Annotated in this window: 44 protein-coding genes; 19 read left to right on the plus strand and 25 right to left on the minus strand. The window is 36.5% G+C overall.

Annotated elements, in window-relative coordinates; all coding sequences use genetic code 11:
* The 5 genes from A0F92_RS13365 to A0F92_RS13385 form a co-directional block, all read right to left on the minus strand.
* The coding region (locus A0F92_RS13365) for an RNA recognition motif domain-containing protein (protein ID WP_068247176.1) at positions 1 to 389 on the minus strand (389 nt) is incomplete at its 3' end.
* Positions 390 to 616: 227 nt separating this feature from the next.
* Positions 617 to 1,063 (minus strand): 50S ribosomal protein L9, encoded by a 447-nt coding sequence (gene rplI / locus A0F92_RS13370; RefSeq protein ID WP_068247299.1) that lies wholly within the window; start codon positions 1,061 to 1,063, stop codon positions 617 to 619.
* 85 nt (positions 1,064 to 1,148) lie between these two features.
* Positions 1,149 to 1,412, minus strand: coding sequence for a 30S ribosomal protein S18 (rpsR, locus tag A0F92_RS13375; protein ID WP_068247180.1), 264 nt, complete (start codon positions 1,410 to 1,412; stop codon positions 1,149 to 1,151).
* 3 nt (positions 1,413 to 1,415) lie between these two features.
* Positions 1,416 to 1,769: a 30S ribosomal protein S6 gene (rpsF, locus tag A0F92_RS13380; protein ID WP_068247184.1), complete on the minus strand. Its 354-nt coding sequence runs from the start codon at positions 1,767 to 1,769 to the stop codon at positions 1,416 to 1,418.
* Positions 1,770 to 2,030: 261 nt separating this feature from the next.
* The gene (locus tag A0F92_RS13385) at positions 2,031 to 4,301 is read right to left on the minus strand and encodes an aconitate hydratase (protein WP_068247187.1); all 2,271 of its coding nucleotides are present in this window, start codon (positions 4,299 to 4,301) and stop codon (positions 2,031 to 2,033) included.
* A 186-nt stretch (positions 4,302 to 4,487) separates the two neighbouring features.
* On the opposite strand from A0F92_RS13385, the gene A0F92_RS13390 reads away from it, so the two are divergent.
* Positions 4,488 to 4,718 carry a PspC domain-containing protein gene (locus tag A0F92_RS13390; protein WP_228733107.1) on the plus strand — a complete coding sequence of 77 codons (231 nt, stop codon included), beginning with the start codon at positions 4,488 to 4,490 and terminating at the stop codon, positions 4,716 to 4,718.
* A 17-nt stretch (positions 4,719 to 4,735) separates the two neighbouring features.
* On the opposite strand, the gene kdsA is transcribed toward A0F92_RS13390, so the two are convergent.
* A complete protein-coding gene (gene kdsA, locus A0F92_RS13395) occupies positions 4,736 to 5,569 on the minus strand; it encodes a 3-deoxy-8-phosphooctulonate synthase (RefSeq protein WP_068247304.1) in 834 nt (277 codons plus the stop codon).
* Between the two features lie 83 nt (positions 5,570 to 5,652).
* Between kdsA and A0F92_RS13400 the strand changes: the two genes are divergently transcribed.
* Positions 5,653 to 6,600, plus strand: coding sequence for an NAD-dependent epimerase/dehydratase family protein (locus A0F92_RS13400; RefSeq protein WP_068247192.1), 948 nt, complete (start codon positions 5,653 to 5,655; stop codon positions 6,598 to 6,600).
* 140 nt (positions 6,601 to 6,740) lie between these two features.
* On the opposite strand, the gene A0F92_RS13405 is transcribed toward A0F92_RS13400, so the two are convergent.
* The 6 genes from A0F92_RS13405 to A0F92_RS13430 form a co-directional block, all read right to left on the minus strand.
* A complete protein-coding gene (locus tag A0F92_RS13405) occupies positions 6,741 to 7,154 on the minus strand; it encodes an RrF2 family transcriptional regulator (RefSeq protein ID WP_068247195.1) in 414 nt (137 codons plus the stop codon).
* A 372-nt stretch (positions 7,155 to 7,526) separates the two neighbouring features.
* The gene (dapB, locus tag A0F92_RS13410; RefSeq protein WP_068247197.1) at positions 7,527 to 8,246 is read right to left on the minus strand and encodes a 4-hydroxy-tetrahydrodipicolinate reductase; all 720 of its coding nucleotides are present in this window, start codon (positions 8,244 to 8,246) and stop codon (positions 7,527 to 7,529) included.
* Between the two features lie 33 nt (positions 8,247 to 8,279).
* A complete protein-coding gene (locus A0F92_RS13415) occupies positions 8,280 to 8,942 on the minus strand; it encodes a DUF5683 domain-containing protein (protein ID WP_068247200.1) in 663 nt (220 codons plus the stop codon).
* A 2-nt stretch (positions 8,943 to 8,944) separates the two neighbouring features.
* Complete coding sequence (locus tag A0F92_RS13420; RefSeq protein WP_068247203.1) at positions 8,945 to 9,868, minus strand: ParB/RepB/Spo0J family partition protein; 924 nt, start codon at positions 9,866 to 9,868, stop codon at positions 8,945 to 8,947.
* Between the two features lie 54 nt (positions 9,869 to 9,922).
* Positions 9,923 to 10,723: a ParA family protein gene (locus A0F92_RS13425; RefSeq protein ID WP_068247208.1), complete on the minus strand. Its 801-nt coding sequence runs from the start codon at positions 10,721 to 10,723 to the stop codon at positions 9,923 to 9,925.
* Between the two features lie 258 nt (positions 10,724 to 10,981).
* The gene (locus tag A0F92_RS13430; RefSeq protein WP_068247306.1) at positions 10,982 to 11,662 is read right to left on the minus strand and encodes a metal-dependent hydrolase; all 681 of its coding nucleotides are present in this window, start codon (positions 11,660 to 11,662) and stop codon (positions 10,982 to 10,984) included.
* 132 nt (positions 11,663 to 11,794) lie between these two features.
* Here A0F92_RS13430 and A0F92_RS13435 point away from each other — a divergent pair, with 132 nt between their 5' ends.
* From A0F92_RS13435 to A0F92_RS13470, 8 genes are all read left to right on the plus strand, one after another.
* Positions 11,795 to 13,045: a metallophosphoesterase gene (locus tag A0F92_RS13435; RefSeq protein WP_068247211.1), complete on the plus strand. Its 1,251-nt coding sequence runs from the start codon at positions 11,795 to 11,797 to the stop codon at positions 13,043 to 13,045.
* Positions 13,046 to 13,369: 324 nt separating this feature from the next.
* Positions 13,370 to 13,939, plus strand: coding sequence for a porin family protein (locus A0F92_RS13440; RefSeq protein WP_068247309.1), 570 nt, complete (start codon positions 13,370 to 13,372; stop codon positions 13,937 to 13,939).
* 182 nt (positions 13,940 to 14,121) lie between these two features.
* Positions 14,122 to 16,521 carry an endopeptidase La gene (gene lon, locus A0F92_RS13445; protein WP_068247214.1) on the plus strand — a complete coding sequence of 800 codons (2,400 nt, stop codon included), beginning with the start codon at positions 14,122 to 14,124 and terminating at the stop codon, positions 16,519 to 16,521.
* Positions 16,522 to 16,677: 156 nt separating this feature from the next.
* Positions 16,678 to 17,211 carry an RNA methyltransferase gene (locus A0F92_RS13450; RefSeq protein ID WP_068247312.1) on the plus strand — a complete coding sequence of 178 codons (534 nt, stop codon included), beginning with the start codon at positions 16,678 to 16,680 and terminating at the stop codon, positions 17,209 to 17,211.
* A gap of 15 nt (positions 17,212 to 17,226) precedes the next feature.
* Entirely contained in the window at positions 17,227 to 18,150 is a 924-nt protein-coding gene (locus tag A0F92_RS13455; RefSeq protein WP_068247217.1) for a UbiA-like polyprenyltransferase, read from the plus strand.
* Positions 18,151 to 18,160: 10 nt separating this feature from the next.
* Positions 18,161 to 18,577: a Holliday junction resolvase RuvX gene (ruvX, locus tag A0F92_RS13460; protein WP_068247315.1), complete on the plus strand. Its 417-nt coding sequence runs from the start codon at positions 18,161 to 18,163 to the stop codon at positions 18,575 to 18,577.
* A 57-nt stretch (positions 18,578 to 18,634) separates the two neighbouring features.
* On the plus strand, positions 18,635 to 19,210 hold the full coding sequence (gene def / locus A0F92_RS13465) for a peptide deformylase (RefSeq protein ID WP_068247220.1): 576 nt from the start codon (positions 18,635 to 18,637) through the stop codon (positions 19,208 to 19,210).
* Positions 19,207 to 20,166, plus strand: coding sequence for a hypothetical protein (locus A0F92_RS13470; RefSeq protein WP_068247223.1), 960 nt, complete (start codon positions 19,207 to 19,209; stop codon positions 20,164 to 20,166). The genes def and A0F92_RS13470 overlap by 4 nt, the downstream gene beginning before the upstream one ends.
* A gap of 25 nt (positions 20,167 to 20,191) precedes the next feature.
* On the opposite strand, the gene A0F92_RS13475 is transcribed toward A0F92_RS13470, so the two are convergent.
* From A0F92_RS13475 to A0F92_RS13495, 5 genes are all read right to left on the minus strand, one after another.
* Positions 20,192 to 21,175: a hypothetical protein gene (locus tag A0F92_RS13475; protein ID WP_068247226.1), complete on the minus strand. Its 984-nt coding sequence runs from the start codon at positions 21,173 to 21,175 to the stop codon at positions 20,192 to 20,194.
* Between the two features lie 26 nt (positions 21,176 to 21,201).
* Complete coding sequence (locus tag A0F92_RS13480; protein ID WP_068247229.1) at positions 21,202 to 22,641, minus strand: outer membrane beta-barrel protein; 1,440 nt, start codon at positions 22,639 to 22,641, stop codon at positions 21,202 to 21,204.
* The gene (locus tag A0F92_RS13485; protein ID WP_068247319.1) at positions 22,641 to 23,177 is read right to left on the minus strand and encodes an RNA polymerase sigma factor; all 537 of its coding nucleotides are present in this window, start codon (positions 23,175 to 23,177) and stop codon (positions 22,641 to 22,643) included. The genes A0F92_RS13480 and A0F92_RS13485 overlap by 1 nt, the downstream gene beginning before the upstream one ends.
* A 173-nt stretch (positions 23,178 to 23,350) precedes the next feature.
* Positions 23,351 to 24,460 (minus strand): carboxylate-amine ligase, encoded by a 1,110-nt coding sequence (locus tag A0F92_RS13490; RefSeq protein WP_068247231.1) that lies wholly within the window; start codon positions 24,458 to 24,460, stop codon positions 23,351 to 23,353.
* A gap of 41 nt (positions 24,461 to 24,501) precedes the next feature.
* On the minus strand, positions 24,502 to 25,455 hold the full coding sequence (locus A0F92_RS13495; RefSeq protein ID WP_068247235.1) for an ATP-grasp domain-containing protein: 954 nt from the start codon (positions 25,453 to 25,455) through the stop codon (positions 24,502 to 24,504).
* A gap of 260 nt (positions 25,456 to 25,715) precedes the next feature.
* On the opposite strand from A0F92_RS13495, the gene A0F92_RS13500 reads away from it, so the two are divergent.
* Entirely contained in the window at positions 25,716 to 26,531 is an 816-nt protein-coding gene (locus tag A0F92_RS13500; RefSeq protein ID WP_068247240.1) for an alpha/beta hydrolase, read from the plus strand.
* A gap of 79 nt (positions 26,532 to 26,610) precedes the next feature.
* Here A0F92_RS13500 and A0F92_RS13505 read toward each other — a convergent pair whose 3' ends face one another.
* Positions 26,611 to 29,871 carry a TonB-dependent receptor gene (locus A0F92_RS13505; RefSeq protein WP_253810479.1) on the minus strand — a complete coding sequence of 1,087 codons (3,261 nt, stop codon included), beginning with the start codon at positions 29,869 to 29,871 and terminating at the stop codon, positions 26,611 to 26,613.
* 189 nt (positions 29,872 to 30,060) lie between these two features.
* Positions 30,061 to 33,330: a TonB-dependent receptor gene (locus A0F92_RS13510; protein WP_068247246.1), complete on the minus strand. Its 3,270-nt coding sequence runs from the start codon at positions 33,328 to 33,330 to the stop codon at positions 30,061 to 30,063.
* A gap of 204 nt (positions 33,331 to 33,534) precedes the next feature.
* On the opposite strand from A0F92_RS13510, the gene A0F92_RS13515 reads away from it, so the two are divergent.
* Positions 33,535 to 34,740, plus strand: a complete 1,206-nt coding sequence (locus A0F92_RS13515) for a bifunctional 3,4-dihydroxy-2-butanone-4-phosphate synthase/GTP cyclohydrolase II (RefSeq protein ID WP_068247251.1) — start codon at positions 33,535 to 33,537, stop codon at positions 34,738 to 34,740.
* 47 nt (positions 34,741 to 34,787) lie between these two features.
* On the opposite strand, the gene A0F92_RS13520 is transcribed toward A0F92_RS13515, so the two are convergent.
* The 5 genes from A0F92_RS13520 to A0F92_RS13540 form a co-directional block, all read right to left on the minus strand.
* Positions 34,788 to 35,768: a PhoH family protein gene (locus A0F92_RS13520; protein WP_068247254.1), complete on the minus strand. Its 981-nt coding sequence runs from the start codon at positions 35,766 to 35,768 to the stop codon at positions 34,788 to 34,790.
* A 264-nt stretch (positions 35,769 to 36,032) separates the two neighbouring features.
* A complete protein-coding gene (locus tag A0F92_RS13525; protein ID WP_068247257.1) occupies positions 36,033 to 36,704 on the minus strand; it encodes a MarC family protein in 672 nt (223 codons plus the stop codon).
* A gap of 33 nt (positions 36,705 to 36,737) precedes the next feature.
* The gene (locus A0F92_RS13530) at positions 36,738 to 37,187 is read right to left on the minus strand and encodes a DUF1003 domain-containing protein (RefSeq protein WP_068247267.1); all 450 of its coding nucleotides are present in this window, start codon (positions 37,185 to 37,187) and stop codon (positions 36,738 to 36,740) included.
* A 40-nt stretch (positions 37,188 to 37,227) separates the two neighbouring features.
* Positions 37,228 to 37,878 carry a ribulose-phosphate 3-epimerase gene (gene rpe / locus A0F92_RS13535; RefSeq protein ID WP_068247273.1) on the minus strand — a complete coding sequence of 217 codons (651 nt, stop codon included), beginning with the start codon at positions 37,876 to 37,878 and terminating at the stop codon, positions 37,228 to 37,230.
* Between the two features lie 51 nt (positions 37,879 to 37,929).
* A complete protein-coding gene (locus A0F92_RS13540; protein WP_167517092.1) occupies positions 37,930 to 38,754 on the minus strand; it encodes a tetratricopeptide repeat protein in 825 nt (274 codons plus the stop codon).
* A gap of 243 nt (positions 38,755 to 38,997) precedes the next feature.
* Between A0F92_RS13540 and A0F92_RS13545 the strand changes: the two genes are divergently transcribed.
* The 5 genes from A0F92_RS13545 to A0F92_RS13570 all read left to right on the plus strand — a co-directional run bounded on the left by A0F92_RS13545 (position 38,998) and on the right by A0F92_RS13570 (position 45,203).
* Positions 38,998 to 39,468 carry a hypothetical protein gene (locus tag A0F92_RS13545; protein ID WP_068247277.1) on the plus strand — a complete coding sequence of 157 codons (471 nt, stop codon included), beginning with the start codon at positions 38,998 to 39,000 and terminating at the stop codon, positions 39,466 to 39,468.
* A 253-nt stretch (positions 39,469 to 39,721) separates the two neighbouring features.
* Positions 39,722 to 40,879 (plus strand): homogentisate 1,2-dioxygenase, encoded by a 1,158-nt coding sequence (locus A0F92_RS13550; RefSeq protein ID WP_068247279.1) that lies wholly within the window; start codon positions 39,722 to 39,724, stop codon positions 40,877 to 40,879.
* Positions 40,880 to 41,087: 208 nt separating this feature from the next.
* Positions 41,088 to 41,492: a hypothetical protein gene (locus A0F92_RS13560; RefSeq protein WP_068247285.1), complete on the plus strand. Its 405-nt coding sequence runs from the start codon at positions 41,088 to 41,090 to the stop codon at positions 41,490 to 41,492.
* A gap of 136 nt (positions 41,493 to 41,628) precedes the next feature.
* Positions 41,629 to 44,124 (plus strand): M14 family metallopeptidase, encoded by a 2,496-nt coding sequence (locus A0F92_RS13565; RefSeq protein WP_068247286.1) that lies wholly within the window; start codon positions 41,629 to 41,631, stop codon positions 44,122 to 44,124.
* Between the two features lie 113 nt (positions 44,125 to 44,237).
* Positions 44,238 to 45,203: a YitT family protein gene (locus tag A0F92_RS13570; protein ID WP_068247288.1), complete on the plus strand. Its 966-nt coding sequence runs from the start codon at positions 44,238 to 44,240 to the stop codon at positions 45,201 to 45,203.
* A gap of 465 nt (positions 45,204 to 45,668) precedes the next feature.
* Here A0F92_RS13570 and A0F92_RS13575 read toward each other — a convergent pair whose 3' ends face one another.
* A complete protein-coding gene (locus A0F92_RS13575) occupies positions 45,669 to 46,703 on the minus strand; it encodes an endonuclease/exonuclease/phosphatase family protein (RefSeq protein ID WP_068247290.1) in 1,035 nt (344 codons plus the stop codon).
* Positions 46,704 to 46,878: 175 nt separating this feature from the next.
* Between A0F92_RS13575 and A0F92_RS13580 the strand changes: the two genes are divergently transcribed.
* Together A0F92_RS13580 and A0F92_RS13585 are read left to right on the plus strand one after the other, a co-directional pair.
* On the plus strand, positions 46,879 to 49,437 hold the full coding sequence (locus A0F92_RS13580) for a TonB-dependent receptor (RefSeq protein ID WP_167517093.1): 2,559 nt from the start codon (positions 46,879 to 46,881) through the stop codon (positions 49,435 to 49,437).
* A 10-nt stretch (positions 49,438 to 49,447) separates the two neighbouring features.
* Positions 49,448 to 51,194, plus strand: a 1,747-nt coding sequence (locus A0F92_RS13585; RefSeq protein WP_253810481.1) for a DUF5689 domain-containing protein, incomplete at its 3' end; no start/stop codon positions are given.

Below are 51,194 nucleotides of genomic sequence, written 5' to 3' on the forward strand. Positions count from 1 at the left end.
CTGTTATATCCACCACCGTTACCACCGCGATCGCGATTGTAGCCACCGCCGCTTCCGCCACGGTTACCACCAAATCCACCACCGCGGCTTCCGCCGCCACCGCCGTAGCTTTTCTTAAAGCCACCGCTTTTTCTTTCGCCTTCAGGGCGAGGGGTAGATTCGTTTACAACGATTTTGCGATCCTGCACATCTGTGTCATGTAATGCACTGATAGCAGTTCTTGCAGCTTCGTCATCAGGCATTTCAACAAAACCGAAACCTTTGCTGCGGTTGTTATTGAATTTGTCTGTTACGATTTTTGCTGAGGTAACTTCGCCATAAGGCGCAAAAAGTTCTTGCAGGTCTTCACTGGTCATGTTCCAGTTCAAATTTCCAACGTAAATGTTCATTTTAAAAAATTAAGTTAAGTGATACCAATGATGAAAACAGTAACCAAAAGCCCCGAAGCATTTACGTGAAAACCTTCTAGAGAAATGGAAGAACTGGTCATTGGACAAACGAAGATAATTTTTTTATTTGTTTCCCCAATTTTTTTTTTAATAAGTGGGTTTGTGGTGAACGGGCACAAAAAAACCGCAGCGCTTGCTACGGTTTAAAATATGGTGAAAAGGCTGTTTTACTCAGCTACCACATCAAATTCAATTTCTGCAAGGTTGCCATTGCCAAAATCGATTGATGCTTTGTGCAGGCCAATTTCTTTCACTTCTGATACAATATGAATTCTTCTGCGATCAATTTCATATCCTTTTTGGTTGCGAATGGCGCGGGTAATTTGTAAAGCAGTAACCGTTCCAAAAATTTTGCCACTGGTACCGGTTTTTACACCAATTTTTACTGGAGATGATTTCAGTACTTCAGTAACCTTATGAATTTCAGCCAGCATAGCTGCTTCTTTTTTGGTCTGTACTTTTAAGCGTTCTTCTAATTGTTTTAAATTGGAAGGACTAGCCTCTACTGCTAATTTTTGAGGAATAAGGTAATTGCGGGCATAACCGTTTTTAACAGCTACCAACTCGTTTTTGCCTCCTAAATTATCTACATCCTGAATTAAAATAACTTGCATATTATTGAATTTAGTTCCCTTTACCCAGTTGATGAAACTGTCCCTCATTCAATTTTACAGAGGTTAGGGAGGTTACTAAGAAATTTTATTTTAAAAGATCGGTTACGTATGGTAATAAGGCCATTTGGCGTGCTTTTTTAATGGCATCACCTACTTTACGCTGGTATTTTAAAGAATTGCCTGATAAGCGTTTAGGCAACATTTTACCTTGTTCATTGATGAATTTCTTTAAAAATTCAACATCTTTATAATCAACGTATTTAATGCCATATTTTTTAAACCGGCAGAATTTCTTTTTGGGTTTTTCCTGCTTAATGGCGGTAAGGTATTTAATTTCATTCTTTGCCATGGTTTATCCCTCCATTTTTTCGGTTATTTTAAATCCGCCATTTCTTTTTACATAGTTGTACTCGACGGCGTTTTTATCGAGTTTTGTAATCATGTGACGCATGATTTGCTCATCACGTAACATTTGAATTTTCAATTTTTCATTGAAATCGGGATTGGCGGTATATTCTAATACCCAATAAATACCCGTTGTTTTTTTCTGAATGGGATAAGCCAGCGATTTTAATCCCCAGGGATTGCTGTGCACAATGGTTCCGCCATTTTCGGTTACCAGTTCCGTATACTTTTTTTGAGCTGATTTAAAATCATCTTCTGAAAGTACCGGGGTAAAAATGATCATTAATTCGTAATTGTTCATTACCCTTTTTTTAATTGTTTAAATTGGTTTTTACCCAATGGACAAACTTTCTTTTGAAAGTATGATTCTGCCAAAACAGAATTGGGGCTGCAAAAGTAAGTGTTTATGGTTAAAATAAGAAACTGTTTTTTAAAATAAGTGTAGATATGCTTTTGGAAGGCTAAGTTATTCATATATTGATCCGATCAATGCGGATGAAATAAAAAAAAGAGCGCCTATTGCTCAGCGCTCCTCTTTTTTTAATTGAATTGATCAACCTATTTATTTCCCGGCTACTTGTTTGCGGATGATATTTAAAGCAGCCCCAGCTTTAAACCATTCAATCTGTTGCTGATTGTAGGTATGGTTGGCAATAATTGCTTCTGAACTGCCATCTGCATGATGTAAAACAATAGTTAAAGGCTTACCGGGTGCAAATTCGGTTAAACCAGTAATATCAATGGTATCATTTTCAGCAATTTTATCGTAATCATTTTTGTTGGCAAAAGTTAATGCCAGCATGCCTTGTTTTTTTAGGTTGGTTTCATGAATCCGGGCAAATGATTTGGTTAAAACTACACGTACACCTAAATGCCGGGGTTCCATGGCGGCATGTTCACGGGAAGAGCCTTCTCCATAATTTTCATCGCCCACCACAATGGTACCAATACCTGCTGCTTTATAAGCCCTTTGGGTATCGGGAACGGGGCCGTAAGCGCCTGTTAACTGGTTTTTTACCAAATTGGGTTTTTCGTTAAAAAAGTTAATAGCACCAATTAATAAATTGTTGGAAATATTATCTAAATGGCCACGGTATTTTAACCATGGGCCTGCCATAGAAATATGGTCAGTGGTACATTTTCCTTTTGCTTTAATGAGTAGTTTTAATCCCTTTAAATCGGTACCCTCCCATGCCGGGAAAGGTGCTAAGAGTTGTAAACGTTTTGATTGTGGGTCAACCACAACATTCACCTTACTTCCATCGGCGGCGGGTGCCTGATAACCGGGATCATCTACCGCAAAACCTTTGGCGGGTAATTCAATGCCTGCCGGAGGGTCTAGTTTTACTTTTTCACCTTTTTCGTTCGTTAAATAATCTGTTAATGGATTAAAAGTTAAATCGCCGGCAATGGCTAATGCAGTTACCATTTCAGGCGAAGCCACAAAAGCATAGGTATTGGGGTTACCATCGGCACGTTTGGCAAAGTTTCTGTTAAATGAATGTACAATGGTGTTTTTTTCCTGCTTTTCTGCGCCCATTCTATCCCACATGCCAATACAAGGCCCGCAGGCATTGGCAAAAACTTTTGCACCAATCTTTTCAAATGTATCTAAAAAGCCATCTCTTTCAATGGTAAATCTTACTTGTTCAGAACCGGGGGTAATTGTATATTCTGCTTTTGTTTTTAATTGTTTATCAGCAACTTGTTTTGCTAAACTAACCGCTCTGCTAATGTCTTCGTATGAAGAGTTGGTACAGCTGCCAATTAACCCAACTTCTACTTTGGTGGGCCATCCGTTTGCAGCGGCAGCTTCTTTCATTTTAGAAATAGGTGTAGCCAAATCGGGTGTAAAAGGCCCATTTAAATGCGGTTCCAATTCATTTAAATTAATTTCAATCACCTGATCAAAATAATTTTCGGGATTTTCATACACTTCCGGATCGGCATTCAAATATGATTTGATGGTATCTGCCATTGCAGCTACTTCTTTGCGGCCGGTGGCTTTTAAATAACGGCTCATGCTATCATCATAACCAAATGTAGAAGTGGTGGCACCAATTTCAGCCCCCATATTACAAATGGTTCCTTTTCCGGTGCAACTAAGGGCCGCTGCACCTTCACCAAAATATTCAACAATGGCTCCGGTTCCACCTTTTACAGTAAGAATTCCTGCAACTTTTAAAATAATATCTTTCGGTGCAGCCCATCCATTCAATTTTCCGGTTAGTTTAATGCCAATTAATTTAGGCCATTTCAGTTCCCAGGGTAAACCCGCCATCACATCACAGGCATCTGCTCCACCCACTCCAATTGCAATCATACCTAAGCCACCTGCATTTACAGTATGAGAGTCAGTACCTATCATCATACCGCCTGGAAAAGCATAATTTTCTAAAACCACCTGGTGAATAATTCCGGCACCGGGTTTCCAAAAACCAATACCATATTTGTTAGAAACAGAAGCTAAAAAATCATATACTTCTTTGCTTTCGGCAGTAGCTACCTGCAAATCTTCTTTTGCTTCTACACGTGCTGTAATTAAGTGATCACAATGTACTGTTGAGGGTACGGCAACTTTAGGCCTGCCTGCCTGCATAAATTGCAACAGGGCCATTTGTGCGGTAGCATCCTGCATCGCTACTCTGTCTGGAGCAAAGTCAACATAACTTTTGCCTCTTTCAAAGTTATTGAAAGGTTGTTCTGAGTGTAGGTGTGCAAATAATATTTTTTCTGCCAGTGTCAAGGGTCTGCCTAAAGTTTTACGGGCTGCGGCTATTTTAGCCGGCATTTCAGCGTAAACTTTTCTAATCATTTCAAGGTCGAATGCCATAATTGCTATTTTATAATTTGATGAATGAGAAGAGATGACTTTAATAAAGTGAACTGTTTCAAGTTTTTTGAAAATGCAAAATTACGATAAAACAAAAGGCGGTAAAAAACTGTTTTATGAATTGTTTTGCAGTTACTATTTGTAAATACAGTAAATTGCATAAAGTTTATTTCTAAAATAAACACTATGAAACTGATGAATAAGTTACGTGAGTTTATGGAAATGCATGCTTTTGGTGTTTGCACAGCAATAGGTGAAAAACTTGGTATTGCCACTTCAAGAATTAGGATGTGGTTTATTTATATTTCATTTCTAACCATGGGATCACCACTGATTATATATATGATTCTTGCTTTCTGGATGAATATAAAGCGATACATTCTCAATGCGAGAAGAAATCCGCTGAAGTATTTATAAAATATTTTTCAATTGTATTAACCAATTTTAACCACTGTTTCCCTCAGAGAAGCCAGTTTTTCAAGTAAATTTTCCAGTAAATGAAGTGGCAGCATATTGGCTCCATCACTAAGTGCCTTTGCCGGGTTGGGATGGGTTTCAATAAATAAACCGTCTGCCCCGGTTGCTATTGCTGCTTTTGCAATGGTTTCAATTAACGCAGGGTTACCGCCGGTAACGCCACTGGTTTGATTGGGTTGTTGTAAGCTATGGGTACAATCCATTATCACCGGTGTATCTAAAGCTTTCATCCAGGTAATATTTCTGTAATCTACCACCAAATCCTGATACCCAAATGTAGTACCTCGTTCTGTTAACATGATTTGCTGGTTTCCGGCTTTTTTAATTTTATCAACTGCAAACTGCATGGCAGGACCACTTAAAAATTGTCCTTTTTTTACATTAATAATTTTATGGGTAACTGCAGCAGACTGCAATAAATCAGTTTGCCGGCAAAGAAAAGCGGGGATTTGTAAAATATCTATATACTTTGCTGCTTCGGCTGCTTCATCGTGTGCATGAATATCTGAAGTGGTAGGAAGGCCAAAAGTTTTGCCTACTTTTTCTATCAATGTTAATCCAACCTCATCGCCTAAACCCGTAAATGAGTTCACACTGGTTCTGTTCGCTTTTCGATAACTGGCCTTGAATATATAAGGTATACCTAATTTTAGGCAGATGCTATATACTTTATCTGCTACTTCCATTACCAATTCTTCATTTTCTACTACACAGGGCCCGGCAATTAAAAAAAATTGTTGTGGATGATATTGTTGATTTTTTAATACAGAAGATAAGTATGCAGGCATCATAAAATTAAATGAGTTATTGAAATGCGAACTTACATGCATTTTTGTTTTCTTTGCGCTAACAATTGTTAGTAAATTTAAATTAAATGGTGAAAGATAAAATTTTGGTGATTGGAGCCAGCGGACAGATAGGTGTAGAATTAACCCTTGCTTTAAGAAAAGTGTATGGCAATGCAAATGTTGTGGCTTCTGATTTACGGGAAGAAAATGATTTACTGAAAGGAACAGGGCCTTATGTTAGTTTAGATGTAATGAATAAGGAAATGTTGCATGTGCAGGTAATACGGCAAAATATTACACAGATTTATTTATTGGCGGCTATCTTATCTGCTACCGGCGAAAAAAATCCAAATCTTGCCTGGAACCTGAATATGCAGGGGTTATTAAATGTTTTAGATATTGCCCGGGAAGAGCAAATTCATAAAGTTTACTGGCCAAGCAGTATTGCAGTTTTTGGACCTACTTCACCAAAAATAAATTGTCCGCAACAAACTATTATTGAGCCTATTACTGTTTATGGTATCAGTAAATACGCAGGTGAATTTTGGTGTAATTATTACCATCAACGGTATGGGGTTGATGTAAGAAGCCTTCGTTATCCAGGTTTAATCAGTTATAAGTCTGCCCCGGGTGGTGGTACAACTGATTATGCCATTGAAATTTTCCATGCTGCACTTGAAGAACAAAAATATACCTGTTTTCTGAAAGAAGACACTTATTTGCCCATGATGTATATGCCCGATGCCATTAAAGCCACATTAAGTTTAATGGAGGCACCACAGGATCAAATAACTGTACGAACTTCTTATAATGTTGCTGCCATGAGTTTTTCACCAAAAGAAATTACAACAGCCATTCAGCAATTTATTCCTGATTTTACCATTGCATACCAGCCCGATTACCGCCAAACCATTGCCGATAGCTGGCCGCAAAGTATTGATGATACTACCGCAAAAAAAGATTGGAACTGGCAACCCGATTTTAATTTGCAATTAATGACTGCAGATATGATTGCTAATTTGCAGCATGTTTAGTTTTAAAAATTATTTTGATGCACTGTAGTGAATAATACAGGTTTTGTTGTATCACTATGTTTTATTTCGTGCACGGGCTGTGCAGATACGATGATGGCAATGCAGATGTTCAGGAGTAAAAATAATATTTTCTTCTTTTATCATGACAACATGGCTAAATCTGCCACAGTTTTACCTTCTAAAATTTTTAAAGAAGCGTCTCTTACTTCTATCATCACTCTATTCAGGCCACAGACTTCTTCTTCACAATCTTTACATTTCTCATAAAAATTTAAACTTACACAAGGTAATAAAGCAATAGGCCCCTCCACAGTACGCATCACCTTTGCCAAAGGAATGGATGAAGGTGGACTTTTAAAAAAATAGCCACCACCCTTACCTTTCTTACTTTCTAAAATACCTGCTTTTTTTAATTCGAGCAGAATGTTTTCCAGAAATTTTATTGGAATATTTTTCTTTTTAGAAATTTCTGCAATTAAAACAGGATCATTATCCTGATGTTGTGCAAGATAAATCAGTGCTTTAAAAGCATATTGTGTTTTTTTAGACAGCATACACAGGGTTATTTTATATTCAATGTTAAATCTTTCAACGAATATCGTGAACTATTTTGCTTTTTCAACATGCTGTTAAATGTACTTATTTTATTGTTATGCATTTGTAAATTCATGATAACAGAATAACAATCACCATGCTAAATGTTGAGTAGTTTGTAACGTGTTGTACTATTAAAATCAGTTTTCGTTTGAAACTTATTGCCTAATGGTGTTTCAGTAAACTCTGTATAACTAATGGCTGTTGAGCCAATTTTATTGAAACTTATGCCCAGTAAGCTTTTCAGAGCTTAATAGCACAACACGTTAGTTTGTATTGATTGCTACAAGAAAGGAAGTTGTTTTTCTGATTCAAAAAACATGTAAGCGGTTTTAATGTAACCCTAATACATCTTTCATTGTAAAAATTCCCTGTTTACCTATCAAAAATTCGGCAGCCAAAACTGCTCCGCCGGCAAAGCCCATTCGGCTATGTGCGGTATGTACAATTTCAATATCATCAATTGTTGAGTGGTACAAAATTTTGTGTGTGCCGGGTGCAGGATCAATTCGCTCTGAAATGATACTTAATTCATCTGCGAGGTTTGTAATGGTATTAACCCATTTTTTTTTCGATGGTATTTCTTGCATAATTTGTTCTGCCAATGAAATAGCTGTACCGCTGGGTGCATCTTTTTTTTGTGTATGATGAATTTCTGTAATGGTTACTTCATATTCCGGATGCTGGTTCATTAAATGTGCCAGAAATTTATTTAATTCAAAAAACAGATTAACGCCTATACTGAAGTTGCTGGCATAAATTAATGAACCTTTTTGTTGTATACAAGCCGCTTCTATTGCATGCCATTTTGCTAACCAGCCGGTTGAACCACAAACTACCGGTGTGCCGCTGTTGATGCATTGCATTACATTGCTGAAAGCGCTGTGCGGGCCCGTGAACTCAATCGCAACATCTGCTTTCTGTAAATGTGCTGCATTCAATTCATGTGCATTGTTTACATCAATTTTTAAAACAATTTCATGACCTTTGGCTACTGCCACTTTTTCAATGGCCTGGCCCATTTTACCATAACCTATTAATGCAATTTTCATGATTCGATTGCTTGGAGTTTAAACAAATACCATTTACCTGGCATCGGGTAATGGTTTTAAAATATTGTGTTTATTTCTGAAACTAAAGGTAAAACTTAATCCCGGTGCCGAAAGCATAGGATTATAAGTGGGTTCAATATGTAAACTTAAATTGTTGCTAACATCAAAATCTTTTAAATGCCCATATACTGTGGCATCTACTACATTTAAACCCCATAAAATCATGAACCAGAGAATAGAGTAGTCTCTGTCTTTTCTAAATGAGTTGCGATAGGTTTGTAGAGCAGACGGATCTACATTTTGTAAAATGGGATAAATATTGGCAAAATGAGCAGTATCGTTATTAATTTTTATGTTGTATGCATCTCTGGTTCGTTTGTACCAGGTATTGTTGTATAAATAGGTAATGGTAGGAATAGCCAAAGCGCCATAAACAATAGGAATTTTCCAGTATTCGCGATTATATGCCTGGCCTAAACCCGGTAATATGGCAGAGCGGAGCGTGGCAATTTTTGGATTGTGTTTTTTTTTTATAATAGGACCTGTGGCCTCTTTCTGGTTGTTTTCACCCGTAGTATCCATCAAAAATTTTTCATGAATGTTGCTGCCGGGTAAACTGCTGCCATTCCTGCTGAATGCAGTAGATACAGTATTCAAAAAAATAATGATACCGAATATTGTAATGCTTACCTTCATTTTTAGCTAACGCTTATATTCATAAGCTCTAAAATTTTATTCAATTCCTGTAAAGAATAATATTCCAATGTAATACTTCCTTTCCCTGTTTTTTGATGTGCCAGCGAAACTTTGGTACCAAAGTGAGAGGCTAAATTATCTTCAATTTTTTTATAAGCCGGTGGTAATTGGTTTTTTGAGGAAGATTTAACAGCCTGATGGTTTTGTGCCTTATACATTTGGCGCACCAATTCTTCGGTTTGACGCACACTTAATTCCTTTGATTTAATTTCATTAAAAACAAATAGCTGTTTATCAACACTATCAATATTGATTAATGCTCTTGCATGCCCCATACTAATTTTATTGCCTCTTACTGCCAACTGTATATCAGGCGGCAATTTTAATAAACGCATGTAATTGGTGATGGTGCTTCTTTCTTTACCCATTCTTTCGGCTACCTGCTCTTGTGTATAATTTAATTCTTCCATCATGCGTTTGTAGCTTAAGCCAATTTCAATCGCATTTAAATCTTCACGCTGTAAATTCTCTAATAAAGCCAGCTCTAATAATTCTGTATCATTAGCCTGTCGGATATATACAGGTACATCTTTTAATCCGGCTAATTTGCTTGCTCTGTATCTTCTTTCGCCTGCAATGAGCTGGTATTTTCCGGAGGCTAATTTAGATACTGTTAAAGGTTGGATGATATCGTGTAATTTAATTGAAGCTGCTAATTCCTGAAGCGCATTTTCATCAAAATCACGCCGGGGCTGTTTGGGATTGATTTGAATATCCTGAATGGGTATGCGCATTACTCCGGTAACCTGTTCAACTATCTGGTTTTTAAGATGTCCGGTTGTATTTTTTAAATCTTCATCAATATTTTGCAGTAAAGAGCGGATGCCTTTGCCTAATAAAGCTTTATTTTGTTTTGGTGCACTCATAATCAATGATGTGTTTTGATCAGTTAGTTATTTTGAAATGACAGGTAAATAGGTCTATTCAATTATTCGTTCTGTGTTCGACATATTGGTCATTTCGTTTTTTTGTAAAATTTCTTTGGCCAAATTCAGATAATTAACAGAGCCCTTGCTTTCTGCATCGTACAAAATAACGGGTTTGCCTACACTGGGTGCTTCACTTAATCTGGTATTTCTATGAATGATGGTTGAAAAAACCAAATCGTCGAAATGCCTTCTCACTTCACTGACTACCTGATTGCATAAACGTAAGCGGCCGTCATACATTGTCATTAATATACCTTCTATTTGTAAATTCGGATTCAACCTGTTTTGCACAATTTTTACGGTATTTAATAATTTCCCCAATCCTTCCAAAGCAAAAAATTCGCATTGAACCGGAACAGCAACACTATCGGCCGCAACCAATGAATTTACAGTAATCAATCCAAGAGAAGGGGAACAATCGATAACAATAAAATCGTATTTTTCTTTAATGGGTTCTAAAACTGTTTTTAAAACATTTTCCCGATTCGGGTAATTGATCATTTCAATTTCGGCACCTACCAAATCAATATGAGAAGGGATAACATCTAAATAAGGCATTTCACTTTTCAAAACCACATCTTCTGCGGTTGCATTATTTACCATACAATCGTATAAACTGTTGGTAATATTATGCAAATCGAAACCAACACCGGTAGTGCTGTTGGCCTGTGGATCAGCATCTACCAATAATGTTTTATACTCTAAAACTGCAAAACTGGCAGCCAGATTAATAGCTGTAGTGGTTTTACCTACACCTCCTTTTTGGTTTGCAATACTAATAATTCTCGCCATAGGGTTGATTGCTTAAAATGCAATTAAAAATAAGAATGGGTTTCCCAATTTATCAAGATTGCAAATCTAAAGTATTCTGTTGCATGTGTTCATATTTAATTTCTCTTATTTTGATGTGTTTTTCAGTTAGAATTTTTTTAATAGCAGGGATGCACAAAAAATGAATGATTCATTATAAGCGGTGATGGTTGTTTCAAAAACTTAAAAAGCCCCTTCTTTTTGGGGAAGAGGCTGGTATTTTATGATTGATTAGAATGTTTAAAGCGAAATGGTTTCGCCTATAGCTGGTAAATGCAGCGTTTTGCCGGCGGTGGCAAATGCTGCTTTTGCAGCTTCGGTGTCTATTTTAATAAAACCGAATGTGTTATAATGTACGCCAATAATATGTTTACATTGCACAAAATCGGCTGCTTTTACCGCATCGGCAACATCCATGGTAAAATTATCTCCAATGGGGAAAATGGCATAATGTAAGGCAGCCCAACCGGGAATGAGTTGCATCTCTAAGGTAAGTGCCGTATCGCCGCTATAATAAAAATTACCTTCATCAGTAGTAAAAACAAATCCAACCGGGTTGCCCCCGTAAGTGCCATCGGGTAATGAACTACTGTGTTGGGCAACCACACATTTAACGGTTCCAAAATCAAATTGCCATTTGCCGCCTGTGTTCATGGGGTGTGTATTGGCAACGCCATTTTTATTGAGCCATTCATGAATTTCAAAAACTGCAACCACTTTTGCTCCTGTTTTGGTGGCAATGGAAATACAATCGGCTATATGATCGGCATGGCCGTGGCTTAAAAAAATATAATCGGCTTCAATGGCATCTGCCTTAATGTTTTTTGCCAATTCATTGTAAGTAATAAATGGATCGAAAAGAATTTTTTTGCCTTTCACTTCAACCAAAAAACAAGAATGTCCGTAATACGTAAATTGCATAGTTGTATTATTAAGCATTTAAAAAATTTAATGTCATCTGCTTAACAAAATTAGTAGAAAGATGTTTAAACAATGTTGCAATGCTATTATAAACTTTAGTGCACAAAATATTGTCTGTTAAAAAAAATATTTATGCGTAGTACCGGAATTTGGTGGATCATTGCCTCTATTTTAATTATTTTAGATGTTTATGTATTTCAGGCTGTTAAAACAGTGCTGCAAAATACTTCGGAAAAAACCAGGATATGGGTAACTGTTATTTACTGGGTTATTGCCATATTTAGCTGGATTGCTTTATTTGCATTGCCCTATATTCAGGATTTGCAGGTTTCTAAATTTTTCAGAAACTATGTTTTTGCCATATTGGTGGGCTTATTCATGGCTAAATTAATTGGGTCGGCATTTTTTTTAATGGATGATATTCGACGCGGCATTGTTTGGATAGCAGCATTTTTTTCCACGAAATCAGGTGCTCATTTTGCCGATAATGGAGCTGAAGCTATTTCACGTTCCGTATTTTTAAGCTGGATGGGTATTGGTATGAGTACTACACTAATGGGTATCCTTTTATATGGTTTTGGAAATAAATACAATTATCAAATAAAACATATACGCCTGCAATTTGCGAATTTGCCCAATGCATTTAAAGGTTTAAGGATTGCTCAGATTAGTGATATACACAGCGGCAGTTTTAACAACAAACAGGCTGTTGCGCATGGGGTAGATATGTTGTTGCAACAAAAGCCCGATTTGGTGTTGTTTACCGGCGATTTGGTAAACGACCGCTACGAAGAGATGAACGATTATATGGATGTATTTGAAAAAGTAAAAGCGCCAATGGGCGTGTACAGTACATTGGGTAATCATGATTATGGCGATTATGTTCAATGGCCATCTATACAGACTAAACAACTGAATTTGGAAAAGTTGAAGGCAGTACATGCAGATTTAGGCTGGCGCCTTTTAATGAATGAACATGTTATTTTGGAAAAGAACGGTGATGCCGTTGCATTACTGGGAATTGAAAACTGGGGTGCAAAAGGCAGATTCCCAAAATATGGTAAAATGGAGGAAGCTTATCCCGGAACAGAAAAATATTCTTTTAAAATATTAATGAGCCACGATCCCAGCCATTGGGATGCTGAAGTTAGAACAAAATATCCCGATATTGATTTAACACTGTCTGGCCACACACATGGTATGCAATTTGGTGTAGAAACGCCCTTTTTTAAATGGAGTCCGGTACAATGGATGTACAAACAATGGGCAGGTTTATATCAGGAAGGCTCGCAGTATTTATATGTAAACCGCGGATATGGCTTCATTGGTTATCCGGGCAGAGTAGGTTTTTTGCCTGAAATTACCATAATAGAACTGGTTTAAATCAGCAGCAATAGCACAGTTGATTGTTCATTCATTGTATCAAGAAAAAATTTTAGCATTTTTAATTTTAAATAACGTGTTGTGCTATTAAAATCTGTTTTCGTTTGAAACTCATTGCCTAATGGTGTTTCAGTAAACTCTGTATAACTAATGGCTGTTGAGCCAAGTTTATTGAAACCTATGCTCAGTAAGCTTTTCAGAGCTTAATAGAACAACGCGTTAATTTTAAATATTATCATACAATACTGCTTGTTTGCAACTTGTTTACATATAGAATTAAGTTTGGCACAATCATTGACTTTTATTCCTGTAAAACAATCATTTATGAAAAAAATAATAGTATTAACCATTGGTGTGTTTTGTTTAACGGCCATAGTACAGGCGCAAGGTTTTAGAGCCGGTATTAAAGCAGGCGGCAATTTAACTAAGATTGATGGGCAAACTTTTGATCAGGGCTTTCAATTGTCGTATCAGGTGGGTGGTTTTGCCGAAATAGATTTTAATAAAAAATTTGGTATTCAGCCGGAATTACTCTGGAGCCAGTCTGCTACCAAATCGGCCACATTTGCTACTATTTTTCCACCCGATCAAAATATTAAGTTAGATTATTTAGCCATTCCTGTGCTATTGCGTTATAATGTTGGAAAATTGATAACCTTAAATTTAGGGCCACAATTTGGTATACTACTCAATAAAAATGACAACTTATTGGTAAATGGGCAAAATGCTTTTAAATCGGGCGATTTTGCCATGATTGGTGGCATACAGTTGAATTTTGACGTACTGCGCATTTATGGCCGTTATGCAGTTGGGTTGAATAATTTGAACGATGTAAGTAATCAAAATAATTGGAAAAGCCAGCAAATACAAATGGGTATTGGATTTAGGTTTTAATGTAAATTTCTGCACGATGCATGGCATATCTTACCGGGTATGCCATTTTTTTGCGCCATTTTGTACCGTTTGCCCATCTTTGTTGCCAATGGCATTAATATTGCCCCAAACATACGCCAATAAATAAATCATTTTTATTGGTTGTAAGTGACAAAATGACTTTTTACTATAGATGATAGTGTATGAACAAAAACAAATTTCTTTTTTCAGCAGAAGACGAGAATGATTTTATGCCCATCATTGCCATTAATGAACGGGAAGGTGAAGAAGAAAAAATTGTAATTCCCGATACTTTACCCTTGTTACCCTTACGAAACACGGTATTATTTCCGGGGGTAGTATTGCCCATAACAGTAGGGCGGGATAAAAGCATAAAGGCAGTAAATGAAGCTTATAAAAACGATAAGCTGATTGGCGTATTGGCACAAACCGATACCGAAGTAGAAGATCCGGCGGTAAAAGATTTGTGTAAAATTGGTACAGTTGCAAAAATTTTGAAACTGATTAAAATGCCCGATGGTGGGACAACCATCATTATTCAGGGTAAAAAAAGGTTTGAATTAATGCAAGTAATAGCCGAAGAACCATTTTTTAAAGCCCAAATACAATTATTAGAAGATCAACCGGTTTTAAATGACCCGGATTTTGATGCATACATCAGTACTATTAAAGATCTGGCAACAGAAATTATTCAGTTGTCTCCCAATTTACCTACTGAGGCTTCTATCATTTTAAAAAATATAGAAAATCCTTCCTTCCTCATCAATTTTGTAAGCAGCAATTTAAATACTTCTATTACAGAAAAGCAGGAATTGTTATCCCTTGAAAACATCAAAACAAGGGCAGAGAAATTAACCGGTATTTTACACAAAGAATTGCAGTTTGCAGAACTGAAAAATAAGGTTACCACAAAAACCAGAACAGAACTGGATAAACAACAACGCGATTATTTTTTACAGCAACAACTCAAAAGCATTAAAGAGGAGTTAGGCGGCGATCCCAATGAAAGAGAAATTGCTGAAATGAAAAAGAAAGCTGAAGCCAAAAAATGGCCTGAAGCTGCCAAAGCTATGTTTAAATCTGGTATTGAGAAATTAGAAAGAATGCATCCAAGCACGCCCGATTATTCTGTGGTATATAATCATTTAGATTTATTACTCGATTTACCCTGGGGAGAATATACCGACGATAATTATGATTTAAAAAATGCCAAAAAAATATTAGATGCCGACCATTATGGCATGCAAAAAATAAAAAATCGTATTTTGGAATACTTGGCTGTACTTAAATTAAAAGGCGATATGAAGAGCCCGATTCTTTGTTTTATTGGCCCTCCCGGAATTGGTAAAACATCTTTAGGTAAAAGTATAGCCCATGCAGTAGGCAGAAAATATGTGCGTGTAAGTTTAGGTGGTCTGCACGATGAAAGTGAAATACGAGGGCACCGGAAAACCTATATTGGCGCTATGCCCGGAAGAATTATACAAAATATCAGGAAAATAAAAACTTCTAATCCGGTGATGATTTTAGACGAGATTGATAAAATTGGTAACGATTTTCGCGGCGACCCATCCTCTGCATTGTTAGAGGTACTGGACCCCGAGCAAAACAACAGTTTCTATGATAATTACCTGGAACTGGAATATGATTTAAGCAAGGTATTGTTCATTGCTACTGCCAACGATATTCAAAACATACAACCCGCACTTCGCGACAGGTTGGAAATTATTGATTTAAGCGGTTATGCTATTGAGGAAAAAGTTGAAATTGCCAAACGACATCTTATTCCAAAACAAATGGAAGCACACGGGCTGGCAAAAGTAAATCTTAAATTCAGTGATAAGATTTTAGAAAAAATTATTGAAAACTATACACGTGAAAGTGGTGTAAGAGAATTAGACCGTCAATTAGCCTCCGTTATGCGCTATGAGGCTAAAGAGTTGGCTACAAAAAATAAAATTAAACCAACGGTTTCTTTAGCTGATGTAGAAAAAATATTAGGCCCGCAACGATATAATAATGAAATATACAAAATGGCCAATATGCCCGGGGTGGCAGTAGGTTTAGCCTGGACATATGTAGGAGGTGATATTTTATTTATTGAAACAGTTTTAAGTGAAGGAAAAGGTGAGTTGAAGCTTACCGGTAACCTGGGTAATGTAATGAAAGAAAGCGCCACCACTGCCTATACTTACCTACAAGCAAACGCAAAAAAACTGGGTATTGAAATGGGTGCTTTTACTACCCACAACGTACATGTACATGTACCCGAAGGGGCAACACCAAAAGATGGTCCCAGTGCCGGTATTACCATGCTTACTTCATTAGCCTCAGCATTTACCGGCCGAAAGGTAAAACCTTATTTAGCTATGACCGGCGAAATAACTTTGCGTGGCCAGGTATTACCAGTAGGAGGTATTAAAGAAAAAGTACTGGCAGCCAAAAGGGCCGGCCTTAAAGAAATTATTATGTGTTGGCAGAATGAAAAAGATGTACAGGAAATAGATAGCAATTTTATAACCGGTGTGCAGTTTCATTATGTTAAAACCATGCAACAAGTGCTTGATTTGGCATTGGTATAAAATATGTAGCCAGCCGCATGAACAAAACAACCATTAATATGTTGTTTATTGTATTTTTTCATGTTGGTTGTTTTAAGGGTTAAGTTCCTTCATATTTATGGGGGAACTTTTTTATTGGCTCATTTTTCATTGTTCACTTACACTGTACATTTGCAGATGCAAAAATTAAGTATGGATGCATTGGGCCGAAAGTCGGTTCAGGAATTTAAAGCATCTGCTAAACACCCATTGATTGTTGTTTTAGATAATATTCGCAGTATGCACAACGTGGGCAGTATTTTTAGAACCTGCGATGCGTTTTTAATGGAAGGAATTTGTATTTGCGGTTATACCCCTCAACCACCGCATCGGGATATTCATAAAACAGCTTTGGGAGCTACGGAAACGGTAGACTGGATGTATGTGCCAACTGCCTCTGCCGCAGTTCATTCATTGAAAAGTTTAGGCTATTCCGTTTGGGGTGTAGAACAGGCTAAAGGAAGTGTACCATTACAGCAGTTTGCAATAGCTTCAAACACCAAAATTGCTATTGTACTGGGAAATGAAGTAGAAGGGGTAAGTGAAGATGCATTAAGTTTATGCGATGGATGTATTGAAATTCCACAATGGGGAACCAAACATTCACTGAATGTATCTGTTGCAGCCGGTATTGTTTTATGGGAGCTGGTGAAGAAAATCCAATCATTTTAAAAAAAAATAAAATTTATGCATAAGGTAAAAAAATATTTAAGTCTCGTAAAGTTTTCTCATACCATTTTTGCCATGCCTTTTGCATTCATTGGTTTTTTTCTTGGTGTAATGCACCGGAAAACATCTAATATGTTTCAGGAAGTTGGCAATAATGAAACAATTATACAACACAGCTATTTTAGTAATCAGTATGTATTGGGAAAATTTTTATTGGTAATAATATGTATGGTTACTGCCCGAAATGCCGCAATGGCATTTAACAGATATTTAGACCGGCATTTCGATGCACGCAACCCACGTACCGCTATTCGCGAAATTCCCAAAGGCATTATTTCTCCTGAAAGTGCGCTAAGATTTGTTTTGCTGAATTGTCTTTTGTTTATGGGTACAACTTATTTCATCAATAAAATTTGTTTTTATTTGGCACCGGTAGCGCTTTTTGTAGTATTGTTTTACAGTTATACCAAACGGTTTACTGCATTATGCCATTTAGTGCTGGGTTTAGGGCTTTCATTGGCACCAATTGGGGCTTATCTGGCAGTAACCGGAACCTTTAACCTGCTGCCTGTTTTATTTTCATTTGCAGTAATATTTTGGGTGAGTGGCTTTGATGTAATTTATGCCTTACAGGATATAGAATTCGATCAGTCGCAGGATTTATACTCCATTCCTGCTGTATTTGGAAAAGCTACCGCACTGCGCATTTCTACGTTTTTACATTTTTTAAGTGCTGCTTGTGTAATATTGGCCGGTTATTATGGTCATTTTCACTGGTTGTATTGGATAGGAATTTTGCTTTTTACAGGTATGTTGCTTTACCAGCATTCCATTGTTAAACCCAATGATTTAAGCAGGGTAAATATTGCGTTTATGACTGCCAATGGTATTGCCAGTGTGGTGTTTAGTGTTTTTGTAATTGCCGATTTATTTATTTTTTAAAGTTGAAATTGTGGCCAGAATTATTTGTATTGATTATGGAGGAAAAAGAACCGGCATTGCTGTTACCGATCCACTGCAAATCATCGCTACGCCATTAACCACCATTCCCACCGCAACCTTATTTTCTTTTTTAAAAGAATATGTGGCCAAAGAGCCGGTAGAACTAATTTTAATTGGCGAGCCCTACAATTTAGACCAAACGGCTACCCATGCCACCCCATTGGTGTTAAAAGCAATCGGACAGCTAAAAAAACATTTTCCGCAAATACCCGTAAAAACTGTAGATGAGCAATACACTTCTAAAATGGCATCAAGAGCCATGGTAGAAATGGGCATGAAGAAAAAACAAAGAAGAATCAAAGAAAATATAGATCAGATTGCTGCCACCATTATGTTACAAACTTACCTGCAGGAAAGGGCTATGTAGCCACATTCAATTATCTTTGCAGTTGTATTTAAATTTATAATTCCTCCCTTTTTGTATATGATTTTACCAATAGTTGCATACGGCAATCCTGTATTAAGAAAACCGGCAGCAGAAATAACATCTGATTATGACGGATTGTATACATTGATTGAAGATATGTGGGAAACCATGTATGCCAGTAATGGCGTAGGGTTAGCTGCACCTCAAATCAATAAACCCATTCGATTATTTGTAATGGATAGTGCTCAAATTTTTGCCAATATGGAAGAAGATGATGAAACCTACCCTGATGAACCAGGCATTAAAAAAGTATTCATTAATGCCAAAGTGGTAGCATTAAATGGTGAAGAATGGGTATATAATGAAGGATGTTTGAGTATTCCTAAAATAAGGGAAGATATTCAACGCCCTGAATTAGTTACAATAGAATATGTGGATGAACATTTTGTACCACACCGAGAAACATTTACCGGCTTAACCGCCAGAGTTATTCAGCATGAATACGATCATATTGATGGTAAATTATTCATTGATTATTTAAAACCTCTCAAGAAAAAATTACTCCAAGGCAAGTTGAATGATATTAGTAAAGGCAAGGTGAAAGTGGATTACAAAATGATTTTTACAAAATGAAATTAGTGCAACTTCTAATTATAATCTGTTGTGCTGTTTCATCAACATTTTCGCAGGATACAACTTTGCATCACTCATTAGCCGATACAACGGTAGGTTTTAGCAAAACAGGCCGTTTTACTTTGCCCGAAGTAATGGTACGCACTAATTTTAACTATGAAAAATTACTGCAACAAATTAAAGAAGATACTACTTTTTATAAAGCCTTTCGCAATTTAAGAGTGTTGGGTTATTCTGCTTACAACGATATACAAATGAAGGATAAAACGGGTAATACTATTGCATCATTATATAGTAAAATCACACAAAATTATGTAAATGGTTGCCGCACCATGGATGTACTGGAAGAAAAAACAACCGGTGATTTTTACAATAAAAAACATCAGTACAACTACCTCACTCCTGAATTGTATGCAGCTTTGTTTTTTACAAAAGGTACGGTTTGCGGCGAAAATAATATTGTAAAAGGCCATGAATTTTCTACATCAGCTAAATCTGGTATCGATAAGCATAAAGAACAATTAAAAATGTTATTTTTTAATCCCGGTAAAAAAATTGCCGGTATACCTTTTATAGGTAATAAGTTAGATCTATACGATGAGAAAGCGCACAAATTATACGATTACCGATTAGATATTCAGGAATATCATCACCAATTATGTTATGTGTTTACTATTACTCCAAAAGAAGATTTAACGGCATCGCAAAGAGATGATGTAGTGGTTGATGAAATGGTTACCTGGTTTAATACCAATACATTAGAAGTGCAGGGCAGAAGGTATATTTTAAGTTATAAAGCCGGTGTATACGATTTTGATGTAAGCATGGAAGTAGAAATGACACATTATAAAAATCTTTTAGTACCCGCTATTTTAAGATATAAAGGTAATTGGGACGTGATATTTAAGAAACGTGAACGTGCAGTATTTACAGCTACTTTATTCGATTTTAAGTAGCACTTCCAAAATAATTGCTTACCCTTTATAAACTGTTTAAAAATACATTTAAACTTTGAACACTAATTTTTTTAGGATATAATTTTTGCAAACCTGCACTGAGCCCAAATAATGTATTTGTACCCAGATAAAAACTATTGTTAATCAATGAAATGCTAACAATGGTAATATTGGCATTTGTGGGAAGATGAGTGGTATAAAAGCCTTTTTCAATTGCCGATGGTGTTAACCGAATAACAGACTTTACATTATTAAAAACTGCAAAAGCTATTGTGTTTTTATTATTAAAATTAAGCGGTAATACTACGTTCAAATTGGTAGTAGCCTGTGTGGTATCCATTAAATAATTGGCACCCATCCATTGCAAGTGCGGCGATTGTATACGATAGCCGGTTTTGTGCATTCCATTTACTAAAGTATCCCAACGTGTAACAGAACCATTATTGTCCTGTTGCCAATTCACTTTATATTGACCGCCTGTGTTGGATGATCCTGAATAAAATTGCATGGCGTTGTTTACATCATCATCCATCCATTGTATGGTAATAGGTTTAGCAGGTGCAATCGCAATGGGCTGATTGTTTGAAGTGAAACTCACATAAAAATCTGCCGCACAAACCAGTGGATATTGATTAAAAGTAGTGGAAATTAGATATCTGATAAAATCACCCCGTTCTTTTAAGGTAATTAGCCTCAAGTAAACAGGATCTGTTACAGGATTGGCTGTATTGCTCATATACGCACTGGTATAAGCAGGAATTTTTAGTTGTATATCATTATTCAGCCAAAAAGCTGTATCACGGGTAGGATTAAATGTAGTATAGTAAGCCATCGGTAAGCCTAATTGCACTTGCAATGAATCAATAAGGTCATTGCTAATAGGCTCATTGGTCCAGGTTGTGTCATTAAACGACATGCCCTGATAAGGCGTAAATTCATCAGAAAAATCTTTCTTACAACTTGTAATGGTTGCAAAAATGATGAATATGTAAAAAAATACTTTTTTCATGGTTACTGAATAAGATATGGAATAGGTTATAAATGCTGCCTTCGGCCATTTAACTTTATGCGGGTGCCAATGTTTAAACCGGCGGCACCAAAACGTTGGTTCACGCCGTAAAGACTATTTGTACCAAAAAGATTATACCTGAAATAAGGTTCTGCAAATACATCAACCAAATCCGAGAGCCTTCTATAAATACTAACACTTCCATAAATGCTGGTGGTAAGTGAATGCTGATACACCCCATTGTTTGATTTACTATTGATGGCAACTACCTGTAAACTGGTATCTAAAGTTTCGCCCATGTACCAGGAGGAAAGATCAAAAATGAGTCCGCCATTAACTGCCATACGCCAGTTATCATCGGGCTGGCCAAATTCATAACCCAGCATTACCGGGATTTCTAAGTTTTTATAATGATTGAGACTTCTGATAACTCTATAACCAATTTGAGTAACAGAGGAAGTATCCATAATAGTTGTTGAATTGCCTTGTGGTGTTGTAATGGTGCGCCGTATAATTACTGTAGTTGTTTGCGTTTCGTTTTCTTTTCGCTGGCTAAATAATTCATTCATCTGGCTGTATTGCAAGCCTAATTTCAGATACGTGTGTTCGCCGATTGTTTTACTGAATCTGGCACCAACAGTAAAGCCGCCTTTCATGCGTTCGCTACTGTCTTTTTTCTGCAGGTAATTGGCACTGGCGCCATTGGTTAATACTGATTTCATGGTATAATCCGGCGCGCCATATAATTCAATATACCAGTCGTTTCGCTGGCTGCCATTGGCATTAGGGCAGGCATCCAATCCTAAAATGCGGCGTAAATTAAGCGGTGGTAAATGCAGGGAACCAGTATTATACAATAAATTATTTTTTAATGAAATAAAAGCATTTACCTGATTATAAGAGAAGTTATTTGCTGCATCTTGATTATTATCTGAGTAGCCGGGTAAATTGTGATTGAATGTGGGGGAGAAGGTTTGGCCTGATGATGCGTTATGGCTGGTGGTACTTTGAGGGCGCAATAACTGCTTGTTTGGTAAATAGCTATTTTTAGATAGATATGAATTGGATGCATTGTTTTGATGCTGGGGAAGTTTGGAAGTACTTTTGTTCAGGTTGTTTGAACTTTGCAAACTATCAGTTAAAACAGCACCATTTAATTGCTGATTTTCAGGAGAATTGTGTGTGTGAACATTAGATTGACCAGGGGTAGAAACTATTGTTTGTTGAAGCGTAGATTTTTGATCAATAGAAGAAGCATTTTTATTAAAAAAATAAAAAGTAAGACTACCGGCCAATATCAGGAAAAGTGCTGCTATGGCAAGTATAGTTTTGTGCTGATTTATCCAAAAGCCTTTGGGCTTTTTATTGGTATCAGCCATTATTTTCTCCCATAGATCGGGTGGGACGGGAGCGGAGTAATTTTTCAGTTTGTTTCTGATAAAATCATCCATTAATTGATCATTCATTACACAGCAATTTTTTGTAATTGTATAATTTGTTCCTGTAAAATTTTTCTGGCTTTTACTAATTGGCTTCTACTGGTACTGGCTTTAATATTCAGCATTTTAGCTATTTCTTCATGGCTATATCCTTCTATCACATTCAGGTTAAATACAATTTTATAACCTGTTGGTAATTGTTGAATCAGCTGTAGCAGCACTTCTTCACCCAACTGGCTATAAGCCATTGCAGGAATAGTAGCTGCTGAATCATGATGCTCACTTACTTCGGTAAACTGTAATTTTTTTTTCTGAATATATTTTAAAGCCACATTCACTGTTATTCTTCGCATCCAGCCCTCAAATGATCCTTCAAATTTAAATTGGTTGATGTAGTTAAAGATTCTTACAAATGCATCCTGCAAAATATCTTCCGCTTCCATGGCATCATTGGCATAACGCAAACAAACAGCCATTAATTTACCGGCATATTGCTCATAGAGCATACGCTGGCAATTTGCCTGTTGCTTTATACAGCCTTTAATTAATTCAAACTCTGTCAACGGGGGCAGGTTTATATATGTTAACAATTATCAGATGCCCAACAACATAGCAATGCTGCCCAAGCATCGGATATTTTCATAAAATTACCTAATTGTAGTTAAAATGAATGAAATATAGACTGTTAAATGCGCCGGATTGTTTAAAGTATGATGAAAGTTGCAGGTAATAAAGGTTAACGTAAAAGGAATTGGGATTGAATAAAATCGACCACTGTTTGCAAACTATTGGTAGTTTGGTAAACCTGAAGTTGTTTATCGGCACCGGTACCTTCCTGTAAAATTGTATGAATGTATTGCAAAGCCTCACGGGCATCTAATGCATCCATTACATCATCCACAAAATCGAGTAATTCTAAAATCAGTTGTCGGGTAGGTACTTCGGTTTCTTTACCAAAATCAATCAGCATACTGTCAATGCCATACCTGCTTGCCCGCCATTTATTTTCATTCAATAATGCACGTTGGTATGAAATGAAGTTGAGGTTTTGGGTACGCAACAAATACAATTTAGCACAAATTGTCTGAAATAATGCAGCTATGGCAATGGTTTCATTTATTTTTAATGGCACATCGCAAATGCGAAACTCAACCGTGTTGAAAAAGGGATGCACTCTTACATCCCACCATATTTTCTTTGCATTATCGATGCAATTGGTTTTAATCAACAGATTAACATAAGCTTCGTAGGCTTCAATGCTTTGAAAATGATCGGGTATTCCGGTTCGGGGAAATTTATCAAAAACTTTAGAGCGGAATGATTTATAGCCGGTATACCTGCCCTCCCAAAAAGGCGAGTTGGTGCTTAAAGCGTACACGTGGGGTAAAAAATAACGGGCACTATTGGCAATATGTATGGCCATTTTTCTATCTTCTACACCTACATGTACATGCAGCCCAAAAATTAAATTGCTACGGGCTGCTTCCTGCAATTCATTTACTATTTGATGATAACGGTCGTGATCGGTAATTAACTGGCTGTTCCAGTGGCTGAAGGGATGGGTACCTGCTGCCCCTACTCCCAAACCCATACTATGTGCAATAGCAGCAATATTGCCGCGCAGTGAAGCCACATCTTCTAAAGCTTCTGCTGCATTTTTGCATATATCGGTTCCTACTTCTACCACGGCTTGGTGCATTTCTGCTTTTACTTTATCTTTCAATAGCTTTTGCCCTTCCTGAACAATTTTTTGTTCATGGCTTTTCAACTCTCTGGTAACAGGGTCTATTACCATGTATTCTTCTTCAATACCTAATGTAAATTGATGAAAGTTAAGAGATGGCATAAGGTGCATTTAAATCATTAAAAATTACCCGGTTAATGCTGTTAAAATAGTTTTGTTTTGGTAGCGCTTCTTTTCAAATATTCACCCCAGGTTAAATTGTCTTTTCCGTTTTCTTGTATTTGTGCACGCTCAATGGCAAAGTTGGCAGCTGTTTCAACTACCCATTCAAAATTTTCTTCACCCACACTTTGTTTATCTGCATCCGGTGCCGGATTACAAAAATCGATAGCAAAGGGTACACCGCTACGAAGTGCCAATTCTACCGTGTTAAAATCATACCCCAAATATTGATTAATACGGAGTACTATTTCAGTCATTTCCTGCAGTTTTTCTGCCGATGGTTTAAAATGGGCATCATAGCGTAAATGGTGTGGGTTGCGTGGTTCATAAGGCATAATACGCACATGTTTTCCGCCTATACAATAACAACGGTAGTATTCTTCAAACACAATTTCTTCCTGCAATAGCATTACCAACTGCCCTGTGGTATTATATTTTTCAAAAAATTCTGCTTTGTTTTCTAATTTAAAAACATGCTTCCAACCTCCGCCGGCAAAGGGTTTCATATAGGCAGGAAATCCTGCATAACTAAAAATATGGTCCCAGTCTAACGGATAAGCCAAATTAGAAAACGAGGCATCTGTCGTATCATCCGGCAATTCCTTAGAGGGTAGAATAACTGTTTTAGGAACGGAGACATTTATTTTTGTAGCCAGACAATTATTAAAAAATTTTTCATCGGCACTCCACCAAAATGGATTATTAATGACTGCTGTACCGCATAATGCTGCGTTTTTTAGAAAAGCGCGGTAAAATGGCACATCCTGACTAATTCTATCCATAATAACACTATAACCTGTATCTTCTCCCTGTATTACTTTGCTTATATGAACCGGTTCGGCAATTATATTGGGAATTTGTTTGCTATTAATGCGTTGAATAATGGCTTCGGGAAAGCTTCTTTCTTTTCCAAACAATATACCTATTTTTTTCATAATGTAAAATTTGAAAAATGATTTGATTAAAAATACTGAATAAAATATTGGCGATGGTTTTAATGATGATACCCTTAAAATAAGTAAATTTTTGAATACAGCACCATGATTGTTTCATTTTTATTTTTTGGAAGGCCTGCTCATTCAGTTCAATAATGGTTTATTTAAAAAATTGCATCTGTAATTATCTACAGCAATAAAACAAACCAATTTACAGGATATTTTGGGAAGGCTAATTCAGATACATTATTTTTGGGTATATGCCCTCAGAAATTGTTCATACTCAAATTGAAGTTATCGTAGAACAATTTACCTTATCATCTCAATATCTGGAAAGAGATGTGGTGGTTGATGTATATGTTCCACCCTTATTCCACACTTTGGAAGAAGTAAGTTTGTTATTGATGAATGATGGGCAGGATTTAATTAAAATGGCATTGCAGAAGCAATTAAACCAATTATTTTCCCAAAATAAATTAATGCCCTTATTGTGTGTGGGTATTTATTGTGGCGAAGAGCGGAAACGCGAATATGGTACCGCATACAGTGCTGATTATTTGGGCAGGGGTGATAAAGCAGGGTTATATCATAAATTTATATTTGATGAACTCTTGCCCTTTATTCGAAAAAAATACCATGCACCATCTTTTAAAGAAAAAGCTTTTGCCGGATTTTCGTTAGGTGGTTTAAGTGCATTGGATATTGTGTGGAACCATGCTACCGAATTTGCCAAAGTGGGTGTTTTTAGCGGAAGTTTATGGTGGCGCAGAAAATCATACGATAATGGCTATGATGATGAAACAGACAGGCTTATGCATTTGCAGGTAAGAAATGGGGCTTTTTTTCCATGGCTTCAGTTTTTTTTGCAATGCGGCACTTTAGATGAAACGGCAGACCGGAATAATAATGGTGTAATTGATAGTATTGATGATACACTCGATTTAATTATTGCATTGAAAGCTAAAGGTTATACCGATGCACATATACATTATTTAATCATTGAAAATGGAAAGCATGATGTGGCAACCTGGGCTACTGCCTTGATTGAATTTTTAGAATGGGGTTGGGGTAAATAATGTAAAATTATTTTCATAATAAAAACCTGTTAGCCTTTTTTTTTACTAACAGGTTTTTATTTGTGTTGGATTGGGTCGCTTAGTTAAATAAATAACGTACACCAATTTGCCCTTGCCAGCGAGAGAAGATGCTGGTATTGTCCTGAAAACTGTTTACATAAGGAATTTGATTTTTAGGATCCTGATATAGGAAGGAGAACATCGGTTTGCCTGCATTAACGCCCGATTGTGCAATACCTTCAAATTTCAGGAATGAAGTATTATTAAATGTTTTAACAATACCCCAGTTCGGATTTAAGAAGTTACCTAAGTTAATCAGGTCAAAAGTTAAACGAATGGTATGTTTGGTTTTACCTGATTTTATATAAAAATCTTGTGTAACGTTTAAGTCAACATGTTTGTACCAAGGTAATACTACTGCATTTCTTTCAGCATATTGGCCTCTGTGTTTGCTCATGTATGGGTCTTGCTGAATAAAGTTATTCAGTTGGTTCCAGATAATATCAGGTGTACGGGTATCGGTAATGGTACCACCGCCTGTGTTTACAGGAACCAGTACAATATCGGATTGTGTTTTAGGAATATAAATTAATGAACTGTTACCTCCGGTACCACCGTTCACTAAATCGCCCTGATAAGTATAAGAACCAACACCAGCAGTTGCAGCTTCAAACACCAAACCTACTGAAGTGGCATAATGTTTACCATATTCAAAACGGTATTGGGCATACCCAATAACACGGTGTGGTTGGTAATAACCTGCATAGCCTAATTCATCAGAGTTTAAGTCGCCGTGTGTTGGACGATCCCTCCACATACTTTGTGCAATAGAACCGCCATCATTTACATTTTTAGCCTGGCTATAAGTGTAAGCTATACTGGTGGTTAAGTTTTTTACTGAGCGTTGAAACTGTGCGGTGGCGGTATAAGCATAACCTTTATTGGTATTGGCCATTAAGATTGCACTGCTAATGTTCGGATTGGTTACGGTAGCACCACCGGCGCCAGACCAAATCTTGGTAGAAGAATAACGTAAGCGATTATCAGGTCCTACCAAAGGTGTGCCTGTTGAAGGTAAGTTTACGTTTTGGAAATACACTGCATTCACATCTTTTGAGAAGGTGTATTCAAATGTAGCTACAATATTTCCGGGTAATTTTTGGTCAACTGCTGCACTTAACTTCATTACCTGAGGGTATTTAAACTTAGGATCAGTAAATACTAAGTTGTAGGAAGTATTGGGCGAAGTTGCTGAAGGTCTGTATGCATTAATATCGGGGCTAAATACCCAGGGTTTACCTGTGGCAGGATTGGTTTTAGCCTGGAAGAAAGACCCAAACAATACACCATTGTTGCTGGCCTGATTGCTAATCCATACAAATGGTGGAGGTCCTGCAAATAAACCGATACCACCACGAACCTGTGTTTTGTGGTCATGAAATACATCCCAGTTAACACCTAATCTTGGAGAAACCAACAAATTATTGTCCGGTTTATGACCTACATCGTAAGTTTTACCATCTCTAAATACCAATTGAGAGGCATAAGGGTTTGCAGTGAAGCTATTGGTGAAGATGGGTAAATCTAATCTTAAACCATAAGTAATGGTTAAATTATCTTTTGCACGCCATTTATCTTGTGCAAAGAAACCTAATTCATTTGAGCCTACCTGTGCAAATGGGAAAGAACCATCTTTAGTCAGCGCATATGATAAAGTATAATTGGCTGCAGTAGGAGCACCATTCATAGCACTGTTATAAAAATCTGTCAAAGTATTAAATTGGTAGGCACCGGCATAGTTGGGTGAAAAACCATTTTTAAAACGTTTGATATAATTCTGTGTTCCCAAGGTAATTTCATGATTGCCTTTATAAACAGTTACAATGTCTGAAAATTGGAATACATTGGTATTTAAAACGTTATTGTAAGTAAACGGCTCATAACCGAAAGCAGTATAGCTTTGGCCTAAACCATTCAGGATATCTACCAATGGGAAGTTGGCACCGGAAAGGCTTGATCTGAAATCTCTTAAAGCGGTATAACCTACTTGTAATTTGTTAGATACACGATTGCTGAAACGGGTATTTAATTCACCAATAACAATGTTGAAGTTGTTGTTAATTCTGTAACCACTACCACTAAAAGGTAAACCGGTATTACTGGGTTGGCGGTTACCATTTGGCGCACCACTGTTACTGGCTGAAATATCGCGATATGATTTGAGGTAATTGTATTTTAGCGTAAACGTACTGTTTTTTCCTACGTTCCAGTCTAAACGGGCAGTCAATTTATCACTATAGGTATTATAGTTATAGTTCTGATAATTGCCTGGATTGTAATTGTATTTTTGAATCAGGAAGTTTTTTAAAGCATCTAAAGTATCTGCTACTGCTTGCGAAACCACACCCGGTACAGGTGCTTGCCCCGGCTTGGCAGCAACAAAAGTGGTAGCAGGTTGGCTAATTCTTTCCTGTTCAGCACTAACAAAAATGAACAATTTATTTTCTATAATGGGTGCGCCGATAGATGCACCGCGTAAATTATAGGTATAACTGGGTCTGGGTACGGTATTGGTTCTAACATTGTAGCCCTGTAATCCCGGAGTTCTGATATAGGTATAAACAGAACCTTTTACCTGATTGGTACCACTACGGGTAACGGTGTTTACACCGGCACCGGCAAAACCGCCTTGGCGAACGTCATAAGGAGAAATGTTTACCTGAATTTGTTCTATCGCATCTAAGCTAATCGGTTGTGAATTGGTTTGTCCGCCTAAAACAGAAGAAAGACCAAAAGCATTATTAAAATTAGCACCGTCTACTGTAATGTTGTTGTAAGAACTATTCATGCCACCAAAGCTTAAACCGTTGGCAGAAGGTGTTAAACGGGTAAAATCCTGTAAACTTCTGTTGATGGTGGGTAAGCGTTCAATTTGGCTGCGGCTAATAATTTCCTGGCTGCCGGTATGGCCGGTATTAAATACTTTATCTTGCCTTATACCTTTTACTTCTACCGCATTTAGCTGATTACTGGTTTCAGTTAAAGAAAAGTCGGCTTTAAATTCCTGGCCTAACACCAAAAAAACATTGTCTTGTTGCTCTGTTCTGTAACCCAAAAAAGTAACGGTAATTTGGTAGGGACCTCCCACTTTCATATTGGCTAAATTATAGCGGCCATCTTTACGTGTTGTGGTTACATATTTGGTACCGGTAGGCTGATGAATGGCGGTAACAACAGCCCCTGCTACCGGATTTTTGCCATCGGTTACCCTTCCCTGAACATCGGAAGTGGTTTCCTGGGCCATTACATAATTGATTGCTCCGATAAACAGAGCTACCATAAGTAGTAGTTTTTTTAGCATGTGATTTGATTTTTTAATTTCAGGTACAAATTTGATAGTTAAGTTTTAACACAACCTTATACCAATGTTACCGTTTTATTAACAAAGCGCAAATATTCCGTTAAAAAGCAGAAGCCCCGAAATATTCGGAGCTTCTTTATTAAAATTTAATTGGTATTAAGCTAAAATTTAGAAGAAGTATTTCAAACCTAACTGCATACCCCAGGTACTTAATGTACTTAATGAGTTTTGCCATGGTTTGGTTACCAATTGCCCATTTAAGGTTTGCATATTAAAAGTGGGTCTTCCCTGACTATCTAATCCTCTAAAAATTAAAGGCTGTGTAGTGGTGGTAATTTGGCGTACTCCCCACATTTTATTAATCAGGTTGCCGGCATTTAAAATGTCTACAGAAAGTTGTAAAGTGTGTTTTCTATCACCCACTTTAGCGTAGAAATCCTGTAAAATTCTCACGTCAAATGTGCTTAACCAAGGTAAGTAAGCAGCATTTCTTTCTGCATCTTTTCCTTTGTTATTGTTTAAATAAGGCGTGTTTTGAATAAATTGCTGGAAAGCTGCAGCTTGTTGAGCCGGTGTGAAAGAACTTCCAGATTGTACAAATATAACCTGAGATGGATCTTTAGGAATATACATCAAATCAATACCACTTAACCCATCATTATTAATATCGCCACCATATACATAGCTATAATTGTTTTGTTTGGCTAATTGACCGAAAATACTTACAGTAGTAGCTAAGTGATTTAAGTATTCCCATCTGTATGAAAGCGTACCAATAAAACGATGGGGTGTAACATAAGATGATGTGGCCAATTGTAATGTATTAGGTGTTCCGGTTGTTGCATTGCTGTTCCATACAGAAGTTGCCTGAGCACCCGGGTTGGCGGTAACTTCTGAAGCAAAGCTGGCAGTATAAGCAAATGAACCATAAAAACCTTTTGCTGCTGATTTCTGAATTTGGAAGGTAGCAGAACCACTGGAACCCATACTGGTATTTTCTAACACAATAGCCGTATTGATATTGCTATAAACGTTTCTGGCCGCTGGAGATGAAAATCTGCCTCTGTAATCAATGCCATTAATGGTTCCATCCGGATTTTTTAAATTGGCATTACGCATTACTACTGCATTCACATCTTTTGTATACAAAAACTCAGTAGTAATTAACCAGCCCTTCCCAATTTTTTTGTCGAAGGCTAAATTAGAGCGCCATACCTGCGGGAATTTAAAATTAGGATCAATCAAAACAATATTGGCATTATTGGGTAATGTACCGGGTGTTGGATTAAATTTGCTGGCATACGCATCAGGGTTAGGATTGAATAAAAAATTCTGCAACTGTGCTGCATTATTCACTGCCTGACCAGACTGATACATGAAGCTGTTAGAGGGCATGTTGGTTAAGAATACAAAGGGTATTCTTCCGGTAAACAATCCGGTACCACCGCGAAATACAATGTTCTCTTCATCAATTTTATAACGGAAACCTACTCTGGGTGAGAAGTACAAGGTGCTTTTGGGCCATTTTCCTGTGCTATAATGGGTTGGATTACCATTTTTATCAGGGAAAGTTAAAGCCGTAATATTTGGATTTTCTAATGGTTGTTGCGGATAAACAGGTTTATCGATTCTTAAACCATAAGTAATCTTTAATTTATCATTCACGTTAAACTCGTCCTGTGCATATAAACCCAACTGACCAATTTTTAAATCGGCAGAATAAACGGCTGGTGTGCCCGGTACCAAAGAGAAGTTATAAGAGAAAAATGCAGGTGCCCGGTTATTCATGAAATCGCTTAAAGAATTAAAAGCATAATAACTGGAAGAACCCGGCATAAACATATTGCCTACACGCTGGTATTCATAAGTTGCACCAAAAGTTAATGTGTGTTTACCGGCATAATAGGTAAAGTTATCCGTAGCATTGTATATATCGTTAATTACGTCATTATTTCTGGTAAAAGGATCCGTTCCAGCAGACATATAGTTTTGCCCGTTATTGTTAAAAATATCAATAGTAGGGAAAGCTTGTCCGCCGGGAATGGTTCTGGTATCCTGTATTTTAGTAATGGTAGCAATAAACTGATTAGAGAAGCGGCTGTTGAAGTTAGAGTTCAATTCAAATGCACCTGATTTTACCAAATGCTTAAACCCATAGTTTGAATTACTGAATGCCATTGAGCGTAAACTAAACCTGTTATTGGGTAAACGGCTGATTTGTCCACTTCCACCTACCACTGAGAATGGTGCAGCGTTTGGAATACTAGTGCCATTCAGCGGGTTCATGTCTGTACCAATCAACTCATTGTATTTTACACTGAGTTTGTGCACTTTGTTAATATTCCAGTCTACCTTAATTAATAATTTATGGTTGGCAGTAACAAAATTCGGAAAATTATCATACGCACCAGGGTCGTAATTGTATTGCGATTTTAAATAATCAGCAAATTTCTTTAAAGAATCGATGGGTGTTTGTGATATATTTCCAATACCACTACCGCCTGTTGGAGAAAAAGTAATACCAGGTGAAGTATTTTCTTCATGCTCATAGTTGGCAAAGAAGAACAATTTATTTTTAATAATTGGACCACCCAGGGTAAAACCATAGATTTTTTTAGTAGAAGGAGCCGGGTCTGTTAAGGTTACAGAACCTACTTTTTTACCATTGTAATCCTGATTTCTGTACAAACCATAAGCTGAACCATGGAAGGTATTGGTACCACTTTTGGTAACTGCAAAAATACCGGCACCTGTAAAGCCTGATTGGCGAACATCAAATGGAGCAATGTTTACGGAAACTTCCTCAATAGCATCCAATGAAATAGGCTGGCTACCACCACCCGGTAAAGGGTCAGAACTTAAACCAAAGTTGTTGTTAAGGTTAGCACCGTCAATCACCACATTGTTGTATCGACCGTCTCTGCCTGCAAAGCTGTTGCCATTAGCCTGTGGTGTAATACGTGTAAAGTCGGTAATGCTTCTGCCAATGGTAGGCAGGGTAGATAATTGCCGTTGAGAAATTTGTGTGGAAGCTCCCGTGCGGTCTGTGTTAATTCTGCGGGCTTGAGATGTTACCACCACTTCACTTAAATTGTTCGATATATCCTGCATTGAAACGTTGGCAATGTAAGGTTCACCCAAATTCAGGTAAAAGTCCTCCACAGTTTCAGGCCTTAATCCTACATATTTAAATTCAATTTTGTAGGGGCCGCCAATTCTTACATTTGGTAAAGTGTATTCGCCGCTTTTGCGGGATACCGTACTGTAAACAGTTCCAGAAGGAATGTGGGTTGCAGTAATGGAAACACCTTCTAAAGGTTTTCCGTCTGACATTTTTACAAAACCTTTAATGCTACTGGTGGTTACCTGGGCAATCAATGTTACCGGCAAGCACAGTGATAGCAATACAAAGGCTCGCAGTAGTTTTTTACTAAGCATAATGTTAATTTTTTCTGAGGCAAATAAAGTGAATTATTTACGTTGAACCACATTAAAATATTAACAAATTGTTGCTTTTTATGAACGTTTACCGATTTTAAGACGAAAACCGAACCGTTTTAAACACATTCAAAATGCCCGCAAATTTTATATTTTTAAACAAAACAGCACCTAATCTGTACTTTTGTAAGATAATATTAAAACATGTTGCATTCTATCCAAGAGGGTATTGAAGCCATTAAAAATGGACAATTAGTGATTGTTGTAGATGATGAAGACCGTGAAAATGAAGGAGATTTTATTACTGCAGCCAGAAATGTAACCCCGGGAATCATCAATTTTATGAGTAAGGAAGGCAGGGGATTGATTTGTGCCCCCATTTCGGAAGCATTGGCCGATAAGCTTCAACTCAATTTAATGGTAAACCAAAATACCGCATTGCACGAAACGCCTTTTACTGTAAGTGTTGATTTGCTGGGGCATGGCTGCACTACCGGCATCAGTGCTCATGACAGAGCCAAAACCATACAGGCTTTAATTGACCCTGATACAAAACCTGATGATTTAGGCAGACCAGGCCATATTTTTCCACTGAGAGCGAAGACAGGCGGCGTTTTGCGCCGAACCGGACATACCGAAGCAACAGTTGATTTGGCACGTTTGGCAGGTTTTGAAGAAGCCGGCGTTTTGGTTGAAATTATGAATGAAGACGGGACCATGGCCAGGTTGCCCCAGTTATTAGAAATTGCAAAAAAATTTGATTTAAAAATTATTTCAATTAAAGATTTGATTGAATACCGTTTGCAATCCGATTCATTGATTGAAGAAGTTACTCGTGTAGAAATGCCCACCAAATACGGCTATTTTAAATTGGTGGCTTTTAAAGAAAAAATTTCTGGTGGCGAACACCTGGCATTAATAAAAGGTGAGTGGAAGCCCGATGAGCCAGTTCTAACCCGTGTACACAGCAGTTGTTTTACCGGCGATATTTTAGGCAGTTTTCGCTGCGATTGCGGCGATCAGTTGCATAAAGCCATGCAAATGGTACAGGCCGAAGGTAAAGGCGTTATTTTATATATGAATCAGGAAGGTAGAGGCATTGGGCTGATGAATAAATTAAAAGCGTACCGTTTACAGGAAGAGGGAATGGATACCGTAGAAGCCAATCTGCATCTGGGTTTTGGCATGGATGAACGTGATTATGGCGTAGGCGCACAAATGTTACGTGCATTGGGTGTAACCAAACTTCGATTAATGAGTAACAACCCCAAAAAAAGAGCAGCATTAAAAGGCTATGGCTTAGAAATTGTTGATATTGTTTCCATTGAAATTCCACCCAACCCCTTTAATGAAAAATATTTACAAACCAAACGCGACAAAATGGGTCACGAAATTTTGAAAAAGAAATAACATAAAAAAACGGTAAACTGATTTGGGTTTACCGTTTTTATTTCTGTTTATCTGTCTTTTAAAAATGCTTCTTCTTTTTCGTATTCCTTTTCATAGGCTTTAATAATGGCTTTTACCAGCTTATGCCGTACTACATCTTCTTCCGATAATTCAATATGTGCTATGCCATCAATATTTTGCAAAATGCGTGAAGCTTTATGCAAACCACTGCGCTGATTGCGTGGCAAATCTATTTGTGTAGGATCGCCGGTAATAATGGCTTTTGCATTGGCACCTATACGGGTTAAAAACATTTTTAACTGCAAGTCGTTGGTATTTTGCGCTTCATCCAAAATAATAAAGGCATTGTCTAATGTACGGCCTCGCATGTAGGCCAACGGTGCAATTTCAATCGTACGGGTAGTCATATAATAACCCAGTTTATCGGCAGGAATCATATCATCCAAAGCATCATATAAAGGGCGTAAATACGGGTCAATTTTTTCTTTTAAATCGCCGGGTAAAAAACCCAAACTTTCACCTGCTTCAACTGCAGGCCTGGTAAGAATAATTTTTTTTACCACTTTGTTTTTTAAAGCCCTAACAGCTAATGCAACAGCCGTGTAGGTTTTACCGGTACCTGCCGGCCCAATGGCGAAAACAATATCATTTTTATCAATAGCCTGTACCATTTTTTTCTGGTTGGCCGTTCTGGCACGTACTGTTTTGCCATTTGGTCCAAAAACTAAAATATCATTGGGGTGCCGGTCAACAAAATGGTCAACGGTTTCTGCATCATCTCCACCTAATATCTGTTCAAAATAATTTTCACTTAAATGCCCATTCCGTTCTAAGTATTGCAGAATGAGTTCAATTTTTTCTTTGGCTACTTCTATTTGTTCCGGAGCACCACTAATTTTTATTTGAGTACCTCTTGATAAAATTTTTAATAATGGAAACTTCTTTTTTAATAAATCTAATTTGCCGTTGTTAACGCCGAAGAATTCAATGGGATTAACGCTGTTAAGGCTAATAATGGTGTCTGTCAATGTTTATTCGTTTTAGGTTGAATAAAATTATTTATTTCTGTTTGCTGCTTTCTCAAATTTAATTTATTTTATCGATGTAATAACAAACTTGTTTTTGCACATATTGTGGAAAGAATTATTGAAGTTTAAGTATCACGCTTTTAAAAATAACTATAAACCTTTTTTCTTGATTGAATGATATTGAAAAAAGAAAATGTAATGCAATTATTTTTATGTTAACAGCATTCCTCCTCTTTCAAACAATTATTGTGTTCTAATGCATAATTATGCAGGGTTGATGAGGTGTATGATTCCACTGGTAGCAATTTGTAAGCCTACGCAAAAAACTAAAAAGGCACTTAATCTGTTTACAATTTGACCACCTTTGGCGCCGAGTTTTTTGATGAGAATAGGTGTATAAGCGTAGCTCAAAAAAATAAGTACAGCCATTAAAAGCACGGCAAAAAGCAGAGCGCCGAGGTTGATAAAATAAGTAGATACTGTTTTGGAATGCCCATGTGCACTTAAGGTTAGCAAAACTGATATTGTTCCCGCACCGGTGGTCATAGGAAATGATAATGGATAAAATAAAATTTTATTAACGCTTTCCAAATCAGTTTTGGTATCAGGACTTTTTGTTTCTTCCGAAGTTTTGATGTCATTGTCAGAAGATAGCAGTTGCCATCCCATTTTGCAAATTAATATCCCACCTGCTACTTGTACAACCGGAATGGAAATACCAAACAATTTAAAAATCCAACTCCCGGTAATGGTTGAAACCGCACAAATGATAAAACTATAAGTGGCAATTTTTTTTGCTGCTATCCTTCTTTGTTTTTCTTCTAAATTGTGCAGTAAAGGATCCATTACCAATGCAGTTCCAATAGGATTTACCGGTGGAAATAATGCCACAAATCCAATGAATACAAGATTTAAAAACGATAGTATAAGCTCCATGATGGTTTCGGTGCAGTTTGTATTTTTTTACTTTTATTTCGAATCTAATTTCTTCAATATTTCTAAAATCAACTCATTTTGTTTTTCTAAGTGAAGCAAAATTGATTCAATTTCAGCCTCAGCTTTTTGGTTAATTCTAAAATCTGTTTCGGCTCTTATTTCTGCATGTATGCCTTGCAGGTTTTGGCCTACCATAATGAGTGGCATCAATAAAATTTGAATCAGGTTTGAAATAAATAACCAAAACACAAAGGCCGGATAAGGATCAAATCTAAGCGCCTTTGGTCCAATGGTATTCCACAGCAACCATAAGGCCGACCAGGTAAAAATGATAATGAAAAAACCCATACTGCCTACTCTGATGGTAATCCATAAGGCTAATTTATTTAATGGGGTAAGATGTTCTTTGTAAGCAACATTCACATTTATTACCGGACTGGTTATTTGTTTTGAGTGATTATTTTCTATATTATTTTCGTTCATATATTTACAAGTTGAAGGTTACATTTTTATTGGCAAATTGTTATACCACCATTTTAAATTGTTCTATTGTAGCATCAGGGTGCGGGGTATTGAAGATAGCGCTTCCCGCTACCAAAACATTGGCGCCGCTGTGTATAACCGCTGCTGCATTTTTTAATGTAATGCCACCGTCTACTTCAATTAAAACTTCCGGAGCAACTTTGTTTAGTAACTTTCTTAATTCTTTTATTTTGTGTAAACTGTGCGGAATAAAAGATTGTCCGCCAAAACCGGGATTTACACTCATAATTAAAACCATATCAATATTCGAAAGAATATTTTCTAACATGCAAATTGGGGTGTGTGGATTTAAAGCAACACCTGCTTTTAAACCTGCGTCTTTTATTTGTTGAATATTACGGTGTAAATGCGGGCAGGCTTCTACATGAACCGTAATACTATCGGCACCGGCTTTTTTAAAATCATCAATATATTTTTCAGGTTCCACAATCATTAAATGTACATCCAATATTTTTGAAGTGGCCTTTTTAATGGCCTCTACTACCGGGATACCAAAACTAATATTGGGTACAAAGCGGCCATCCATAATATCTAAGTGAAACCAGTCTGCTTTACTTTCATTCAGCATAGTACAGGTTTGTTGTAGTTGCAAGAAATTGGCAGCTAAAATTGAAGGGGCTATAATTGGCATAGTACAATGTTATTTATGTGTTGAGCAATTAAATTTTCTTTTTGCAGTTGCCTAATGCTTTTCTAATCTTTTAATGGCAGTGGCAGCTTCAAGTAGGGTAGGATCTAAAGTAAGGGATGTTTGGTAATTTTTTATGGCATCGTTTGTTTGTTGCAGGGCCTCATAGCATTTGGCCTGCCAGTAATAAGCGTCAGGATAAGTATTGTTTACATTCGATGCCATATGAAAAATTTTTAAGGCGGTGGCATAATCTTTTTGATCATAATAAATAAATCCTTTTTCTAAATATGCCTCCATGTAGGCGAAGTTTTGATTAATGCATTGATCAAATGCCTGCAGTGCCTTATTCGTTTGTCCGGTTCGGGCATAATAAACACCGGTTATAAATAAGCAATTGGCATTTGTTTCGCGGCCTAATCTTAATTCAGCTACTTGATTACATAGTTCCAGGGCTTCTTTATTCTTTTTTTCTGCGTATAAATTTGCCAATGAAAGCAAAGCATCTGGTGCAGGATATATTTCAATTGCGTGCCTGTAGGCATCTATGGCAGCAGCGGTATCTTCTGCATTTTCAGACAAACGTCCTTTACGGTACCAAAGGCCGTAATTAAATTCATCTTTTGCAATGAGTGAATCTAATTCCAGTACTGCCGGTTTAAATAAATTCAAGCTGTCATAAGCATCAATCAATTTCAAACGAATACCTACACTATCCGGATGTGTGGCAATTGCTGTTTTTAAATTTTTAATATAGGGTGTTAGTACTACTGTTTGATTGCTGTCTGTTTTAGCCTGCTTTTCTGAGTTGCTGTTGGTACATTCTGCCATCAATAATACAATCAGGATGCTTGATATTATAGGGGGCAATATTTTCATGAAGCACTATTTACTTTGTTAAAATAATCATTATTTGTTAAATGAAAAAACGTTTTGTTATTCTTTTCCGGTACTGTACAAAAGTACAAGTGCCTGCGCATAAAAAATGTTATAAAAATCATTGTAAGCCGTTGAATGCCAAGTTCTGTTGTTTATAAGAAAATATTGCTACTTATCGGTTGTTTTGTAATTGAAAGTTATATCTTCGGGCAGTATATTTTTTAAATCTTCAATATTTTAAATATGAGTGCTTTAGATAGTTTTCTGCTTGTTTTACACAGTTGGTTACGCTGGATTATTTTAATTTTGTTAATGGTTGGCATTATTAACAGCATTGCCAAAATGCAAAAACCTTTGAGCAGCGTGGCCCAAAAAATGAATTTATGGCTAATGATTGCCGCACACATTACTTTATTAATTGGGTTATATCAATATTTTTTTGGTACCAAAGGCTTTGTTTTTTTTAGAACAATGGGTGCTGCAACGGTTATGAAAGATGCGGTACTACGTTTTTGGGCGGTGGAACATATTACGGGGATGATTATTGCCATTATATTGATTACTCTTACTCGCGGGGTAGCCAAAAAGGAAGCAGAACCTTCAAAAAAGAACAAAAAACTACTGTTATTCTATGTGTTGGCCCTTGTTATTATTCTTGCTTCTATACCCTGGCCCGGTCGTTTTGGCGATGTTCCATTGTTCAGAGGTATTTAATTTCAATTTCATTCACTCCAATCCATTTTATTTATATTGTAAGAGGTTTCGGCCTCTTTTGTTTTTGTATCTTTGAGTAAATACGATTGCCTAATGCCTTATTGCAGGAATATTATTTACTGGATAGATAAGCGTGGCTGGAAATATGTTTTCCTGCTTACTATGTTGGCACTGTCAACGTGCCCCATGGTTTTATTAAACAAACCAGCATAGCTAATGGTTTTGCATATTCTATCACAATAAAATCAACACAATGCCATATTATATTCAAAGAGGGAATATCCCGCCTAAACGACATACCCAGTTTAAAAAATCTGATGGATCATTATATTCAGAACAATTATTTTCTACCGAAGGCTTTAGTAACGATTATGCCTTGCTGTATCATTATCACCCGCCCACTCAAATAATAAAAACAGATGCTGCTGTAAATGTTACACCGGTAGTAGCCGAAGAAAAAATGCTGCATCACCGGTGTTTTGAAACATTTACTATAAAACCGGTACCCGATTTTTTGGAGAGCCGTAAACCTTTACTGGTGAATCGTGATTGCATGGTAAATGTAGCTGCTCCGGAAAAAAGTATGGAAAACTATTTTTATAAAAATGCAGATGCAGATGAGCTGCTTTTTATTCATGAAGGAAATGGTATTCTACATGCGCAATATGGCGATCTTTATTTTCAGTATGGCGATTATATTGTTATACCCAGAGGAACCATTTACCAAATTAGTTTTCAAAACAACAGTAACCGATTACTGATAGTGGAATCTTTTAGCCCCATTCGTTTCCCCAAAAAATATGTGAGTAAAAATGGCCAGTTGTTAGAACATTCTCCTTATACAGAACGCGATTTAAAAGTACCTGAATTTAAAGAGCCCGTTGATGCTAAAGGCGATTTTTTGATTCAAACAAAAAAACAAGGCATGCTGTATGGTGTTCATTATGCACATCACCCGTTTGATGTGATAGGGTGGGATGGCTGTTGCTATCCCTATATTTTAAGTATTCACGATTTTGAACCCATCACTGGCAGGGTACACCAACCCCCTCCCATTCATTTAACATTTGAAGCCAATAATTTTGTGGTTTGTAGTTTTGTGCCCCGGTTATATGATTATCATCCACTCGCAATTCCGGCACCTTATAATCACAGTAATATTGATAGTGATGAAGTTTTGTATTATGTAGATGGCGATTTTATGAGCCGTAAAAATGTTAGCAGAGGAATGATTACTTTACATCCTGCAGGAATACCACATGGTCCACATCCTGGAGCAGTTGAAAAAAGTATTGGTAAAAAAGAAACACGGGAACTGGCGGTAATGGTTGATACTTTTCATCCACTGCAACTCACAGAAATAGCTATTAATATTGAAAATAAAGACTATGTAATGAGTTGGGCAGAATAAAATTTACAGAAAAAAGCCTGCCCGGATGGAAAGGCGTTGCTAAAGTTTGTTTGTTTCGGAGGAAAGATTTGTGTTGCAATCTTTATTCAAACTGCTATGCAGCGAAATTTGGCACTAAAAAAACATTATTGCAATTACAAATGAGCCAAATTAGTCTGTTTTTTGTTCGCATAATTTTTTTATATTCATGGTCTAAAAATTTGCCAATATGATACCATTCAACGATCTTAAAATAGGTGATTATGTAAAATGCACCTTTGAAGGAAAACAATGGGAAGGGGAAGTAACCGACCTTAACCATGATGAAAAACAGGTATGTGTAGCAACTGAAGTACAGGAATTTTGGTATGAACCTGATGATTTAGAACCCCTGCCACTGAATGATGAACAATTGCAAAAACTACATTTTAAAAAAGAAGTTCAGGCAGATGGTTCCATTAAATATAGTAAGGGTGCTTTTAGAATGTTAATACCCGGTGAAGGCAATTTTTCAGGTTTAGATATGTGGTACAGAGAAGATAGAAGATATCATCCCAACGTTCATTACATCCATCAATTGCAAAACCATTATGCAGATATGACTAAAATTCATTTAACAACTGCACCCATGTAACAGTAGTTGTAATTTTTCCTTTCATCAAAAACAAGAGCAGTCTTTTGGACTGCTTTTTTTCTTTACCTATATTCACAACTTTAACTGCATAATCGGCAGTAGATTAAATTATTGAAGCTTATAAATAATTGATTGTATGAGAAAATGGCTTATGTTATTTGTTTTGTTTTTGGTGTCAGGAAGTTTAATGGCACAAAACACCATTACCAGTCCTGAAGAATTTTTGGGTTATCCTATTGGAAGCCGCTTTACCAGGCACCATCAAATTGTAGATTATTTTAAACTTATTGCAAAAGAAAGGCCAGATTGGGTAACCATTCAACCTTATGGTACAACCAACGAAGGCAGGGAATTAATGGTTGCCATAATTGCCAATCCGGAAAATCATAAGCAACTGGAAGAAATCCGAAAAAATAATTTACGATTAACCGGTTTATTAAAAGATAATGTTACACCCGTAAGTAATAACGTACCCCCCATTGTGTGGTTAAGTTATAATGTGCATGGTAATGAAGCCGCATCAAGCGAAGCTGCTATGCTAACTTTATATACTTTATTGAAACCCGATAATAAAGAGGCCCAGGAATGGTTACAACATGACGTCATTATCATGGATCCCTGTATTAATCCCGATGGTCGCGACCGTTACATTAATTGGTATAATAGCGTAGTTGGCGTAAATATGAATGTGGATGTGCAGTCAAGAGAGCATGTAGAACCCTGGCCTGGTGGCAGAACCAATCATTATAATTTTGATTTAAACCGCGATTGGGCCTGGCAAACACAAATTGAAACACAACAACGCCTGAATTTATACCAGCAATGGATGCCGGAAGTACATGTTGATTATCATGAACAGGGTTTTAATGAACCTTACTATTTTGCACCGGCTGCAGAGCCTTATCATGAAGTAATTACAAAATGGCAGAGGGATTTTCAGGTATTGATAGGTAAAAACAATGCATCTTATTTTGATAAAAATGGATGGCTATATTTTACCAAAGAGCGCTTCGATTTATTTTACCCATCTTATGGTGATACTTATCCATTATACAATGGCGCAATTGGAATGACGTTTGAGCAGGGTGGTATACGTGCAGGCCTTGGTGTAATGAATGATGATGGTGATACACTTACACTTCGCGACAGGGTAATGCATCATTTTACAACCGGTATCTCAACAGTTCAGGTATCTGCACTCCAACATCAGCAATTAATAGATAATTTTAAGAAATACTACGAGAATAATAACAATGCTGCCAATAGTGTATACAAAACCTATGTTGTTAGCAGTAATGATCTCAATAAAATCAATGCAGTAAAAAAATTACTCGATAATAATCGAATTGAATATGGTGTGATGGAAGGAAACTACAAAGGCTATCATTATGTTAATAATGCTATGGAAGATGTAAAACTGCAGAAATATCAATTAGCGGTATCCATGTACCAGCCTAAAAGTAGTTTGGCAAGGGTTTTATTTGAACCGAAATCAAAACTTTCAGACAGTGCTACTTACGATATTACTGCATGGAGTATTCCCTATACTTTTGGGTTAGATGCTTACGCTATCAATGAAAAGATAACTTTAAAGCAATTTCCTGGTGCAGTAAATGTTGCCAATGTTGTTGCAAGTGATTATGGCTATATTATTCCCTATCAATCATTTAATGCTGCAAAATTGCTGGCATACTTAATAAAAAACAAAGTGAAAGTACGGGTAACTGCCAAACCAATTACCTACAATAATATTACTTATCCCGATGGAACGCTATTGGTTTTAAAAACCAGTAACGATAACGTAAACTGGGTATCGTTAGTTCAGTCGGCTGCAACTTTGTATAATATTACACCCGTTCCCGTAAACACCGGATTAATGCAGAAGGGGCCTGATTTTGGAAGTCCTGATATTCAGGTTATTCATGCCCCTAAAGTAGCTTTAATAACCGGTGAACAAAGTTCTGCAACCGATGCAGGCGAAGTATGGAATTATTTTGATAAAGCATTGCAATATCCGCTTACCTTATTAAATGCTGTTGATTTGTACCGTTTGAATTTAAGTGCTTATACCGTTATCATCATACCGGATGGGTATTACAGGGTATTGAATGATAAAGCTGTATCAGAAAAATTGAAAAATTTTGTACAAGGCGGCGGTAAGTTAATTACCCTGCAAAATGCTACCGCAATTGTTGGAACCAATTTATTTGGCCTAAAATTAAAAGGGCAAAAAACAGACGACACCATTTCAGTAAATAAATTACCTGTTTATGATCAGCAAAACAGTGATCGTTTATCTTTTTCCATTCCCGGCAGTATTTATAGTGTTCAGTTAGATAATACCAACCCATTGGCGTATGGTTACGATAAAGTTTATTATACATTAAAACAAAATGATCAGGTATACGAATATGTTAACAATGGATGGAATGTAGGAACAATTGCAGATAACAATTATGTGGCCGGTTTTGTAGGTAACCAGTTAAAAGATAAAATTAAAAATGGCGTATTGTTTGGCACACAACCTGTAGGAAAAGGCATTTATGTATTTATGGCTGATGATCCAATTTTCAGAATGTTTTGGGAAAATGGAAAATTGATGTTTGCCAATGCTGTTTTCATGGTTAATTAATTATTATAATATATTTTTTATGAAATACCCGAATTTATCTGGCATTTTTGTTGGGTTTCATCCTTCAATTATACCCGATTTTTCGCTTAAATTTTGTATATTGTTCATAAAAAATGAATCCGCTTTGGTCGCAATTTATTTATCATCAAATTTTTAAAAAGAAAAGCTTTTTTATAAACAAAGACGATTCCAGTTATAAAAAAGCCAAAGGATTCCGTTTTTTCAAGCTGCTTTTCTTTCGATTGATAAAAGATGTGGTATTGATGTTGGGTGGAATTTTTTCAGCAGCCTTTGGATTAAAAGGCTTTTTATTACCCAATAAGTTTATTGATGGTGGTGTAACCGGTATTTCATTATTGATGGCCGCACTTACCCATTTGCCCATTTATGTTTATATTATTCTAATCAACATACCTTTTATTTTAATGGCATTTAAAGTTATCAATCGGGCATTTGCCATTAAAACTACTTTCGCAATTACAGGTTTGGCCATGTGTTTGGCATTTATTCAGTTTCCGGTAATTACAAAAGATCATTTGTTGGTAGCAGTATTTGGTGGATTTTTTTTGGGCGCCGGTATCGGACTTTCTGTTCGGGGGGGTGCAGTAATTGATGGTACCGAAATTTTGGCTATTTTTTTAAGTAAAAAATTACGAACTACCATTGGGGATATAATTGTTATAATTAATGTAATGATATTTTCTGCTGCAGCGTATTTACTTTCTATTGAAGCAGCCATGTATTCACTCATTACTTATTTGGCAGCTTCGAAAACCTTAGATTTTATTGTAGAAGGTATTGATGAATATATTGGTGTTACCATTATTTCGCCTTATCATGAAACTATCCGGCAAATGATTATTCATAAAATGGGAAGAGGCGTAACGGTGTATAACGGTAAACGCGGATTTGGCAAAAATGGCGAAACCAAAGAAGTAGATATCATTTATACAGTAGTAACCCGTTTGGAATTGAATAAATTAAGTGCAGAAATTGAACGGATAGATTCAAATGCATTTGTTGTAATGAGCAGTGTAAAAGACACCAAAGGTGGAATGATTAAAAAAAGAGGATTATAGACGATTGTAAATCAAATCTTTGAATTAGATTTTTGATCTAATGTTTTAACGTGTTGTGCTATTAAAATCTGTTTTCGTTTGAAACTCATTGCCTAATGGTGTTTCAGTAAACTCTGTATAACTAATGGCTGTTGAGCCAAGTTTATTGAAACATATGCTCAGTAAGCTTTTCAGAGCTTAATAGCACAACGCGTTAATATTTTAAAACATGCACATGCTATCGAAGCTATTATTGAACGTTCTTCCGAGCATAGTTATGTAAACCTTATTTTGAAAGATAACGGACAGGGATTTGATACCTCAAAAAACCAAAGGAATTGGCCTAAGAAATATTGCGAACCGGCTTTTGCTGCACAATGGTAAATTGTTAATTGAATCTTCTCCGGGCAATAACTGCACTTTAAAAGCTAATATTTTTATTGGCAATGAATTTGATCGTGTTATTTAAATTCATGGTATCTGCAATCAGAAAGCTTTCAATAAACTGAGAAAAACAGGATAATGGTCACTATATCCGTTTCTAAATTGGTATCCATCCCATGAACGCATTGGATATCCTTTATACTTTCCAATATTTTCGGTTAAAAAAGAAGCATTATAAATACCACTTCTATAATAAAAAAAACCTTTCTGTTTTTTATCTAACCATTCTTGCGACAAAATAATTTGATCAAAAAGCGCCCAGGCATCCTGAAAAGCAAGTGTGCCAATGCCTTTCATATAAAGCGCATGAAATGGGTTATACAAATTATTGGCAATGGCTTTTTCTTTTGCACCTAAAATCTGATAAATACTTTTGTTGGATGGATTGTCGTTGAAGTCGCCCATGATGATAATTTTTCTTCCTATCTCAATTTGTTTAATGCTGTCTATATGCCGTTTTAATACATTCGCAGCATACATTCTTGCCGGTTCACTGGCATTGGTTCCTCCATATCTGGATGGCCAGTGGTTGATGTATATGTCAATGAGTTCTCCGTCCAGAAATCCTTCCACCCATAAAATATCTCTGGTATATCTGCTTGTTTTACTTCCTTCCGGTAAAATTACCTGAATGGCTTTGTTTTGAATGACTTTGAAATAGGAGGGTTGGTAGAGCAGGGCAACATCAATTCCTCTGGCATCTCTGCTGTCATAATGCACAAACGAGTAGTTGGCAGTTCTCAACCTGGAATGGTTGACGATATCGTTTAGTACCCAATCATTTTCTATTTCTGCCAGCCCAATGAATGCAGGCAAATTGCTGTTATTTTCCTTTGTATTGCTGCCAATACTGGCCAATGTCTGAACAATGTTATTTAATTTACTGGTATAAATTGTGCCGGAATATTTTCTTGCTCCTGTTGGGGTAAACTCCTCATCTCTGTATAACGGATTTTGAATCGTGTCATATAAATTTTCTGTATTATAAAAAACAATGGTAGCTGATTTGAAAATGGATTTTTGTTGGCTATTTGCAAGCAGGCATGTTACAAGAAATAGTGAGAATATTGGTTTCATTTCAGAGAGGATTATGCTTAAAAAATAAAAATATTAAAAAATAGTTAAAGTAATTAAAAAGTTTATTAAATTTAATTTTTAGATGGCAATTATTCTGTTTTGGTGTGAGAGGATTGATGCCGGATAGTGCGTTAGGTAAGTGGGTAAAACTGCTTTGCTTAAATACCATATCTATATGCATTATGTTTTTCTCTTTTTTTGTCTGGGTGGCTTTAGTATGCTCATGGCCCAGCCGGTTACAGATACATCAAAAAATACGGAAAGTGTTTACTGGCAGCAACTTCGCCAACAAACTGCTGATGAAATGGCGTTGGTATCATTAGAAGATGCTACATTGGATGGCGAAAATAATCAACAGTATGCATCTTTACTTTCAGCCGGAAGAGATGCATTTTACAATGCTGCAGCTTTCAATTGGAATATTGCTCGTTTTAAAATGCGTGGCTATTCCAAATCTTTATTTACTACTTATTTAAATGGAGTGCCACTCGATAATCTGGCTAATGGCAATACATTGGTGAACTTATGGATGGGGTTAACAGACGTATTTAAATCCCGTGAAATGGTAATAGGGTTACAACCCAATCAATTTTCTTTTGGCAATCTGGGCAATGTCATCAATATTCATATTGCACCCATTCAGCAACAACGTCAAAATATTTTAAACTACAGCGTTGCCAATAAAAATTATTCCCATCGCATCAATTTTACGCATTACAGTGGCCAGTTAAAAAAGGGATGGTCATTTATATACAGCACTGCATGGCAATGGGCAAAAGAATCTTATGTTCCAGGTACTTATGCCAATTATTTATCACTCTTTTTTGCTGCCAATAAAATCATTTCATCTAAACATTTGCTCACATTTAGTTTTTTAGGGTCTTCTGCAATAAATGGTCAGGCTGCAGCCACAACTTTAGAAGCTATGCAATTGGCAGGTAATCGTTATTATAATCCCAATTGGGGATATCAGAATAACCGGAAGCGCAATGCAGCTGAACATCGAAATATACAACCACTAATTGTATTGAATTATCAATGGAGGATTGATCAGCAAAGTACTTTCAATTTGGGGGCATTAGTTAGTATAGGGCTACAAAAAAGCAGGGGTTTAGATTGGCACAATGCACCTGACCCTCGTCCGGATTATTATCGGTATTTACCCTCTTTTCAAACAGATCCGGATTTACAAATGCAGGTAAAAAAACGATTGGAAAATGAACCGAATTTATTGCAACTGAATTGGAAAAATTTTTATGAAATTAACCAAAATAGTAAAGAAACCATTGCCAATGTAAATGGTATAAATGGCAATAATATTAACGGACTAAGAAGTAATTATATATTAAGAGATAATAATGTGATGAATACTTTTTTTGCACTTTCTCCTGTATTGCATAAAAACTATTCAGGAAACTGGCAGCTCACTGCCGGAGGCACTGTTCAATATCAGCAAAGCCATTATTTTCAAACGGTAAACGATTTATTAGGGGGCGATTTTTTTGTGAATTGGAATCAGTTTGCTAACCAGAATCTGGTTGCGAATACAAATGCTTTACAATATGATATATTGCATCCTAACCGATTGGTAAAGAAGGGTGAAAAATATGGATACGATTTTCAAATAAATATCTGGAAGGCTTCCCGTTTTTTTCAGATTTTCAAACAATTCAAACACTTTGATTTTTTTGCTGCCGAGGCATTGAGTTATACCGGTTTTCAACGATTAGGTTTAGTTAAAAATGGTTTGTTCCCCCAAAGCTCTTATGGCCCTTCTACAACAAATACTTTTCTCAACTATGCATTTAAATCGGGGATTACTTACAAATTAAATGGTAAAAATTACTTCAGTTTAAATATGGCCTGGCTTTCAATGCCACCTTATTATTCAGATGTATTTCTATCACCCCGAACAAGAACTGCTACTCAGGACAATATTACCAGCACAAAATATGCAGCATATGAATTAAACTATCATTTAAATACTTCATTCATTAAATTACGTATTACCGGCTATTTAACCACAATTAAAGATGCATTAAAAATTTATACATTTTATGATGATGGTGTAAAGGGTTTTGTGAATGATGCTTTAAGTAATATTAACCAGATGAATGCGGGTATAGAATTGGGTGCTGAACTGAGATGGAATGACAAGCTACAATTTGCAGGCGCTTTTGCTTTGGCCAATAACCGCTATACCAACAGGCCTCAGGCCATCGTAACTTTCGACAATTCTTCTGAACTGATTCAAAAAGAAACAGTTTATATTAATAATTTTAAAGTGCCCGGATCACCGCAGCAAGCTGTGAATATTGCCGGAACATTTCGACCATCCCGCAAATGTTTTGTATCTGTTTCCGGTAATTATATGGCAGATAATTGGCTCAGTTTAAATCCAATCAGAAGAACCGAAAGGGCAGTGCAAGGCTTAGATACAAAAAGTAATGCGTTCAATGCTATTATTCGTCCCGAAAAATTACCCGATTATTTTGTTGTGAATTTGTTTGCAGGTTACCAGTTTGTAATGCCTGCAATTCAATCAAAAATAAAATCAAACCATTTGTTTGTGAGTTTAGGTATTACCAATTTGCTCAATAACAAAGCAATGGTTGCCGGCGGGTATGAACAAATGCGATTTGATTTTGCCACACAAAATCCGGAAAAATTTCCTCCAAAATATTATTATGCTTATGGGATACAATATTTTTTGAGTACTAGTTTAAAATTTTAAATCCAATGGTATGATGAAAAAATATGCACCATTTTTTTATTTTGCAGCCTGCTTTTTTTTAATGAATAGTTGCGCAAAACCATTTGATGCACCTCCTGCAAATGATACACTAACACTTAACGCAAATACTACTATCCGGCAGTTAAAATTATTGCATGTTAAAAATAATTTTGAAAGGATAACAGATGATTTAATTGTTAGTGGTATTGTAATTGCAAATGATCAATCAGGTAATTGGTATAAGCAAATTATTATTCAGGATGAAACCGGAGGAATTACTGTACGAATGGATGGTAACAATTTGTTTACCAATTACCCTGTAGGAAGAAAAATTGCAGTGAAAGCAAAAGGTTTGTATTTGGGTGATTATGGCGGCGTGATACAATTGGGAGCAGGTATTGATAACAGCGATCCCAATAATCCAAGCCTAATTCCGCTTCCAACATCTTTATTCGATAAATATGTTTTGAAAGGTAGTTTGAACAATCAGGTTATCCCCAGGTTAGTAAATATCAATACACTTTCTGCAAACTTGCAGGATACATTACAAAGTACTTTAATTCAGTTAGCCGATGTAGAATTTGCTGTAAATGAATTAGATAAAACTTATGCCGATGCAGTGGGTAAGCAGGCCGCAAACCTAACCATAAAAAATTGTTCCGGTAACAGTATTATATTACGAACAAGTGGTTATGCAGATTTTGCTTCCAATAAAATTCCGGCAGGCAATGGTAATCTGGTTGCGGTTTTTGCAATATTTGGAACGACCAAACAATTGTTGATTCGTGATACTTCAGATGTTCATTTTCAAAATGCCCGATGTGGGAACAGCACTGTCAGTAAAATTTCAATTGCTGCTGTTCGCAATAGCTATAAAGGTACTGCATATACTTATCAGGAAGATAAATTCATCAATGGTATTGTTATTTCAGATGCAACTGCGGGAAATATTCCTGAAAATGAAATGATTTTGCAGGAAGATTCAAATATGCCGGGTATTCTGCTCCAATTAAATACCGGGCATGGTTTTAAAATGGGCGATTCGGTAACTGTTCAATTAAATCAGGCCATGCTAACCAAAGAAAACAATATATTATTGCTGAAAAATATGGATACTACCGCTATTACAAAAATTGCCGGTTCAAAAAAAATTATTCCCCGAATGGTTACTATTCAGCAATTACAGGATAATATTACCAATTGGGAATCTACATTGATTCAATTGAACTATCCGGCAATCAGTGGAACAATTTGGAATAATGCTGTTCGTTTATCAGACCCATCCGGCAGCATTGATTTATTTACTTACTCAACAGCAAATTTTTATAATACACCGGTTCCTACTCAAGCAGTTAATAAACTAACAGCAATTGTAAGCTTTCATCAAACCGGTGCCGTTATTATGTTGCGTAATTTGAATGATGTTGAATTGCTTTCAGGAGGTAGTGGTAATTTGAACAATGTTATTCAATTAAATCAATCTCCTCTTCTCATCAACTTTGATGATATTGCCAATGGTTTGCCAAACGGTTGTTCTGTTTACACAAATGCAGGTAGCAATAGTTTGGGCAATGTTGCCAATTTTGCTACTTCAAAAACAAGTTGGGGAAATACCACCGGCGGGTTTAAAAACTGTGCATCAGCAATTGGCCTTCCTGCAAATGCAACCACTACGCAACAAGACAATGCCATGAACAGGGCGGTAGCTCTTCGGCAAACCGGAACCGGTGGTTATGATCCTGGTGCTGTTCTTCTTT

Origin of the sequence: Hydrotalea flava (genome assembly GCF_001623405.1) — a bacterium.
GTDB classification, from domain to species: domain Bacteria; phylum Bacteroidota; class Bacteroidia; order Chitinophagales; family Chitinophagaceae; genus Hydrotalea; species Hydrotalea flava.

What these genes read in the sequence shown, in the direction of transcription:
- dapB (WP_068247197.1), bottom strand. Translation starts at nt 8,246, where the DNA reads ATGAAAATTGCATTAATAGGTTATGGTAAAATGGGCCAGGCCATTGAA.
- kdsA (WP_068247304.1), bottom strand. Translation starts at nt 5,569, where the DNA reads ATGATGCCTGCATACTTATCTTCTGTATTAAAAAATCAACAATATCAT.
- A0F92_RS13540 (WP_167517092.1), bottom strand. Translation starts at nt 38,754, where the DNA reads ATGAAAATATTGCCCCCTATAATATCAAGCATCCTGATTGTATTATTG.
- A0F92_RS13510 (WP_068247246.1), bottom strand. Translation starts at nt 33,330, where the DNA reads ATGCTTAGTAAAAAACTACTGCGAGCCTTTGTATTGCTATCACTGTGC.
- rpe (WP_068247273.1), bottom strand. Translation starts at nt 37,878, where the DNA reads ATGCCAATTATAGCCCCTTCAATTTTAGCTGCCAATTTCTTGCAACTA.
- A0F92_RS13470 (WP_068247223.1), top strand. Translation starts at nt 19,207, where the DNA reads ATGAAATTAGTGCAACTTCTAATTATAATCTGTTGTGCTGTTTCATCA.
- A0F92_RS13450 (WP_068247312.1), top strand. Translation starts at nt 16,678, where the DNA reads ATGCAAAAATTAAGTATGGATGCATTGGGCCGAAAGTCGGTTCAGGAA.
- A0F92_RS13575 (WP_068247290.1), bottom strand. Translation starts at nt 46,703, where the DNA reads ATGAAACCAATATTCTCACTATTTCTTGTAACATGCCTGCTTGCAAAT.
- A0F92_RS13440 (WP_068247309.1), top strand. Translation starts at nt 13,370, where the DNA reads ATGAAAAAAATAATAGTATTAACCATTGGTGTGTTTTGTTTAACGGCC.
- rpsF (WP_068247184.1), bottom strand. Translation starts at nt 1,769, where the DNA reads ATGAACAATTACGAATTAATGATCATTTTTACCCCGGTACTTTCAGAA.
- A0F92_RS13420 (WP_068247203.1), bottom strand. Translation starts at nt 9,868, where the DNA reads ATGAGTGCACCAAAACAAAATAAAGCTTTATTAGGCAAAGGCATCCGC.
- A0F92_RS13565 (WP_068247286.1), top strand. Translation starts at nt 41,629, where the DNA reads ATGAGAAAATGGCTTATGTTATTTGTTTTGTTTTTGGTGTCAGGAAGT.
- A0F92_RS13525 (WP_068247257.1), bottom strand. Translation starts at nt 36,704, where the DNA reads ATGGAGCTTATACTATCGTTTTTAAATCTTGTATTCATTGGATTTGTG.
- A0F92_RS13480 (WP_068247229.1), bottom strand. Translation starts at nt 22,641, where the DNA reads ATGAATGATCAATTAATGGATGATTTTATCAGAAACAAACTGAAAAAT.
- rplI (WP_068247299.1), bottom strand. Translation starts at nt 1,063, where the DNA reads ATGCAAGTTATTTTAATTCAGGATGTAGATAATTTAGGAGGCAAAAAC.
- A0F92_RS13455 (WP_068247217.1), top strand. Translation starts at nt 17,227, where the DNA reads ATGCATAAGGTAAAAAAATATTTAAGTCTCGTAAAGTTTTCTCATACC.
- A0F92_RS13530 (WP_068247267.1), bottom strand. Translation starts at nt 37,187, where the DNA reads ATGAACGAAAATAATATAGAAAATAATCACTCAAAACAAATAACCAGT.
- A0F92_RS13390 (WP_228733107.1), top strand. Translation starts at nt 4,488, where the DNA reads ATGAAACTGATGAATAAGTTACGTGAGTTTATGGAAATGCATGCTTTT.
- A0F92_RS13405 (WP_068247195.1), bottom strand. Translation starts at nt 7,154, where the DNA reads ATGCTGTCTAAAAAAACACAATATGCTTTTAAAGCACTGATTTATCTT.
- A0F92_RS13425 (WP_068247208.1), bottom strand. Translation starts at nt 10,723, where the DNA reads ATGGCGAGAATTATTAGTATTGCAAACCAAAAAGGAGGTGTAGGTAAA.
- A0F92_RS13490 (WP_068247231.1), bottom strand. Translation starts at nt 24,460, where the DNA reads ATGCCATCTCTTAACTTTCATCAATTTACATTAGGTATTGAAGAAGAA.
- A0F92_RS13475 (WP_068247226.1), bottom strand. Translation starts at nt 21,175, where the DNA reads ATGAAAAAAGTATTTTTTTACATATTCATCATTTTTGCAACCATTACA.
- A0F92_RS13580 (WP_167517093.1), top strand. Translation starts at nt 46,879, where the DNA reads ATGCATTATGTTTTTCTCTTTTTTTGTCTGGGTGGCTTTAGTATGCTC.
- A0F92_RS13430 (WP_068247306.1), bottom strand. Translation starts at nt 11,662, where the DNA reads ATGCAATTTACGTATTACGGACATTCTTGTTTTTTGGTTGAAGTGAAA.
- A0F92_RS13550 (WP_068247279.1), top strand. Translation starts at nt 39,722, where the DNA reads ATGCCATATTATATTCAAAGAGGGAATATCCCGCCTAAACGACATACC.
- A0F92_RS13415 (WP_068247200.1), bottom strand. Translation starts at nt 8,942, where the DNA reads ATGAAGGTAAGCATTACAATATTCGGTATCATTATTTTTTTGAATACT.
- A0F92_RS13385 (WP_068247187.1), bottom strand. Translation starts at nt 4,301, where the DNA reads ATGGCATTCGACCTTGAAATGATTAGAAAAGTTTACGCTGAAATGCCG.
- A0F92_RS13435 (WP_068247211.1), top strand. Translation starts at nt 11,795, where the DNA reads ATGCGTAGTACCGGAATTTGGTGGATCATTGCCTCTATTTTAATTATT.
- A0F92_RS13400 (WP_068247192.1), top strand. Translation starts at nt 5,653, where the DNA reads ATGGTGAAAGATAAAATTTTGGTGATTGGAGCCAGCGGACAGATAGGT.
- A0F92_RS13505 (WP_253810479.1), bottom strand. Translation starts at nt 29,871, where the DNA reads ATGGTAGCTCTGTTTATCGGAGCAATCAATTATGTAATGGCCCAGGAA.
- A0F92_RS13495 (WP_068247235.1), bottom strand. Translation starts at nt 25,455, where the DNA reads ATGAAAAAAATAGGTATATTGTTTGGAAAAGAAAGAAGCTTTCCCGAA.
- rpsR (WP_068247180.1), bottom strand. Translation starts at nt 1,412, where the DNA reads ATGGCAAAGAATGAAATTAAATACCTTACCGCCATTAAGCAGGAAAAA.
- A0F92_RS13570 (WP_068247288.1), top strand. Translation starts at nt 44,238, where the DNA reads ATGAATCCGCTTTGGTCGCAATTTATTTATCATCAAATTTTTAAAAAG.
- def (WP_068247220.1), top strand. Translation starts at nt 18,635, where the DNA reads ATGATTTTACCAATAGTTGCATACGGCAATCCTGTATTAAGAAAACCG.
- A0F92_RS13560 (WP_068247285.1), top strand. Translation starts at nt 41,088, where the DNA reads ATGATACCATTCAACGATCTTAAAATAGGTGATTATGTAAAATGCACC.
- A0F92_RS13500 (WP_068247240.1), top strand. Translation starts at nt 25,716, where the DNA reads ATGCCCTCAGAAATTGTTCATACTCAAATTGAAGTTATCGTAGAACAA.
- lon (WP_068247214.1), top strand. Translation starts at nt 14,122, where the DNA reads ATGAACAAAAACAAATTTCTTTTTTCAGCAGAAGACGAGAATGATTTT.
- A0F92_RS13515 (WP_068247251.1), top strand. Translation starts at nt 33,535, where the DNA reads ATGTTGCATTCTATCCAAGAGGGTATTGAAGCCATTAAAAATGGACAA.
- A0F92_RS13545 (WP_068247277.1), top strand. Translation starts at nt 38,998, where the DNA reads ATGAGTGCTTTAGATAGTTTTCTGCTTGTTTTACACAGTTGGTTACGC.